This window comes from Janthinobacterium longum (assembly GCF_051380735.1).
Lineage (GTDB): Bacteria > Pseudomonadota > Gammaproteobacteria > Burkholderiales > Burkholderiaceae_D > Janthinobacterium.
Genome location: NZ_JBNYXQ010000006.1, coordinates 168748 through 226418, shown reverse-complemented (window position 1 = coordinate 226418; position 57671 = coordinate 168748). Strand labels below are relative to the sequence as shown.

At 61.5% G+C, this 57671-nt stretch carries 50 protein-coding genes (2 of these 50 only partly in view); 16 read left to right on the top strand and 34 right to left on the bottom strand.

Going from position 1 to position 57671, the window contains the following annotated elements; genetic code table 11:
- On the bottom strand, nucleotides 1-353 hold the 5' portion of the coding sequence (gene apbC / locus ACQ4WM_RS17095; protein WP_436547870.1) for an iron-sulfur cluster carrier protein ApbC. Its footprint begins 748 nt before the window's first position; 353 of the gene's 1101 nt are visible here — the first part of the coding sequence; it begins with the start codon at nucleotides 351-353; its stop codon lies off the left edge, out of view.
- Between the two features lie 148 nt (nucleotides 354-501).
- Between apbC and metG the strand changes: the two genes are divergently transcribed.
- The 5 genes from metG to panC all read left to right on the top strand — a co-directional run bounded on the left by metG (nucleotide 502) and on the right by panC (nucleotide 5256).
- Nucleotides 502-2670, top strand: a complete 2169-nt coding sequence (metG, locus tag ACQ4WM_RS17090; RefSeq protein WP_436547869.1) for a methionine--tRNA ligase — start codon at nucleotides 502-504, stop codon at nucleotides 2668-2670.
- Nucleotides 2671-2688: 18 nt separating this feature from the next.
- Nucleotides 2689-3168: a GNAT family N-acetyltransferase gene (locus tag ACQ4WM_RS17085; RefSeq protein ID WP_436547868.1), complete on the top strand. Its 480-nt coding sequence runs from the start codon at nucleotides 2689-2691 to the stop codon at nucleotides 3166-3168.
- A 98-nt stretch (nucleotides 3169-3266) separates the two neighbouring features.
- Nucleotides 3267-3476 carry a DUF3460 family protein gene (locus ACQ4WM_RS17080; RefSeq protein WP_436547867.1) on the top strand — a complete coding sequence of 70 codons (210 nt, stop codon included), beginning with the start codon at nucleotides 3267-3269 and terminating at the stop codon, nucleotides 3474-3476.
- A 23-nt stretch (nucleotides 3477-3499) separates the two neighbouring features.
- Nucleotides 3500-4360 carry a segregation and condensation protein A gene (locus ACQ4WM_RS17075; RefSeq protein ID WP_436547866.1) on the top strand — a complete coding sequence of 287 codons (861 nt, stop codon included), beginning with the start codon at nucleotides 3500-3502 and terminating at the stop codon, nucleotides 4358-4360.
- A gap of 56 nt (nucleotides 4361-4416) precedes the next feature.
- Complete coding sequence (gene panC / locus ACQ4WM_RS17070) at nucleotides 4417-5256, top strand: pantoate--beta-alanine ligase (protein WP_436547865.1); 840 nt, start codon at nucleotides 4417-4419, stop codon at nucleotides 5254-5256.
- A 145-nt stretch (nucleotides 5257-5401) separates the two neighbouring features.
- Here the strand turns inward: panC and cheY are convergent, their stop codons facing one another.
- The 14 genes from cheY to flhD form a co-directional block, all read right to left on the bottom strand.
- Nucleotides 5402-5800: a chemotaxis response regulator CheY gene (gene cheY / locus ACQ4WM_RS17065; RefSeq protein ID WP_010396677.1), complete on the bottom strand. Its 399-nt coding sequence runs from the start codon at nucleotides 5798-5800 to the stop codon at nucleotides 5402-5404.
- 147 nt (nucleotides 5801-5947) lie between these two features.
- Nucleotides 5948-7027, bottom strand: coding sequence for a protein-glutamate methylesterase/protein-glutamine glutaminase (locus tag ACQ4WM_RS17060; protein ID WP_436547864.1), 1080 nt, complete (start codon nucleotides 7025-7027; stop codon nucleotides 5948-5950).
- Between the two features lie 44 nt (nucleotides 7028-7071).
- Entirely contained in the window at nucleotides 7072-7680 is a 609-nt protein-coding gene (cheD, locus tag ACQ4WM_RS17055; protein WP_436547863.1) for a chemoreceptor glutamine deamidase CheD, read from the bottom strand.
- A gap of 8 nt (nucleotides 7681-7688) precedes the next feature.
- Nucleotides 7689-8561, bottom strand: a complete 873-nt coding sequence (locus ACQ4WM_RS17050) for a CheR family methyltransferase (RefSeq protein WP_436547862.1) — start codon at nucleotides 8559-8561, stop codon at nucleotides 7689-7691.
- An 84-nt stretch (nucleotides 8562-8645) separates the two neighbouring features.
- Nucleotides 8646-10370, bottom strand: a complete 1725-nt coding sequence (locus ACQ4WM_RS17045) for a methyl-accepting chemotaxis protein (protein WP_436547861.1) — start codon at nucleotides 10368-10370, stop codon at nucleotides 8646-8648.
- Between the two features lie 160 nt (nucleotides 10371-10530).
- Nucleotides 10531-11037 (bottom strand): chemotaxis protein CheW, encoded by a 507-nt coding sequence (locus ACQ4WM_RS17040; protein ID WP_436547860.1) that lies wholly within the window; start codon nucleotides 11035-11037, stop codon nucleotides 10531-10533.
- Between the two features lie 27 nt (nucleotides 11038-11064).
- A complete protein-coding gene (gene cheA / locus ACQ4WM_RS17035) occupies nucleotides 11065-13269 on the bottom strand; it encodes a chemotaxis protein CheA (protein WP_436547859.1) in 2205 nt (734 codons plus the stop codon).
- Between the two features lie 43 nt (nucleotides 13270-13312).
- Nucleotides 13313-13678, bottom strand: coding sequence for a response regulator (locus ACQ4WM_RS17030; protein ID WP_436547858.1), 366 nt, complete (start codon nucleotides 13676-13678; stop codon nucleotides 13313-13315).
- An 82-nt stretch (nucleotides 13679-13760) separates the two neighbouring features.
- A complete protein-coding gene (locus ACQ4WM_RS17025; RefSeq protein ID WP_436547857.1) occupies nucleotides 13761-14309 on the bottom strand; it encodes a chemotaxis protein in 549 nt (182 codons plus the stop codon).
- 46 nt (nucleotides 14310-14355) lie between these two features.
- Entirely contained in the window at nucleotides 14356-15312 is a 957-nt protein-coding gene (gene motB, locus ACQ4WM_RS17020) for a flagellar motor protein MotB (RefSeq protein WP_436547856.1), read from the bottom strand.
- A 58-nt stretch (nucleotides 15313-15370) separates the two neighbouring features.
- The gene (motA, locus tag ACQ4WM_RS17015) at nucleotides 15371-16231 is read right to left on the bottom strand and encodes a flagellar motor stator protein MotA (RefSeq protein ID WP_436547855.1); all 861 of its coding nucleotides are present in this window, start codon (nucleotides 16229-16231) and stop codon (nucleotides 15371-15373) included.
- Nucleotides 16232-16440: 209 nt separating this feature from the next.
- Nucleotides 16441-17202, bottom strand: a complete 762-nt coding sequence (locus tag ACQ4WM_RS17010; protein WP_436547854.1) for a class I SAM-dependent methyltransferase — start codon at nucleotides 17200-17202, stop codon at nucleotides 16441-16443.
- 83 nt (nucleotides 17203-17285) lie between these two features.
- Complete coding sequence (gene flhC, locus ACQ4WM_RS17005) at nucleotides 17286-17846, bottom strand: flagellar transcriptional regulator FlhC (RefSeq protein ID WP_436547853.1); 561 nt, start codon at nucleotides 17844-17846, stop codon at nucleotides 17286-17288.
- Between the two features lie 35 nt (nucleotides 17847-17881).
- Entirely contained in the window at nucleotides 17882-18199 is a 318-nt protein-coding gene (gene flhD, locus ACQ4WM_RS17000; protein ID WP_436547852.1) for a flagellar transcriptional regulator FlhD, read from the bottom strand.
- A 592-nt stretch (nucleotides 18200-18791) separates the two neighbouring features.
- Here flhD and kynU point away from each other — a divergent pair.
- The 3 genes from kynU to ACQ4WM_RS16985 all read left to right on the top strand — a co-directional run bounded on the left by kynU (nucleotide 18792) and on the right by ACQ4WM_RS16985 (nucleotide 22037).
- Entirely contained in the window at nucleotides 18792-20048 is a 1257-nt protein-coding gene (gene kynU, locus ACQ4WM_RS16995; protein WP_436547851.1) for a kynureninase, read from the top strand.
- A gap of 23 nt (nucleotides 20049-20071) precedes the next feature.
- Complete coding sequence (gene kynA, locus ACQ4WM_RS16990) at nucleotides 20072-20944, top strand: tryptophan 2,3-dioxygenase (protein ID WP_436547850.1); 873 nt, start codon at nucleotides 20072-20074, stop codon at nucleotides 20942-20944.
- Nucleotides 20945-21011: 67 nt separating this feature from the next.
- Nucleotides 21012-22037 (top strand): leucine-rich repeat domain-containing protein, encoded by a 1026-nt coding sequence (locus tag ACQ4WM_RS16985; protein ID WP_436547849.1) that lies wholly within the window; start codon nucleotides 21012-21014, stop codon nucleotides 22035-22037.
- Between the two features lies 1 nt (nucleotide 22038).
- Here ACQ4WM_RS16985 and ACQ4WM_RS16980 read toward each other — a convergent pair whose 3' ends face one another.
- Nucleotides 22039-23076, bottom strand: a complete 1038-nt coding sequence (locus ACQ4WM_RS16980) for a hypothetical protein (protein ID WP_436547848.1) — start codon at nucleotides 23074-23076, stop codon at nucleotides 22039-22041.
- A 116-nt stretch (nucleotides 23077-23192) separates the two neighbouring features.
- Complete coding sequence (locus tag ACQ4WM_RS16975; RefSeq protein WP_436547847.1) at nucleotides 23193-23804, bottom strand: TetR/AcrR family transcriptional regulator; 612 nt, start codon at nucleotides 23802-23804, stop codon at nucleotides 23193-23195.
- A gap of 79 nt (nucleotides 23805-23883) precedes the next feature.
- Here ACQ4WM_RS16975 and ACQ4WM_RS16970 point away from each other — a divergent pair, with 79 nt between their 5' ends.
- Entirely contained in the window at nucleotides 23884-24300 is a 417-nt protein-coding gene (locus ACQ4WM_RS16970) for a hypothetical protein (RefSeq protein WP_436547846.1), read from the top strand.
- A gap of 83 nt (nucleotides 24301-24383) precedes the next feature.
- Here ACQ4WM_RS16970 and htpG read toward each other — a convergent pair whose 3' ends face one another.
- Together htpG and ACQ4WM_RS16960 are read right to left on the bottom strand one after the other, a co-directional pair.
- Nucleotides 24384-26303 carry a molecular chaperone HtpG gene (htpG, locus tag ACQ4WM_RS16965; protein ID WP_436547845.1) on the bottom strand — a complete coding sequence of 640 codons (1920 nt, stop codon included), beginning with the start codon at nucleotides 26301-26303 and terminating at the stop codon, nucleotides 24384-24386.
- Between the two features lie 93 nt (nucleotides 26304-26396).
- Nucleotides 26397-27818 (bottom strand): aminotransferase-like domain-containing protein, encoded by a 1422-nt coding sequence (locus ACQ4WM_RS16960; protein ID WP_436547844.1) that lies wholly within the window; start codon nucleotides 27816-27818, stop codon nucleotides 26397-26399.
- 103 nt (nucleotides 27819-27921) lie between these two features.
- Here ACQ4WM_RS16960 and ACQ4WM_RS16955 point away from each other — a divergent pair, with 103 nt between their 5' ends.
- Entirely contained in the window at nucleotides 27922-28830 is a 909-nt protein-coding gene (locus ACQ4WM_RS16955; protein WP_436547843.1) for a DMT family transporter, read from the top strand.
- 46 nt (nucleotides 28831-28876) lie between these two features.
- On the opposite strand, the gene ACQ4WM_RS16950 is transcribed toward ACQ4WM_RS16955, so the two are convergent.
- Complete coding sequence (locus tag ACQ4WM_RS16950; protein ID WP_436547842.1) at nucleotides 28877-32713, bottom strand: FAD-dependent oxidoreductase; 3837 nt, start codon at nucleotides 32711-32713, stop codon at nucleotides 28877-28879.
- A gap of 310 nt (nucleotides 32714-33023) precedes the next feature.
- Between ACQ4WM_RS16950 and ACQ4WM_RS16945 the strand changes: the two genes are divergently transcribed.
- Nucleotides 33024-34217 (top strand): aminotransferase-like domain-containing protein, encoded by a 1194-nt coding sequence (locus ACQ4WM_RS16945; protein WP_436547841.1) that lies wholly within the window; start codon nucleotides 33024-33026, stop codon nucleotides 34215-34217.
- A 215-nt stretch (nucleotides 34218-34432) separates the two neighbouring features.
- The gene (locus tag ACQ4WM_RS16940) at nucleotides 34433-35776 is read left to right on the top strand and encodes a diguanylate cyclase (RefSeq protein WP_436547840.1); all 1344 of its coding nucleotides are present in this window, start codon (nucleotides 34433-34435) and stop codon (nucleotides 35774-35776) included.
- 322 nt (nucleotides 35777-36098) lie between these two features.
- On the opposite strand, the gene ACQ4WM_RS16935 is transcribed toward ACQ4WM_RS16940, so the two are convergent.
- From ACQ4WM_RS16935 to ACQ4WM_RS16920, 4 genes are all read right to left on the bottom strand, one after another.
- On the bottom strand, nucleotides 36099-37763 hold the full coding sequence (locus ACQ4WM_RS16935) for a TonB-dependent receptor domain-containing protein (RefSeq protein WP_436547839.1): 1665 nt from the start codon (nucleotides 37761-37763) through the stop codon (nucleotides 36099-36101).
- Nucleotides 37760-38230, bottom strand: a complete 471-nt coding sequence (locus ACQ4WM_RS16930; protein WP_436547838.1) for an FGGY-family carbohydrate kinase — start codon at nucleotides 38228-38230, stop codon at nucleotides 37760-37762. Before ACQ4WM_RS16930 ends, ACQ4WM_RS16935 begins: the two co-directional genes overlap by 4 nt.
- A 178-nt stretch (nucleotides 38231-38408) precedes the next feature.
- Nucleotides 38409-38558, bottom strand: a complete 150-nt coding sequence (locus ACQ4WM_RS16925; protein ID WP_436547837.1) for a hypothetical protein — start codon at nucleotides 38556-38558, stop codon at nucleotides 38409-38411.
- A complete protein-coding gene (locus tag ACQ4WM_RS16920) occupies nucleotides 38555-39571 on the bottom strand; it encodes an FAD-binding protein (RefSeq protein WP_436547940.1) in 1017 nt (338 codons plus the stop codon). Before ACQ4WM_RS16920 ends, ACQ4WM_RS16925 begins: the two co-directional genes overlap by 4 nt.
- 142 nt (nucleotides 39572-39713) lie before the next feature.
- On the opposite strand from ACQ4WM_RS16920, the gene ACQ4WM_RS16915 reads away from it, so the two are divergent.
- Together ACQ4WM_RS16915 and ACQ4WM_RS16910 are read left to right on the top strand one after the other, a co-directional pair.
- Nucleotides 39714-40769 (top strand): AraC family transcriptional regulator, encoded by a 1056-nt coding sequence (locus ACQ4WM_RS16915; protein ID WP_436547836.1) that lies wholly within the window; start codon nucleotides 39714-39716, stop codon nucleotides 40767-40769.
- 78 nt (nucleotides 40770-40847) lie between these two features.
- The gene (locus ACQ4WM_RS16910) at nucleotides 40848-41630 is read left to right on the top strand and encodes a 3-hydroxybutyrate dehydrogenase (RefSeq protein WP_436547835.1); all 783 of its coding nucleotides are present in this window, start codon (nucleotides 40848-40850) and stop codon (nucleotides 41628-41630) included.
- An 83-nt stretch (nucleotides 41631-41713) separates the two neighbouring features.
- On the opposite strand, the gene ACQ4WM_RS16905 is transcribed toward ACQ4WM_RS16910, so the two are convergent.
- A complete protein-coding gene (locus tag ACQ4WM_RS16905) occupies nucleotides 41714-43426 on the bottom strand; it encodes a methyl-accepting chemotaxis protein (protein ID WP_436547834.1) in 1713 nt (570 codons plus the stop codon).
- A 501-nt stretch (nucleotides 43427-43927) separates the two neighbouring features.
- A complete protein-coding gene (locus ACQ4WM_RS16900) occupies nucleotides 43928-44503 on the bottom strand; it encodes a hypothetical protein (protein ID WP_436547833.1) in 576 nt (191 codons plus the stop codon).
- A 210-nt stretch (nucleotides 44504-44713) separates the two neighbouring features.
- Here ACQ4WM_RS16900 and ACQ4WM_RS16895 point away from each other — a divergent pair, with 210 nt between their 5' ends.
- On the top strand, nucleotides 44714-46798 hold the full coding sequence (locus tag ACQ4WM_RS16895) for a S9 family peptidase (RefSeq protein WP_436547832.1): 2085 nt from the start codon (nucleotides 44714-44716) through the stop codon (nucleotides 46796-46798).
- A gap of 94 nt (nucleotides 46799-46892) precedes the next feature.
- Here the strand turns inward: ACQ4WM_RS16895 and ACQ4WM_RS16890 are convergent, their stop codons facing one another.
- The 8 genes from ACQ4WM_RS16890 to ACQ4WM_RS16855 form a co-directional block, all read right to left on the bottom strand.
- A complete protein-coding gene (locus ACQ4WM_RS16890; protein WP_436547831.1) occupies nucleotides 46893-48947 on the bottom strand; it encodes an esterase-like activity of phytase family protein in 2055 nt (684 codons plus the stop codon).
- A gap of 74 nt (nucleotides 48948-49021) precedes the next feature.
- On the bottom strand, nucleotides 49022-49972 hold the full coding sequence (locus ACQ4WM_RS16885) for a helix-turn-helix domain-containing protein (protein WP_436547830.1): 951 nt from the start codon (nucleotides 49970-49972) through the stop codon (nucleotides 49022-49024).
- Nucleotides 49973-50038: 66 nt separating this feature from the next.
- Nucleotides 50039-50971, bottom strand: coding sequence for a helix-turn-helix domain-containing protein (locus ACQ4WM_RS16880; RefSeq protein WP_436547829.1), 933 nt, complete (start codon nucleotides 50969-50971; stop codon nucleotides 50039-50041).
- Between the two features lie 10 nt (nucleotides 50972-50981).
- Nucleotides 50982-52457, bottom strand: a complete 1476-nt coding sequence (locus ACQ4WM_RS16875; protein ID WP_436547828.1) for a mannitol dehydrogenase family protein — start codon at nucleotides 52455-52457, stop codon at nucleotides 50982-50984.
- Nucleotides 52458-52459: 2 nt separating this feature from the next.
- Nucleotides 52460-53506, bottom strand: coding sequence for an ABC transporter ATP-binding protein (locus tag ACQ4WM_RS16870; protein ID WP_436547827.1), 1047 nt, complete (start codon nucleotides 53504-53506; stop codon nucleotides 52460-52462).
- Nucleotides 53507-53528: 22 nt separating this feature from the next.
- A complete protein-coding gene (locus ACQ4WM_RS16865) occupies nucleotides 53529-54347 on the bottom strand; it encodes a carbohydrate ABC transporter permease (RefSeq protein ID WP_436547826.1) in 819 nt (272 codons plus the stop codon).
- Nucleotides 54348-54357: 10 nt separating this feature from the next.
- Nucleotides 54358-55218 (bottom strand): carbohydrate ABC transporter permease, encoded by an 861-nt coding sequence (locus ACQ4WM_RS16860; RefSeq protein WP_436547825.1) that lies wholly within the window; start codon nucleotides 55216-55218, stop codon nucleotides 54358-54360.
- Between the two features lie 97 nt (nucleotides 55219-55315).
- Nucleotides 55316-56626, bottom strand: a complete 1311-nt coding sequence (locus tag ACQ4WM_RS16855) for an ABC transporter substrate-binding protein (RefSeq protein WP_436547824.1) — start codon at nucleotides 56624-56626, stop codon at nucleotides 55316-55318.
- A gap of 313 nt (nucleotides 56627-56939) precedes the next feature.
- Between ACQ4WM_RS16855 and ACQ4WM_RS16850 the strand changes: the two genes are divergently transcribed.
- On the top strand, nucleotides 56940-57671 hold the 5' portion of the coding sequence (locus tag ACQ4WM_RS16850) for a maltoporin (protein ID WP_436547823.1). Its footprint extends 546 nt past the window's final position; the window shows 732 of its 1278 coding nt (coding positions 1-732); it begins with the start codon at nucleotides 56940-56942; its stop codon lies off the right edge, out of view.

The following is a 57671-nucleotide window of genomic DNA, read 5'->3' as shown; positions in this document are numbered from 1 at the left end:
GTCGACTTGCCCACGCCGCCCTTGCCGGAAGCGACCGCGATAATGTTCTTCACATTGCTCATCGGCTTCAAGCCGCGCTGCACCGTGTGTGAAATGATTTTCGACGATACGCCGACGCTGACATTGCCCACGCCCGGCAGCACGCGCAGCGCAGCCAGCACGGACTTGCGGATCAGGTCGATCTGGCTTTTCGCCGGGTAACCGAGTTCGATATCGAGTGAAACATCGGTACCCTCGTCACCGTTGTCGACTTTCAGGTTCCTGACGGTTTTGCTGGAAACGAAATCTTTATGGGTGTTCGGATCAATAACTTGCGCCAGGGCTGCCTTGACGTCTTCTACCGTGATGCTCATGTAAATACTCCATATGTAATACGCGCAGTCTAGCGCAAATTCGCAGGGCGCGACGTGGACAAAACCGCCACGCAATGGCGCGGCATCTGCTCATATTGCGTTTCCGCTGTTAAAATGTCTGTTTATCCAACCCAAAAGTGCATCAATCATGACTCGCAAGCTGTTCGTCACTACTGCCCTGCCTTACGCAAACGCCGCTTTTCACATTGGCCACATCATGGAATATATCCAGGCTGATATCTGGGTCCGGTTCCAGCGAATGCAACGCGATGGCGACGCCGGCCGTGAAGTGCACTTCGTGGGTGCCGACGATACGCATGGCACGCCGATCATGATCGCCGCCGAAAAGGAAGGCATCACGCCGCAGCAGTTCGTCGCCAATATCGCTGCCGGCCGCGCCCAGTACCTGGACGGCTTCCATATCGCCTTTGACAACTGGTACTCCACCGACTCGCCGGAAAACGTCGATCTGTCGCAATCGCTCTACCGCAAATTGCGCGACACGGGCCTGATCGTCACGAAAACCGTTGACCGCTTCTTCGATCCGGTAAAAGGCATGTTCCTGGCAGACCGCAACATCAAGGGCGAATGCCCGAAATGCGGCGCCAAGAACCAGTACGGCGACAATTGCGAAGTATGCGGCGCAGCCTATCAGCCGACCGACCTGGTCAACCCGTTCTCTGTGTTTACCAATGCCACGCCGGTGATGAAGCCGTCCGAACAGTATTTCTTCAAGCTGTCGGACCCGCGCTGCTTTGAATTCCTGAAAGATTGGCTGAACACGCCAGGCCGTTTGCAGCCTGAAATGGTCAACAAGGTCAGCGAATGGCTCGGCGACGCCGGTGAAAAACTGGCCGACTGGGATATCTCGCGCGACGCGCCCTACTTCGGCATCCCGATTCCCGATGCACCGGGCAAGTACTTCTATGTGTGGATGGATGCGCCGGTCGGCTACCTGGCCAGCCTGAAAAATTATTGCGACAAGAAAGGCATCGATTTCGAGGGCTTTTTGAACGATCCGACCACCGAACAGATTCACTTTATCGGCAAGGACATCGTTTCCTTTCACCTGCTGTTCTGGCCCGCCATGCTGAAATTTGCCAATCACCCGGTGATCGACAAACTGAAAGTCAATGTACATGGCTTCCTGACGGTCAATAACGAAAAAATGTCGAAGTCGCGCGGCACCGGCATCTCGCCGCTGCGCTACCTGGACCTGGGCATGAACCCGGAATGGCTGCGCTACTACATCGCTTTCAAATTGAATTCAAAGGTGGAAGACCTCGACTTCAACGGCGAAGATTTCGTCGCCCGCGTCAATAGCGATTTGATCGGCAAATACGTGAATATCGCCAGCCGCTGCGCCGGCTTTATCGCCAAGCGTTTCGACGGCAAACTGGCAGCAAGCCTGTCGGAAGGCGCACAGACCTGGATCAACCGTGCGCTGACGCAGGACGTCAACGGCGTCGTCATCGAACGCCAGGCCAGCATTGCCCAGCACTTCGAGAACCGCGAATTCGGCAAGGCGCTGCGCGAGATCATGGAAATTGCCGACATCACCAACCAGTATGTCGATGAAAACAAGCCTTGGATACTGGCCAAGGACGCGGAAAAAACCGCCGAGCTGCACGATGTGTGCACCACCGCGCTGATCCTGTTCCGCCAGCTGACCATCATGCTGTCGCCGGTATTGCCGGGCGTGGCGAAAAACGTGGCGTCTTTCCTCAACGACGCACAATTCACCTGGGCCGACACGCAGGTATTCGGTGACGCCGTCTCGCACAGCATGCTGGGCCGCACCATCGGCGCCTACAGCCACTTGATGACGCGCATGGATGCCAAGATGATCGAAGCGCTGTTCGATGCGCCGCAAGCGGTCGTGGCCGCCCCGGCAGCCGGTGCGGCCAACGATGCTGCGCCAGCGGCCCCGGCCCTGGTGGCCAGCACGCCGGCCTCGGCCATCGAGGAACTGGCACCCGAGATCAAGATCGACGACTTCCTGAAGGTCGACCTGCGCATCGCCAGAATCGTCAACTGCGAACTGGTCGACGGTTCCGACAAGCTGCTGCGTTTGACCCTGGACGCCGGCGAAGGCCGCTTGCGCAATGTGTTCTCGGGCATCCGCTCGGCCTACAAGCCGGAAGAGCTGGTCGGCAAGCTGACCGTGCTGGTGGCCAACCTGGCGCCGCGCAAGATGAAGTTTGGCGTCTCCGAGGGCATGGTGATGGCAGCTTCTGCCGCCGATGAAAAAGCCAATCCGGGCATCTATATCCTGAATCCGTGGCCAGGTGCCGAACCTGGCATGCGCATCCGTTAATCGAGCGGGACTGCAATCATGAAAATCGTGGTGCGCGAAGCTGGCGATGAAGATGCGGCACTGATCGCCGGGCTGACCCGCGCGGCCTGGGCCGGCAAGGTTGCCGCCTCGTCCAGCGGCCACCATGAAACACCGGAGCAGGTGGCGCGGGCCTTGCGCAGCGGTGGTGGTTTCATTTTGCTGATCGACGACATGCCGGCCGGTTCCTTGCGCTATATGCCGCTCGACAGCGAACCGGCTATCTGGGAAATCTCGCGCATGGGCATCCTGCCGGCCTGGCGCGGCAACCACTGCTCGCAGCATCTGCTGGAGGCCGTAATCCACCATGCATTGTCGTGCCAGGCCGAGGAGTTGCGGCTGGCCGTGCGGCTGGACCAGGGCAAGCTGATCGATTTTTATGCCGCCTTCGGTTTCGAGCTGGCCGAAGAACTGGAATATTCGCACGCCAACCCGGCAGAGCCACCTCCCTCGGTCATGCGGCGCATGCTGCGGTATTGATTTTAGATATTTCCACTACAGCCCAGGCGACAGAATGTCCCACCGCGCTCCCCGGCGCGGTAAAATGTGGCCTGCTGACTTTTTATACAGAAAACACCATGAAACTGCCTGCAAAACACATGAACTACGTTTCGGACCACACCCTGTTCATCGCCGAACTGAAAGCGAAGAATCCGGGCATCGAAGAAGGCCAGCGTGCCGGCCGTGCTTTGCTGTGGGACAAGCCGCCTGTCAGCCTTGACGAGCAGAATCGCCAGATGGCCTCGGCCGTCAAGCAGCAAGCTTACGTGTACCAGAACAAGAACTAACAGCCACCGCTGGAACCGGCACGATGTTGCCTGAAGATCCGGCGGACGCGCCAGGCACCGCTGTGCCTGACGTGGCCGCCGTCACCGCGCCGCCCGCCCCCGATCCGCTGGCCATCGCCCGCCTGTATGGCGAGCCGCTGCTGCGCATGCCGACGGATTTATATATCCCGCCGGACGCGCTGGAAATCTTCCTCGAAGCCTTCGAAGGCCCGCTAGACTTGCTGCTGTACCTGATCCGCAAGCAGAACTTCAATATTCTCGATATTCCGATGGCGCAGGTCACCCTGCAATACCTGAAATACGTCGACCAGATCCGCGTGCGCAACCTGGAACTGGCGGCCGAGTATTTGCTGATGGCGGCCATGCTGATCGAGATCAAGTCGCGCATGCTGCTGCCCTCGCGCAAGAGCGAGGCCGAGGAAGACGGCGGCGACCCGCGTGCCGAACTGGTGCGCCGCCTGCTCGAATACGAGCAGATCAAGCTCGCCGCGTATGACCTGAACACCATTCCCCAGTTCGAACGCGACTTCGTGCGCACCCAAATCTTCATCGAGCAAAGCTTGACGCCGACCTGGCCCGAGGTCGAGCCGGTGGACCTGCAGCAAGCCTGGCTCGACGTGCTGAAACGCGCCAAGCTGACCCAGCATCACCGCATCAGCCGCCAGGAATTGTCGGTGCGCGAGCACATGACGGCCATCCTGCGTCGCTTGCAAAGTACGCGTTTCGTCGAGTTTGGCGACCTGTTCGATATTGGCGGCGGCGTGCCAGTGGTGGTAGTCAACTTCGTGGCCCTGCTGGAGCTGGCCAAGGAAACCCTGATCGAAATTACGCAAGCCGAACCGTTTGCGCCCATTTACGTCCGGCTGGCCTATTCGCCAGCCTGATATCATCACCCTTTGTCACCGACCACCGTACGTCGGGGTTTTAGCGAAAGCATGCAATGAAAATTATTTCCGATATCGATGAATTGCGCGACCAGCTCAGCGGACAGCTGCGCACGGCCTTTGTGCCCACCATGGGCAATCTGCATGAAGGCCATTTGTCGCTGATGCGCCTGGCGCGCAAGCATGGTGACCCGGTGGTGGCCTCGATTTTCGTCAACCGCCTGCAGTTCGGCCCGAACGAAGACTTCGAAAAATATCCGCGCACCATGGCCGCCGATGTCGCCAAGCTGGAAAAGGAAGGGGTCTACGTGCTGTTTGCGCCGACCGAGAAGGAACTGTATCCGGAACCGCAGGAATACCGCGTGCGCCCGCCTGAGGGCCTGGGCAACACCCTGGAAGGCGAGTTCCGCCCCGGCTTCTTCGAAGGCGTCTGCACGGTGGTCACCAAACTGTTTTCCTGCGTGCAGCCGCGCGCTGCCGTGTTCGGCAAGAAGGACTACCAGCAGTTGATGATCATCCGCAATATGGCGCGCCAGCTGGCGATGCCGACCGAAATCATCGCCGCCGAAACATACCGCGCCGAAGACGGTCTGGCGCTGTCGTCGCGCAATATGTATTTGTCCGACAGCGAGCGTGCCGAAGCACCCGAGCTGTACAAGGGCCTCAACTTTGTGGCGGAGGAAGTACGCAAGGGCAACCTGTCCGTGACGGAACTGGAACAGGCCGCCATGCGCCTGCTCGACGGCCGTGGCTGGAAGTCCGACTATATCTCGGTGCGCAAGCGCGCCAACCTGCAGGCGCCCGATGCAGCCGAACTGGCAGCCGGTGAACCGCTGGTGGTGCTGGCAGCGGCAAAGCTGGGGCAGACGCGGCTGATCGACAATCTGGAAATCTGACTGCTGGGGTCAGACCCCCTCGCCCGCCAGCAATGAACTCTGAGTTTGCGGCATTGAGGGTCTGCCCCCCGCTTTTGCTTGACGCCAACGAAAAAAAGCTGCCAGTTCACACTGGCAGCTTTTTTATTGGAGCAAGCAGGCCTGATCAGGCGCCGGCTTTTTCCAGCTTTTCGAAAATCTTGTTCAGCTTTTCATCGAGCGTCGCGGCCGTGAATGGCTTGACGACGTAGCCGCTGGCGCCCGCTTGCGCGGCAGCGATGATGTTTTCCTTTTTGGCTTCAGCCGTCACCATCAGCACCGGCAGCTTGGCCAGTGCCGGATCGGCACGGATATGCTGGAGCATGGTCAGGCCGTCCATGTTAGGCATGTTCCAGTCCGACACGACGAAATCGTACGATTCCGCGCGCAGCTTGGCCAGGCCCATCACACCGTCTTCTGCCTCGTCGACGTTGGCATAACCCAGTTCTTTCAACAGATTCCGGACAATGCGGCGCATCGTCGAAAAATCGTCAACGACTAAAAATTTCATCTTTGGATCAGCCATGAATCACTCCGTTGTTTCTGTAGCGGTTTGTTAATAATATCGACATGAATGCCGACATTATGGTCGACACTACGGCAGCAAGTCATAGGATAGCATTTTCGTTGCTTTTAAGCGAAAAAACTTGCCATCCATCATAGGAAACGTGGCTTACACGCGCAAAGCGCGCATGCCGTGCGCTGCCAGGTATCCAAGCACCATGCCAGGCAAGGCCGTCAGGGCGCCAACCTCATGCGTGGCACCGACGGCGATCGCTTCGCGCGGCATGCCGAACACCACGCAACTGGCTTCATCCTGTGCGAAATTATACGCTCCTGCGGCCTTCATCTCCAGCATCCCTTGTGCGCCATCCTTGCCCATGCCGGTCAGGATCACGCCGACCGCATTCTTGCCGGCGAACTGGGCGGCCGAGCGGAACAGCACGTCCACCGACGGGCGGTGGCGATTGACGGGCTCGCCCTGGTCGATCTTGGTCATGTAGTTTGCGCCGCTGCGCGTCAATGTCAGGTGCGAGTGGCCGGGCGCGATATACGCATGGCCAGGCAGCACCCTTTCGCCGCCGGCCGCTTCCTGCACCGAGATCTTGCACAGCGAATCGAGGCGGCGCGCAAACGAGCGCGTAAAACCTTCCGGCATATGCTGGGTGATCAGGATGCCGGGGCAATCCGACGGCATCTGCATCAAGAATTCACGGATCGCCTCGGTACCGCCGGTTGACGCGCCGACGATGATCAGTTTTTCCGACGACAGCAGCGGATTGCGCAGCACAGGCAAGGGCGCCGTGCCCGGTGCCGCCGCTGCGCCAGCCGGCGCGATGGTGCGGGCACGGATGCGCGCCTTGGAGGCGGCGCGGATCTTGTCGGCAATCATCTCGGTGTACTCGCGCATGCCGCTCTGGATCGAAATTTTCGGTTTGGTGACGAAGTCGACGGCGCCCAGTTCCAGCGCGCGCATGGTGATTTCCGAGCCGCGCTCGGTCAGCGACGACACCATCAATACCGGCATCGGCCGCAAGCGCATCAGTTTTTCCAGGAAATCCAGGCCATCCATCTTCGGCATCTCGACGTCCAGCGTCAGCACGTCCGGGTTGGTCTGCTTGATCAGTTCGCGCGCCACCAGTGGATCAGGCGCCGTGCCCACCACTTCCATATCGGGCTGGCTGTTGACGATTTCCGCCATCACGCTGCGGATCAGCGCCGAGTCATCCACGATCAGTACCTTGATCTTCATTTATTTTCCTTCCAGGCCGTACCGGCCTTTACTCATGATCTTTATCAGAACAAATCGACCGATCCGCCCACCGGAGCGACTTTCAGGCGGCTGGCGTAATCGAGTTCGCGGCGCACCAGGGTGTCGTTATGCGACTGCATCAGTTTTTTTACCAGAACCTTGCCGCTGCGCGGGAAGAAATACACCTTGCGCGGATGGATGTCGTTCAGGTCTTCGGCCACCACGCGCATCTTTTCCGCCTTCAGATAGTTGATGACGAAGGCCGCATTGCGCTCGCCGACATTGATCGCCGTGAAGCCGCGCAGCACGGCGCCGCCGCCGAACACTTTCGCTTCCATGTTCTCGCGCCTGGCGCCCGCTTTCAGCAGGTCGTTGATCAGTATCTCCATGGCGTAGGTGCCATAGCGCATCGAGGCCGAGATCGGGCTGTTGGTGTCGCTGCCGCCGTCCGGCAGCATGAAGTGGTTCATGCCGCCCAGGCCCGTGACGCGGTCGCGGATGCAGGCCGACACGCAGGAGCCGAGTACGGTGACGATCAGCATATCCTTGTTGGTGAAGTAGTACTCGCCAGGCAGTATCTTGGCGGCGTCGCAGTTGAACGTCCGGTCAAAATAGACGTTGGTGGCGAATTGTTCGTTGGGTGCGAGGCTCATGGCTAATCTCAGGTACGTTGCGACGATGCTTTGGGTGCGGTGCTGCGCGACAGGTCCAGCTCATACACCGTCTTGCCACGCAATTTCAAGGACTCCGACACGTACAGGAAATTTTCCGAGTGGCCCGCGAACAGCAGGGCGTCAGGTTTCATCAGCGGCACGAAGCGCGACAAGATCTTGCGCTGCGTCGCCTTGTCGAAATAGATCATCACATTGCGGCAGAAGATCACGTCGAACTGCCCCGTCAACGGCCAGCCGTCGGCCAGCAGGTTGAGCGGCTTGAAGGTGATCATCTGGCGCAATTCAGGACGCACCCTCACCTGGCCTTCGCGGTCGCCCTTGCCGCGCAAGAAGAAGCGGCGCGAGCGTTCGGCCGACATCTTGTCGAGCCGGTCCAGGTTATAGACGCCGCTGGCAGCCGTGGCCAATACATTGGTGTCGATGTCAGTGGCGATGATGGTCACCGGCGGCGTAAGCGTATTGAAGGCCTCGCACACCGTCATGGCGATCGAATACGGCTCCTCGCCGGTGGAGGCGGCCGAACACCAGATGGTGATCGGGCCCTTGAGCTTTTTCACATGCTCGGCCAGCAGCGGAAAATGATGCTCTTCGCGAAAGAACGAGGTCAGATTGGTGGTCAGTGCGTTGGTGAACGCCTCCCACTCGTCGGCCATGCGGCCCGCTTCCAGGTCGTCCAGGTAGCGCACGAACGACGAGATGCCGGTCGCGCGCAAGCGGCGCGCCAGGCGGCTGTAGACCATTTCCTGCTTGCTGTCGGCCAGCGCGATGCCGGCCCGCTTGTAGATCATGGCGCGGACCCGTTCGAAATCCTTGCCCGTAAAGTCAAATTCCTTGACCGAATCCGTTTTTGTTTGCGGCATTTGTTGATTACCTCTTCTATGACTGCTTTGAACAATGCCTTTGCAACTGCTACGAGCGGGACCAGGCCATGGCAATGACCAGAATCAGAACTCTTCCCAGTCGTCGCCGCTGGCTGCCGCCAGCTTTTTGGCCGGCGGCGGCGTCACCCTTTTTGCCGCTGGCGCTGGCGCCACTACCTTGGCCTGGGCCACCTTCAGCGCCGCACGTGGCGCTGGCCCCGATGCCGCGGTGACAGCGGCGCTGGCCACCAGCGCGTCGCCTTCGCTGCCCAGCTTGAAGATGCTGACGGCGTCGGCCAGGCGCTGTGCCTGGTCCTGCATGCTTTCGGCTGCCGCCGCCGCTTCCTCGACCAGCGCCGCGTTCTGCTGCGTCATCTGGTCCATCTGCGCGATGGCCTGGTTGATTTCCTCGATGCCATGGCTTTGCTCCTGCGTCGCCGCCGTGATCTCGCCCATGATATCTGCCACCTGGCGGATCGAGGTGACGATCAGGCCCATGGTCTGGCCGGCTTCATCGACCAGCCGGCTGCCTGCATCGACCTTGTCGACCGAGTCGCCGATCAGGCCCTTGATCTCTTTCGCTGCGCCAGCCGAGCGTTGCGCCAGGTTGCGTACTTCCGACGCCACCACCGCAAAACCGCGGCCCTGCTCGCCGGCCCGCGCCGCCTCCACCGCTGCATTCAAGGCCAGGATATTGGTCTGGAACGCAATGCTGTCGATGACGCCGATAATGTCGACGATCTTGCGCGAACTGTCCTTGATCGAACCCATGGTGTCGACCACCTGCGCCACCACGTTGCCGCCCTGCTGCGCTACCGACGAGGCCGACACGGCCAGCTGGTTCGCCTGGCGCGCATTGTCGGCGTTCTGTTTCACCGTCGACGTCAGCTCTTCCATCGACGACGCCGTCTCTTCCAGCGAACTGGCCTGCGTTTCGGTACGTGCCGACAGGTCGGCATTGCCGCTGGCAATCTCGCGCGAGGCAATCGTGATCGTCTGCGTGCCCTGGCGCACGTCGCTGACCGTGCGCACCAGGCTTTCGTTCATGTCCTTCAGGGCCTGCTGCAGGTCGCTCGTTTCGTCCTTGCCTTCGACCACCACGTGCGAGCTCAGTTCGCCCGCCGCCACCTTTTGCGCCACCGCCACCGCACCCGACAGTGGCAGGGTAATCGAGCGCGTGATGAACACCGCACACCAGGCGCCCAGCGCCACCGCCGCGCCGCCCAGCACCAGCAGCACCAGCATCAACTGCTTGTCATCGGCCAGCGAACCGGCCATGAAGCGCTGTTCGCTGGCCTGCTGCAACTGCAGCAGCTGGTTTATATTGGCCAGCATCTTGCGGTTCAGGGGATCGATGCGGTTGGCAATCACCTTGGCGCCGCCTTCGCTGTTAAACGCCAGCACCTGCCCCATCGCTTCCTTGAAGGCGCTGTCGACTTCGCGGTCCAGCGTCGAAATATTCGCCACCAGCGCCTTTTCGGCATCGGACAGGCCCAGCTTGCCCAGCTTGTCGCGTGCGCCATCGTACTGCTTGCGCTGCTCGCGCACCTTGCCTTCTTCCGCCTGCATCAGGCCAACGTCGCCCTGCAAGCCGATATTGCGCATGGCGATGCCCATTTCCAGCATCGCGCTTTTCATGGTCGACGCCTGCTTGTCCTTTTCGCTGGCCAGTTCCAGCCCCGACAGCAGCTGGGCCTTGTTGCGGTAATTGAGCGCCGTGGCCGCCACCACGACAATCACCAGGATCGCCAGGATGCATCCAAAACCCAGCCCCAACCGTGTACCTATCTTGAAATTGCGCAAACCCATGACAGTCTCCCCCTATGTTTGATGACGGTGCGCACGATAGTCGTGTCACGCCGTGCCGTGGCCTGGTCTCTATGAACCTTGCGGCCTGCCGGCAAATGCCGGGGTCAGACCCGGCGGGTCTGACCCCAGTTTTCTGCTGCAATGGAACGACGCCTGCAAATCAAGCGGCCAGCTTGTCGATCAAACCCATTTCGCTGCTCGACATCAGCTTGTCGATGTCGACCAGGATCAGCATGCGCTCGTCGATGGTGCCCAGGCCGATCATGTAGTCGGTCGAGAAGGCGGTGCCCATTTCCGGCGCCGGTTTTACCTGCTCGGGTGTCAACGTGGTCACGTCGGAGACGCTGTCGACCACCATGCCGACGATGCGGCCACCGATGTTCAGGATGATCACCACCGTGAACTGGTCGTACACAGGCGTGCCCAGCTTGAACTTGATGCGCATGTCGACTACCGGAATGATAATGCCGCGCAGGTTGATCACACCCTTGATGAATTCGGGCGCGTTGGCAATCCGGGTCACCGCTTCGTAGCCGCGGATTTCCTGGACTTTCAGGATATCGATGCCGTACTCTTCCGAGCCTAGGGTGAAGGCCAGGAATTCACGGCCGGCGATGTCCTTGCCGTCGCTGGTTTTGCTGGCGGATAGTTGCTGATTATCTGACATGGTGAGTTCCTATCTGTAATGACGGTATTACGAAAAAATATGGGACTCGTCGGCCAACTGGCGCGAAGAGCGGATCAGGGCGGCAACGTCGAGTATCAAGGATACGCCGCCATCGCCCAGGATGGTGGCACCGGAGATGCCGACCACTTTGCGGTAATTCGATTCGAGGTTTTTCACCACCACCTGTTGCTGGCCGACCAGATCGTCGACAAACAGCGCGGCCTTGTGCCCTTCCGTTTCAAGGATCACGCAGATGCCCTCGGAGGGACTGGTAAAGCGCGGCGCGATGTCGAACATCTGGAACAAAGGAATCAAAGGCAGGTATTCGCCGCGTACCTTGACCACCTGGCCGCGCCCAGCGATATCCTTGACGTCCTCGACGGCAGGCTGCAGCGATTCGATCACAAAGCCCAGCGGCAAAATATACACTTCCTCGCCGACCCGGATCGACATGCCGTCCAGGATCGCCAGCGTCAATGGCAGCGAGATCGAAATGGTGGTGCCAAAGCCCTTGGCCGAGCGAATATCGACCACGCCGCCCATGGCGCTGATATTGCGCTTGACCACATCCATGCCCACGCCGCGGCCCGATACATCGGTGACCGCTTCGGCGGTGGAAAATCCGGGCGCGAAAATCAGCTGCCACACTTCGGCGTCGGTCATGCTGTCCGACACGTCCATGCCCTGCTGCTGCGCCTTGGCCAGGATACGTTCGCGGTTCAGCCCGGCGCCATCGTCCGATACTTCGATAATGATATTGCCGCCCTGGTGGCTGGCCGACAGGAATAACCGGCCCGCTTCGGTCTTGCCGGCGGCCACGCGGGCGGCCGGCATTTCCACGCCATGGTCGATGCTGTTGCGCACCAGGTGCGTCAAGGGGTCGACGATGCGCTCGATCAGGCCTTTGTCCAGCTCGGTCGCCGCGCCATTGGTGATGAAATCGACCTTCTTGCCCAATTTTCCGGCCAAGTCGCGCACCATGCGCGGAAAGCGCGAAAACACGAAATCCATCGGCATCATGCGGATCGACATCACCGCTTCCTGCAAGTCGCGCGTATTGCGCGTCAGGTGCGCCACGCTGTCGAGCAGTTTTTCATGCAGCATCGGATCGAGCGCGCCGGCGCGCTGTTCGATCATTGCCTGCGTAATCACCAGTTCGCCCACCAGGTTGATCAGCTGATCGACCTTTTCGATAGAGACGCGGATCGACGACGATTCGGCGCCCGCCTTGTCGCCCTCTTTCCTGGCCGGCTTTTTCTCGACTTCAGCATCGGCCGCAGCCAATACCGGCGTGGCAGCGACTGGCGCCACGCTGGCTGCATTGGCACGTATCTGTTCCAGCGGCTGGAAAAAACCGTAGCCGCGTTCGGCATCGGTCTGCACGCCGGCGGCGGCGCGGATGTCCTCGAGCGGCTGGAAGAAGCCGTAACCCTGCTCGGCCTCGGTTTTCACCGCGCCCGGCGCATCTGGCAAGGGATCGAAAAAGCCATAGCCTTGCGCCGCTTCCCTGGCCGCGCGTGCCGCCTGCGCAGTGGACATTTCGCCAGGTTTCAGCGGCGGCGCCTGGGTGATCACCATGTCGTCCGGGTTCAGCACAAACGAGCAGATCGCCAGGATATCGTCGAGGCTTTCATGGGTCGTCACTTCCAGCGAGCTGCGCGCGTCGGGCAGCAGCGTCACCGCGACATCGCCCAGCAAGCCCAGTTCGGCCGCCAGCGCATCGACTTCGCGCTGCTCCATCTTCGGCAATTCAAGGCGGAAGCGGTGGCCGCCGGCGTGGCTGACCGCAGCCTTTTCGGTCGTGTGAAAGGCTGGTGCGACCGGCGTCAGGGCCGCCATCGGCACATCCTGTGCAAACGACTGCAGCATCATGCGCACATTGGCGACGGCATCCTGGTCCACGACGGAACCGAGGCGATGGCCGTCGAGCTGCATCTTGAGAATATCCTTGGCCGCCAGAAAGGCGTCGACGTGTTCGGCCGTCAGGGCCATCTGGCCCTGACGGATACGGTCGAGCAGGGACTCGAGAATGTGCGTCACCTCGGTCATGTCGGACAGGCCAAACGTCGACGCGCCGCCCTTGATCGAATGGGCGGTACGGAAAACAGCATTCAGGTCTTCGGCGTCGGGCGCCGCAATATCGACGGCCAGCAGCAGCCGTTCCATTTCAGCCAGCAGTTCCTCGGCCTCATCGAAAAAGACCTGGAAAAACTGGCTAATATCGATGGTCATAGGGTGACTCCGTCAATTGCATCGTTGTGCTGCGCGGCTGGCATCAGCCGATCACCTTCTTGACCACTTCGATCAGGCGCTGCGGATCGAAGGGTTTGACCAGCCAGCCATTGGCGCCGGCGGCGCGGCCTTTCGACTTCATTTCATCGGACGACTCGGTCGTCAGCATCAGGATGGGCACCTTCTGGTAAGAGGGCAGCTCGCGCAGCAGCTTGATCAGTTCCAGTCCATCCATGCGTGGCATGTTCTGGTCCGTCAGCACCAGGTCCACGCTTTGCAGCTTGGCTTTTTCCAGCCCGTCCTGGCCGTCCACGGCCTCTACCACCTGGTAACCGGCGGCTTTCAGGCTGAACGCCACCATCTGGCGCAATGAGCTCGAATCGTCCACTGCAAGTATCGTCTTGGCCATCTTTGCTCCCACTTTTTCCGGGCTTTCCGCCCGGGTTATTTATTGAATTGATCCATGCAACCGCAAGTATTCCGCACAAGTGCTAGAACAGCTCGATGTCGCCACTTTCCAGATGCTGCTGGCTGACAGCCTTGCGCAGCACGCTGCGCAGTTCCAGGCTTTGTATCGCCAGCGCCATGCTGACGCGCCCAAGCAAGGCGACGATTTCCTCGTTATCGCTTTCCGGCAGCATTTCCGCGCCGTGCGAGCCCAGCGTGCCGAGAAACTCGCGCAAGCCCGTAACGCGTTTCAGGGTACGGTCGATCAGCTGGCTCGTCATGTCCTGGAACTGCATGCTGGTGATGGCGGCATTCACGTAACCGCCCACCTCGTCCTGCAGCGCCAGCAGCTTTTCACGCTGCTCGGCGGGCGGCACGCCGCCCTCGAGCAGCAAGGCAATCGTGTCCTGCTGCGCCGCCACCGCCGCATGGATGGCCATGAAGTTGAAGGAGAGTTTCTCGATTGCCTCTTCCAGCAAGATGCCGGTCTGCATCAGGTCGGTTTCCACCTCCGTCAAATGCTTGCGGCCATGGTCCGACACGCCGGACAACAGGCGCTTCACATGCGAGCCAAGTATTTTCTTTCTTGTCATAGAGATCTCATTGTTTTGCTACGATGCGCACACTGTCCATGCATTCCTATTTCTTTGCTGCCGCAGGTGCAGGTGCTGCACCTGCCGCCAGCCCCGAAGAGATGGCGGCGGCCGCATCGTTCACCGGCAGTTCGATCGCGGCGCCGTCGCGCAGGACATTTTCTTCCGTGCGCTTGTTCATGACGATGATGCTGATGCGGCGGTTGATCGGATTGAAGGGATCGAGCTTGTCCAGGTTGGCGGCCGAACCCAGGCCCACCACGCGCAGCACTTTTTCTTCCTTCATGCCGCCGATCACCAGCTCGCGCCGCGAGGCGTTGGCGCGGTCAGCCGACAATTCCCAGTTGCTGTAGCCGGCGTCGCTCATGTAGGGCGTCGAATCGGTATGGCCGGACAGGCCGATGCGGTTCGGCACTTCGTTCAGCACAAAGCCAATCGCATGCAGGATTTCCTTGGTGTACGGCTGCAGGTTGGCGTTGGCCAGCGCAAACATCGGGCGATTCTGTTCGTCGACGATCTGGATGCGCAGGCCTTCGCTGGTGATATCGAGCAGCAGTTGGTTCTTGTATTTTTTCAGCAGCGGATTGGCGTCGATGGTGGCCTCGATGCGCGCCTTCAAGGCCTGCAGGCGCTTGCCTTCTTCACGCTCGAGCGCGGCCTTGGCCGAATTGAGGTCGAACGATTTGCGCTGCTGCTCTGCCTGCGCCTTGCGTACCTCGCCATCCTGGCGTGACAGGTCCTGGCCGCCGCCCTGGATCACGGAATTGCTTTCTCCGCTGCCGGAGCCGCCCGCCATCGCCACTTTCAGTGGCGTCTTGAAGAACTCGGAAATGCCGTTCAGGTCGCCCTTCGAGGTCGAGCCGAGCAACCACATCAGCAGGAAGAAGGCCATCATGGCCGTCACGAAGTCGGCGTACGCGATCTTCCATGCGCCACCATGATGGCCACCGGCCACCTTCTTGATGCGCTTGACGATAATCGGGCGCATGCCTTCATCGGCCATGGCGTCCCCCTTTCCTGTGCTGCGATAAACTCATGATGTGCAAACCTGACCTCACTGCTTACTTCGTTTTCGATTTCTTGATGTGGTCTTCAAGCTCGTTGAAGGTCGGGCGTTCCGTCGAAAACAGCACCTTGCGGCCAAACTCCACCGCCAGCGCCGGTGCATAGCCGTTCAGGCTGGCCAGCAGGGTCACTTTCACGCACTGGTACATCTTGCTCGACTCGTCAAGTTTCTGTTCAAGCAGACTGGCCAGCGGACCGACAAAGCCGTAGGCCAGCAGAATGCCGAGGAAGGTGCCGACCAGCGCTTTCGCGATCAGGATACCCAGCTCGGCCGGCGGAATACCGACCGACTCCATCGTGTGCACCACGCCCATCACGGCGGCAACGATACCGAAGGCTGGCAAGCCGTCGCCGAGCTTGGCGATAACGTGGGCCGGCACGGCCCCCTCGTGGTGATGGGTCTCGATTTCATTGTCCATCAGGTTTTCGATCTGGAAGGCGTCCATATTGCCCGACACCATCAGGCGCAGATAATCGGTCATGAATTCAACGATATGGTGGTCGGCCAGCACCGCCGGATACTTGGAAAACAGCGGGCTTTCCTGCGGGCTGTCAATATCGCCTTCAATCGACATCAGCCCTTCCTTGCGCACCTTGCTGAGCACTTCGAACAGCAGCGACATCAGCTCCATGTACAGGTCTTTGGTATAGCGTGACCCCTTGAACAGGCTGGGCAAGGCGGCCATGGTCGCCTTGATGGCCTTGCCATTGTTGCCGACAAAAAAAGCGCCCAGCGCTGCGCCGCCGATCATCAGCAGTTCCAGTGGCTGGAACAGTGATGCCAGGTGACCGCCCGCCATCGCGAAGCCGCCAAAAACCGAGGCGCAAACGATGATGTATCCGATTATGACTAACAAGTGCTGTGACTCCCAAGGTTGCCGGGTATGCTTACCCGTAGTATTCTGGCAAGCTTGCATGAAGACTAGCTACCATGGCACGCTGCTGCGGCGATAACCGGAAGTAGATAGAAACGGCCGCCATTTCAAGTCACATCCAGCAAAGTGCCGTGTGGAACTACAATAACGTGAGATTGTCCTGTCGGCAAGCAAATAACGCAGACAATTGCCTAAAAGAACCATACGTAAAGTAAAGGGCCCCGCTCTGTGGCGGCAATGGTCTTATCGGGTGCGCGTGCGGCGATCCTGAATTCGTAACTAAGAAGCATACTGCCGGGCAACATTTGCTTTTCGGCCTGCAACCACAGCGCCGTCATCACGGCCGGCGACAGGTAGGCAAACACCACATCGTAGTGGGCAAAATCAAGCGCCGCGTAGTCGCCGCGCACAAACCGCGCACGGCTGCCCTTCAGGCGCGCACGCAGCCTGCTCGCCAGCCATGGCAGCGGTGCCAGTTCGATGCCGCAAAACTGCCCGTCTGGCCGGCGCTGCGCCAGGTCCAGCACCAAGCCACCCAAGCCGCTGCCGATATCGATCAGTTTCACGCCCGGACGATCGGCGATCAGGCGCGCCACTTCTCGCCACACGGACGGCCCTGAAGGATAAAACGGCACTTGCGTGCGAAAGGTGGACCAGTACAGCCCCAGCAAAAAAATGAATACCAGCAGGAATAACAGCGGCGGCAATTCCAGCGCACTGGCCGCCAAGAGTGCCGGCGCGAACAGCAGGCCAATCGCGCACCACCAGCGCGCCAGCCTGGCGCGCCACGTGATCAGCGCCGCCAGCACGCCCTGCAGCAGAGCCACCGACAGCAAGGTCATACCGACCCCGGCGCGCGCCAGCAGAAACACCAGGCCCAGCATCAGGGGGAAGGCCAGCGCCTGGATCAGGACGGCCTTGAGCGCGGGTGCGCGCAGGATTTGTTGCAGCATGGCGCTGGAGTTATTGGAAACAGTGGTGAAAACGGCAGGGTTGGCGGTGGAAAACGATCCCGACTTTGTCTGACACGACAGCCTCAGCCGGCATTACCGGGCGGCGCCGCAATCGCTTCGTCGCGCGCCTTCTTGGTCTTGCCGGCGCGCGAAGGCATATGGCACAGGCCGCACACATAGTCGGCGTTCAGGTCGAGGCAGTTGACGACGAACTTGCCGCCGCACTTGCCGCAGGTGGCCATGGCCAGCATCTTGCTGCTGAAAAAACGCACCAGTGTCCAGGCGCGCGTCAGCGACAGCAACGGCTCTTCGCCCGGTTCGGGCGGCATTTGTTCGAGGTAGAGCTTGTAAGCCTTCATGACGGCTTCGATGCCGGTGGCGCCGGCGTGTTCCACGAGGAAGTGGTGGATATTGATGAACAGCGAGGAGTGGATGTTCGGCTGCCAGGTGATAAACCAGTCGGTCGAGAATGGCAGCATGCCTTTCGGTGGCGATACCCCTTTCAACTCCTTGTACAGGTTCAGCAGGCGTTCGCGCGACAGCGATACTTCGGTTTCCAGCAACTGCAGGCGGGCGCCCAGTTGTATCAACTCGATCGCAAGCCGTATTTCCTGTGCTTCCGAGACGACACTTTTCTTGGCCATGCTACTGCTCCCGTCTGATTGACTCCGGGTACAGTTTACACGATTTCTTCAACACCCTGCCCGGCCATCAGGATGGCAGCGTGCGACTGGGCCAGCGAGCGGTCTTTATTATAGTTGGTCAACATGCCCAGGATGGCGCCGTCATCGAAGCGGAAGCGCGCCAGCATCATGTTGCCGCCAGCCAGTTTCAGGATCTGGGCATTGCTCATGCCTTCGATCAGCTCAGCGATTTCCGCCGACACACCAAGACGGAAGATGGCCGTGACCTTGTCGGCGCGGATCATCTGCTGGGCCAGCATCAAGTAGCTCAGGTTAGCATCGCGAATCTCAGCCATCATGTCGTTAGCAGTCATTTCCATCTCCTCAATCCGTTAAATTCTTCAACTGGAGCACTTCGTGTTTCCAGTGAGATACATTCTGAGGGAGCAACAGAAAACGGCATAGAGGTGCGGCGCTGTATTTTTGGCCGGACAATAGAGGATGAGACCGTAGGTGTTTGTCTTACAAACACGGTACGATCATGCCGGCACGCCTGTAAAAGCGTGTAAAAAAGAGCGCTCAACAATCAAGTGTGATGACTTTCTGCAAGGAAACGACTATCGCTTTTTTACAACGGCTTGACTTGTATCAAAACGTCCATACTGCTTGTAACGGCAGCGGCGCCGAGAACTTGAGGACTTTTTTTAAAAATCCTGAAAAAATTTTTTACCTCTTCTTCTGTATTCTTTTACGACGCTTGCCATGGAAACTTTAGGGCCTTTTGAAAATATTTTGAAAAAAAGCGAAATTTCTTCGGCATGCCCGGGGAAACCGTTCTTTTGATGCTGGTTTCAGGCAGGAAAATAGTGCATGGCAGCCAAGACTTGCTACACTGCCGTTCCCGTTCGGTACGTTTTGCCGAGCCGATCACATGCAACCAAGACAAGTATCGACATGAAAGCAACCATGATTTCCCGACAAGATTGCATTGCACTCGACCACGACGACGCGCTGGCGCCGCTGCGCGCCCAGTTCGAGCTGCCGGCAGGCGTGATTTACCTCGACGGCAACTCGCTCGGCGCCCGTCCGAAAGCGGCCTTGGCCAGGGCGCGGCAGGTGATCGAAGCCGAATGGGGTGTGGACCTGATCCGCAGCTGGAACAGCAACGGCTGGTTCGACCTGCCGCAACGCCTGGGCAACCGTTTGGCGCCGCTGCTGGGCGCAGTTGATGGCGAGGTGGTCATTACCGACACGACCTCGGTCAACCTGTTCAAGGCGCTGGCCGCCGCGCTGCAGATGCAGGCGTCGGACCCAGACCCTGCCTGCGCCGCACGCCGCATTATCGTCAGCGAACGCAGCAATTTCCCGACCGACCTGTATATGGCGCAAGGCCTGGCGGCCTGGCTCGATCGCGGCTATGCGCTGCGGCTGGTCGACGACCCGGCCGAACTGGCGCAGGCGATCGATGGCGACTGCGCATGCGCCATGCTGACCCATGTGAACTACCGCAGCGGCTACCAGCACGACATGGCAGCCGTCAGCGCCCACTGCCATGCGCAGGGCACGCTGGCGCTGTGGGACCTGGCCCACTCGGCCGGCGCCGTGCCACTGGACCTGAACGCCGATGGCGCCGACCTGGCCGTCGGCTGCACCTACAAATACCTGAACGGCGGCCCCGGCGCGCCGGCCTTTATCTGGGTGCCGAAAAGGCACCAGGCGGCCTTCCGCCAGCCACTGTCCGGCTGGTGGGGCCACGGCGCACCATTTGCCATGGCCCCGACCTTTGTGCCGGCCGACGGCATCGCGCGCGCGCTGTGCGGCACCCAGCCCATCGTCTCGCTGGCGCTGGTCGAATGCGGTCTCGACATCTTTGCACAAACCTCCATGGCCGCCATCCGCGCCAAGTCGCTGGCGCTGACCGACCTGTTTATCGCGCTGGTGGAGCAGCGCTGCGCCAGCCATCCGCTGGGCCTGGTGACGCCGCGCGAGCATGCGCGGCGCGGCAGCCAGGCCAGCTTCACGCACCCGCATGGCTATGCCGTGATGCAGGCCCTGATCGCGCGCGGCGTGATCGGCGACTACCGTGAGCCGGCCATCATGCGCTTCGGCTTTACGCCGCTGTACACCAGCTTTGCCGAGGTGTGGGATGCGGTCGAGATCCTGCGCGAGATCCTCGATACGCAAGCCTACGATGTCGATGCCCGCCGCGATGCGGTAACCTGATTTTTGCAAACCGAGACCAGCACATGAATGACCAACCAGCAAGCAGCGGCTGCCCGATGCACGCCCAGGCCGGCGACAGCCAATGGCACGGCGCGCAGATGGATTTCAGCGAGTCGATGAGCTATGGCGACTACCTGGCGCTGGACCGCATCCTGACGGCCCAGCATCCGCTGTCGCCCAACCACAACGAGATGCTGTTCATCGTCCAGCACCAGACCAGCGAACTGTGGATGAAGCTGATGCTGCACGAAATGCACGCCGTGCGTGCCAACCTGCAAAGCGGCGACCTGCCACCCGCTTTCAAAATGCTGGCCAGGGTGGCGCGCATCATGGATCAACTGGTGCACGCCTGGGATGTGCTGGCGACCATGACGCCGCCCGAATACACGGCCATCCGGCCCTATCTGGGCGCCTCGTCGGGCTTCCAGTCCTACCAGTACCGCGAGATCGAATTCATCCTCGGCAACAAGAACGCGGCGCTGCTGAACGTGCATACCACCGCGCCCGAACCGTACGCCGTGCTGGACGCCGCGCTGCGTGCGCCCTCCGTCTACGACGAGTCGGTCAAGCTGCTGGCGCGCCATGGCCTGCCGATTTCGGAGTCCCGCCTGAACGCCGACTGGACCTTGCCCACCGCCAGCGACGACTCCGTGAAAGCGGCGTGGCTGGCGGTGTACCGTGAGCCGTCGAAGTACTGGGCCCTGTACGAGCTGGCCGAAAAGCTGGTCGACCTGGAAACCGCGTTCCGCTTCTGGCGCTTCCGCCATGTCACCACCGTCGAGCGCATTATCGGCTTCAAGACCGGCACCGGCGGCACGGCCGGCGTGAGCTACCTGCGCAAAATGCTCGACGTGGTGCTGTTTCCGGAACTGTTCGCGCTGCGCACCGAGCTCTGACCGGCAAAACCTGGCCGGGGCCGCAAGGCGCCCCGATCCCGAAGATAGTTTTCGTGTTTGGACAATCATGATGGAAAAGACCACGCTGACGATACAAAATCCGCGACAGCTCGACGCTGGCGCCATCGGAGCGGCGATTGTCGCCGGCCGGCAAGTGCTGGTGCAGTTCGATACCCTGGGTGAACCGGCACCGCTGCTGCCTGAACTCGATGCGCTTGCCGCCAGCCATGGCGCGGCGCTGACCGTCCGCATCTACGGCTATGACCCCAGGGTCTTCGATGCACGCATTTTGCGCGCGCTGCCGCATGTGGCCAGCCTGTCGATCGACTGCCACCGCAATGCCCTGCACCTGGAGACGCTGGGCGAACTGCACCATCTCAAGCGCCTGAGCCTGGGCGTCCACGCGCTGGCTCAAACAGATATCCTGCAGTTGGAAAACCTGCATGGCCTGGAATACCTGCAACTGGGCGAGAGCGCCAAAAACAATATCGACCTGGCGCCGCTGCGCCATTACACGCAACTGTCCTCGCTTTCCATTGAAGGCCATGCGACGCGGATCGAAATGCTGGCCAGCCTGCCGGCTCTGACGCAATTGTCGCTGTACCGGATGAAAAACAAGGTGGCACTCGACTTCATGTCGGGCATCGCCAGGCTGGAGCAGTTGCGCCTGCAGCTCGGTGGACGCGAGTCGATCAGCGAGATCGACGCGCCAAAATTGAGCAGTCTGGAAGTGATACGGGTACGTGGCATGGCAGAGCTGGGCGACCTGGGCCGCTTTCCCCTGTTGCGCCAGCTGTGGGTGGAGGACCAGATCAAACTGGCGCAGCTGAACGTGGCTGGCAACGGGCTGCTGGAACAGCTGCACCTGCTGACATGCAAGGGCCTGGTGCAGCTGACCGGCTTGAGCACTCTGCGGACGCTGCGCCAACTGATCGTGTCGGAAACCGGCCTCGATATCGATGCGCTGCGGGCCCAAGGTTTGCCTGCATCATTGACCCATATGCGCTTCAGAACGGGCAAAATAAAACGCGATGAAGAAATTGCGGCGCAGCTGGCGCAAGCAGGCTACACCAGCGAACGACTGCCGTTCTGAGCTACTGCCCCGCCACCAGCTTTTTCTGCCACAGCGCGACGTCGATCATCACGCCGTCATACCCCGTATTGCGGATATACACGCGGTAGCTGCCCTGCCCCAGGTCGCCGTGCAGGTAGGCGGTGCGCTCGTTGCGCTGCAATCTGGCACCCTTGATGGTCTTGCGGTACTGCTCGACCACGCTGTCGAAGCTGTCATAGCTGCGCAGCGCCACTTCCAGGTCGCGCGGTGGCCTGCCTTCCGCTTCGTCGAGCACATTGTTCTGTTTTTTCCCCTTCAGCAACAAGGGATAGGAAAACACGCCGCCACCGGCCGACGTGAGCACCGTCGATTTATCGGGCAACAGCGGCAGCAAGGCCGATGGAAAGCCGGACGGCAGCTGCGAGCGGTTCCAGCCCGGCAGCATCGGCTGCGCCAGCACGTATTCCACCGTGGCGATTTTTTGGCCGTCGCCGCCAGCTTCGTCATCGGCAGCGATCAGCGCCAGCATCGGCGGCAGTTGCCTGGCCCAGGCCAGCAGCGGGGCTGCCTCGTCGACCAGCATGCCCTTGCGGTGAAATACCGTCAGCACGGCTTGCGGATCGGGCTTGCAGACCTTGGCCAGCGGCTGGCCCTGCAGGCGGCAATGGCCGTTGACCAGGCCAAAAGCGATCAGGGCGCCGCGCCTGTCGAGCAGCATTGCGCCCCGCTCGCGGCCCTGCTTGCGGTCGTTCATGGAGGCCAGCAACTGGCGTCCGTCCGGCAACACCGTGCGGGTGGCGTCGCGCCGCTCGCTGATCGCTTCCACCGCCTGTTCAAGCAGCAGCGCATCGTCATCGGTATAGCTGCCGCGCGCATAGCCGAAAAATTCGAACAGCGCGGCGCGCACCTGCGGCTCTTCGCTCAGGCGCGGCAAGGGACCGGCCGGCAGCACGATCAGCTGCACCGCCGGCGGCTTGGCCGGTGGTGCAGCTTTGGCCGTCGCAAGCGCCGGCATGACCGCGCAAGCGGCCCATAACAGCATGCCGGCCAGGCGGCGATAAGTCGATAAAATGTTCATGATTCTGTCTGCCCAGGGTCTACCCGTGAATGCGGCCACGCTTGGCACGTCGGCGATTCTAGCATGGCAGCGGCAAGCAGAGACACGGCAGACTGGCAAGCAATGCCTCACTGCGGTCACGCGGCGGTGCGAAGGAGTGCCTGGACGGGGCGCCACAAACGTGGCACTAGCGCCGCCGTGTCGGTTTCGCCGCGCAGCGCAGCAGCATCGATGATGCCCCGGCACAGCGCGACCATGTCGGCAGCTGCCGTCACGCTGCCAGGCACGCCATGGCGCGCCAGCATGGTCGCCAGCTGGCCGCACAGTGCCTGCCGCAGAACATCATCTTCCTCGTGCATGCCCTGCGATGACGGCAGATACTCCAGCGCCAGCGCCAGTGCCGGCCGGCCGAACTGGTGCCGCAACGCTGCGGCTATGCACTGCTTGACCGCCAATGCCAGGTCGGGTTCTGTCTCGCTGGCGCACCGCACCTCATGCAAGAGCTGCGCACGCTCGCGGCGCAGCAGTTCGGCCAGCAGCGCCTGTTTCGACGGGAAGTACTGATACAGGGAGCCAATGCTGAAGCCGGCGCGCTCGGCCACATGGTTGGTGGTCAGCGCCGCCCAGCCCCGTGTCTCGACAATGCGAGCCGCTGCCTCCACCATCGCCGCGACGGCGGCAATCGACCTGGCCTGCGACGGGCGCTTGCGCGGTTCTTCGTGGGCTGCGGCGACGACGGGATGGGCCATGAATGCGAGTAGTGAATGTGGATGTCTGCCCGTATTCTAAACCTTCCCGGGGCAAGCGCCCCGCCACCATGAGAGAGCCATGAATACCTACCAATTGCTGTTGATACTGCACCTTGTCGCCGCCATCGCCTTTGTCGGCCCCCTGTTGCTGGCGCCACGCCTGCTGCACCTCCTGCGCAATCATGCCGGCCGCGCCACCTTGCACCTGTTGCACCAGCAGATCGGCATCGCCGGATGGATCTTGCTGCTGGCCGGCATGATACTGCTGTACCAGCAGCAATGGGCCTGGCTGCAGACCGGCTGGATGCGGCTGTCGCTGGCGCTGTTTATCGGCGCGCAAGCCATCGACCATCTCTGGGCCGACCGCGAGGAGAGCAAGCTTGAAAATGACATGGGGCTGCCAGAGGCCAGGCTGAAGACCTGGCTGCTGATCAAGGTGATGGTGTTCCTGGTCATCTGCGCGCTGATGGTGAGCAAACCGGCATTGTCTGGCTGACAGGCGCGCCAGGTGAAAAAAGCCGGCCCTTTCATGGGAAAGGACCGGCTTCATTCCATCCGCCGCCTCGGTGCGGCGCGTGCTTATTTCGCCGAATTGAGCAGCAATTCGTTCAGGCGTTTCACGAAACTGGCCGGATCGGCCAGCGAACCGCCTTCGGCCAGCAAGGCCTGGTCGAACAGGATATTGGCCCAGTCGCCGAACTTGCCGCCTTCCGCGTCTTCATATTTGAGGCGCGTCACCAGCGGGTGGTTCGGGTTGATCTCCAGGATAGGCTTCGATTCCGGCGCGCTCTGGCCGGCCGCTTTCAGCATGCGCAGCAGGTTGCCCGACAGTTCATTCTCGTCGGCCACCAGGCATGCCGGCGAATCGGTCAGGCGGAACGTCACGCGCACGTCCTTGGCCTTGTCGCTCAAGGCGGTCTTCATCTTGCCGACCAGCTCGGCGTACGAGGTTTCGGTTTCTTCGTGCTCTTTCTTTTCCGCTTCGTCTTCCAGCGCGCCCAGGTCCAGGCCGCCCTTGGCGACAGAGACCAGTTCCTTGCCTTCGAAGTCCTGGATAAACGACAGCATCCATTCATCGACGCGGTCGGTCAGCAGCAGCACTTCGACACCCTTCTTGCGGAAGATTTCCAGGTGCGGGCTGTTTTTCGCGGCGGCGTAATTGTCGGCCGTGACATAATAGATCTTGTCCTGGCCTTCCTTCATGCGCGCCACGTAATCGGCAAATGCGGTGATCTGCTCGTCGCTGTCGTTGGTGGTCGAGGCGAAACGCAGCAGCTTGGCCAGGCGTTCCTTGTTGGCCGCGTCTTCGCCGATGCCCTCTTTCAGCACCTGGCCGAATTCCTTCCAGAACGTGGCGTACTTGTCTTTCTTTTCCTGCTCGTCGGCATTCGCCAGTTCTTCCAGCATGCCCAGCACGCGCTTGGTCGAGCCTTCGCGGATGACCTTCACGTCGCGCGACTCCTGCAGGATTTCACGCGACACGTTCAGCGGCAGGTCGGACGAATCGATCACGCCTTTGACAAAACGCAGGTAGGTCGGCATCAGTTGCTCGGCGTCGTCCATGATGAAGACGCGCTTGACGTACAGCTTGATGCCGCCGCGCTTGTTGCGGTCCCACATGTCGAACGGCGCCTTGGCCGGGATGTACAGCAGTTGCGTGTATTCGCTGCGCCCTTCCACGCGGTTGTGCGTGTGCGTCAGTGGCGCCTGGAAATCGTGCGAGACATGCTTGTAGAACTCGTCATACTGCTCCGGCGTGATCTCGGCCTTGCTGCGGGCCCACAGGGCGCTGGCCTGGTTGACGGTCTCGAGATCGTCCTTGACGACGGTTTCCTTCTTCTCGTCGTCCCACTCTTCTTTCTGCATCACGATCGGCAGCGAGATATGGTCCGAGTACTTGCGGATGATGGATTTGATCTTCCAGCTCGACAGCAATTCATCTTCACCTTCGCGCAGGTGCAGGATGATATCTGTGCCGCGCGCGGTTTTTTCGATGGTCTCGATGCTGTAATCGCCCTCACCGGCCGACTCCCAGCGCACGCCTTGCGCTGCGTCCGCGCCGGCGCGGCGGGTTTCGACAGTGATCTTGTCGGCCACGATAAAGCCCGAATAGAAGCCCACGCCGAACTGGCCGATCAGGGCCGCATCCTGCTGCTGGTCGCCCGACAATTTGCCGAAGAATTCCTTGGTGCCCGACTTGGCGATGGTGCCCAGGTGCGAGATCGCCTCGTCACGGGTCATGCCGATGCCGTTGTCGGAAATGGTGATGGTGCGCGCCTGCTTGTCGAAGCTGACCTTGATTTTCAGCTCGTGATCGTTGCCATAGAGGGCGTCATTGTCGATCGCTTCGAAGCGCAGCTTGTCGGCCGCGTCGGAGGCGTTCGAGATCAGTTCGCGCAGGAAGATTTCCTTGTTCGAATACAGCGAATGGATCATCAGATGCAGCATCTGCTTGACTTCGGTCTGGAAACCCAGTGTTTGCTTTTCGGAGACAGCCATGTTTACCTCATAGTCTTGTGAATGGGACGAGTGCGGCCTACTTGGAGATGTTGCCGGCGATTTCAAGATGCCAACATGCAAATTTTTTGCGCTTCAGGCCCCAAGCGTGCGATCAAAAAAATCCCACACTCGCTCTTGCTGCACCGTCGCCAAGTTCAGGCGCATATGGGTCGACGGCAACTGGCGCGGCGAAAACAGGCTGCCGGGACCCAGCACCAGGCCTTCGGCCAGCGCCTGTTCGGCCAGCATATTGGTGTCGCGGCCCGCATCGGCCCAGACGAACATGCCCGCTTGCGCCGGCTCGAAGTGCAAGCCGGCACGCTCCATGCGGCGATACGTGCTGTCGCGCACCTTGTCGAGCCGTGCGCGCAGCCGTTCGGCATGCTTGCGGTACAGGCCCTGCGACAAAATCTTGTAGACCACGCGCTCGCCGATATCGCTGGTGGTGAGTGTTGCCAGCATCTTGCGGTCGGCCAGGCGCTGCGCGCGCTCTGGCGAGGTAGCGATAAAGCCCACGCGCAGGTTGGCCGCCAGGCTTTTTGAAAAACCACCGAGGTAGATCACGCGGCGCAACTGGTCCAGCGCGGCCAGGCGCGTGGCCGCAGCGGCCTGCATGTCGCAATAGATATCGTCTTCGACCACCAGGAAATCGTGCAGTTCGGCCAGGCGCAGCACCTGGAACGCCTTGGCGGCGGACAAGGAGGTGGAGCTGGGATTGTGCAGCACCGAATTGATCACATACAGCCTGGGACGGTGCAGCGCCGCCAGTTGCTCGAGCACGGCGATATCGGGGCCGTCTTTCAAACGCGGGATGCCGATCACCTGCATGCCCATGGCGGCAAAGGCGCCAAACATCAGCCAGTAGGCCGGGTCGTCGACAAAGATGGTGTCGCCGGGACGGGCGAATTCGCGCGCCACCAGGTCCAGCGCCTGCATCACGCCCACGGTAGTGACGAGCTGCTCGGGCGGGCACGCGATTTCCAGGCCGGCCAGCTTGATCTGCAGTTGCTGGCGCAGCGGCAGGAAGCCCTGCGGCAGCCCATAGCTGATCATTGCCGCACCCGGCTGGCGGCTGACGTCACGCAGCGCGCGCGCCACCAGTTCGCCGTCCAGCCATTCCGGCGGCAGCATGCCCGAACCGGGCGCCGGATGAGCAGGCGCCTGGCGGAACATATTGCGGATCAGCCAGACTACATCCATCGGCTCGGGCGCGCCGGGTGCCGGCGCTGATGGCGGCAGCGGCGTATGCAGCGCCGCGCGCTCGCGCACGTAAAAGCCGGCGCCGCGCCGCGACTCAAGATAGTCGCGCGCCACCAGCTTGTCGTAGCTGGCGACGATGGTAGCGCAAGAGACGTTCATGCTGGCCGCGCACTGGCGGATCGACGGCATGCGCGCGCCGCCGCGCAGCAGCTTGTCGTCGATGCGCGCGGCCAGCAAGCGCACGATCTGGTCGATCAAGGTTTCGCCAGAGCCGCGCGTGAGCAAATTGTGAAAGGCATCCGGTGTATTGCTCATGTAACCATCACAGTATGGAAAATTATGCGGCAAAGTGTATTTGTACTGTACTGCTATCAAGCCTAGCATAGCACTGACTTTCACTTTTCAAGCAGGAAAAACCATGCCGCCGACAAGCATCCTCAACACCACCCTGCCCCGCGTGGGCGACGACCGCAAAGGCCTGCTGCTGGGCTTGACCGCCGTCGCCCTGTTCAGCCTGACCCTGCCGATGACAGGCCTGGCCGTGGCGGAAATGCCGGCCGTGTTTGTCGCGCTGGGCCGCGCGCTGGTGGCCGCCTGTCTGGCGGCGCTGTGGCTGTGGCGGCGCCGCGCGCCGCTGCCGACGCGCGCGCAGTGGTTGCCTCTGGCGCTGGTGGCGGCCGGCTGCGTGGTGGGCTTTCCCTGGCTGACCTCGCTTGCCATGCGCAGCCTGCCAGCCTCCCACGGGGCGGTGCTGGTCGGCATCTTGCCATTGGCCACGGCCGTGTTTGCAGCGCTGCGCAGCAAGGAACGCCCGTCCGCCGGCTTCTGGCTGATGGCGGTGACGGGTACGGCGCTGGTGGTGGCGTTCGCGCTGCGCCAGGGCGGCGGCAGCTTTCAGGTGGCGGACTGGCTGATGTTCGCCGCCGTGCTGCTGGCCGCGCTCGGCTATGCGGAAGGCGGCCGCCTGGCGCAAGCGATGCCGGGCCAGCAGGTGATCTGCTGGGCGCTGGTGCTGGCGGCCCCCGTCGTGCTGCCGGTGGTGCTGTGGCTGGGCTGGCCGCAGCGTGCCGTGCTGGCGCAGGCCGGCACGCAAGCCTGGCTGGGCTTCGCGTATATTTCGGTGTTTTCCATGTTTATCGGCTTTTTCTTCTGGTATCGCGGCATGGCGCTGGGCGGCGTGGCAAGAGTGGGCCAGACGCAGCTGCTGCAGCCTTTCCTGACTTTGCTGGGCGCGGCCGTGCTGCTTGGCGAACCGCTGGCGCTCGACAGCCTGCTGTTTGCCTGCGCCGTGATCGCCGTGGTGGCGGCCGGGCGCAAGCTGAAATAAAAACAGCCCGGTCAATGTCTTGACCGGGCTGCATTTTCACGGCTGGTTACGATGCCGTTACCTGCGTCATGCCGCCACTGCCACTGGCACTGCCGCGTGCAGCCTGCACTTTTTCCGCCGCCTTCTTGCCCGCAAGGAAAGCATGGTCCGAATTGTAATATTCCCACTCGCTGTAGCGGCCGGCCAGCACGATGTCATGCCGCTCCATCCAGGCGCGCACGGTGGCCACATTGTGCGCGCGCTGATGGTCGTACACGACATAGGCATATGGCATGTCGACCTGGTTGGCGACCAGCACCTTGTCATCGGCCTTCATCATGCCGACCGCGATGCAATCGTCGATGCAGCGCTGTATCAGCGCGTCGCCGTCCATCGGCAGCGGTTTCCATGGCGAGTAGGAAATCTCGCAGGTAAAGCCGAAGCCGCCCGGCGCATTGCACTCGGGGCTGGCGTTACCCTGCACAAAGATGCGGTGGAAAATGCTGTCTTCCGGATAGTAGATCCAGTGCTTGTCGGTGACGCCAGTGCGGGCGATGCCGATATTGACGCAGCGAATCGAGATATGGCGCAGGCCGCGCGCGGCCGCCCTCACCTCTTCCGGCGCTTCCGGTCCGATCAGCTTGACCAGCTCCGGCAAGGGCATGGTGCTGATCAGTTGGTCGTACTTGAAGCGGCGGCCATCTGCCAGCGCCACCATATGTTTGGCCGGCAGCACTTGCGTTACGTCGGCGTTCAGTTCGACCTTGCCGCGGATATGCGGCAAAAAGCCCGACACCAGCGCCTGGAAACCACCCTTGAGCGGATAGCCGAAGCGCGAGTTCGGTCCCTGCGGCTTGGCCACCGGCTGCAGCGCGCCGTCGATGATTTCGCCCAAGTCAGGCAGCGGCACCCGGCCGCCCAGCCACGAGGTTTCCATCTCGGCCAGCGGCACCGTCCAGATCTTCTTGTTGTACGGAATCGCAAAGTGCTTGGCGATGCCAGCGCCCCATACTTTGTAAATGAAGTCCTCGAAGCTTTGCGTCTTTTGCGGGCGCGCCACGGCGCTGGCGTTGGCCGCATCCACTGTACCGTCGGCGCAGCAGTCTTCCACCGTATTGGCGGCACAGGTGGGCGCCGCATCACTGACGGCGGTAACCGTATTGCCGTAGCGGGCGTCGATGGCGCCGACGATGCACTCCTTGATCACGTCGGGCGGCAAGCCGTACAGTGCACCCTGGAATGGATAGCGCGTGAATACCTGCTTGCTGTAGACCCACGCTTCGCGCATCTGCCAGTGCTGGTTGTCGCCCAGCAAAATATCGTACAGCTTGAGCACATACGGGTCGTTCGAGAACATGATGTGGCCAGCGTAGTCAAACGTAAATCCGGCATCTTCGATCGAACGGCACCAGCCGCCGACGCTGGCATTACGCTCCAGCAGCACCGTATCAGCATCACCATGGTAGGCAGCCGACAACCCGGTCGGGCCGCCGCCGATAATCAGGCAGCCGATATCGGTGGCAGGCGACGGCATGCGCAGTGGATTGATCTTGCCCGCCACGCCATAGTTCTCGGCCAAGGCAGGCGCGGCCACGGCAGCGCGGGCTGTCGTTGCGCGCGCGCTGCTGTCGATCAGCGTGCACATGGTGTCGGCTGTGGCATCCCACGAGGTCTTGCTGACGATGTCGCGCATGCGCCCGGCCATGATGAGTGCCTGTGCCGACGATTGCGCCAGCGCCGCTTCGCAATGCGCGATGAATTGCGACTGGTCGTGGCCGATGGCGACGATATCGCCATATGGCTGCTCGACGTCGGTAATCGCCGTACTGACGATCGGCAGTTCGGCCGCCATATATTCGAGCACCTTGGTCGGGCTGATGAAGCGCGTCGATTCATTGAGTGCAAACGGCAGCAGACAGACATCCCAGCCGGCCAGGAATTGCGGCAGCGCCTGGTAAGCCTGCTGGCCCAGATAATGGATATTGGCGCGCTGCGGCAGGCTGGCCGGATCGATCTTGACGACGGGGCCGATCAGCACCACTTGCCATTCCGGATGCGCGTCGGCCACGGCCGCGATCAGACCGGCGTCGAAGCGCTCATCGATCACGCCATAAAAGCCGAGGCGCGGACGGGCGATATTTTGCTGCAGCGGATGGGCATTCGTGCGGTCGAGCGCCTGCTCGAAGTGGATCACGTCGACGCTGCTGGGGAAGCAATGCACATTCGCATGGCGCGTGCGCTTGGCTTCATACAGGCTGGGGCCTCCCGTAAATACCAGGTCGGCGATGCCGAGCAAAGCGCTTTCACGCTGCAGCAGCTGCTTGGGGGGATTATTAAACGCGGACAATTCGTCCATGCAGTCGTACACGACCAGCGACGGGTGCACTTGCGCCAGCAGCGGCAACGCCATCGGCGTGTAGAACCAGACGATGGGCGTGACGCCATCGGGCACCAGACCGTCGAGCAGCGACTGTAAGACTGGAATCTGGTCGTCATGAAAACCGGCTGCGTGGATCGGCGTGTGCGGTTGATACACGGTCAGGTTGGGCACCGGGGTATAGCTGTGCATGCTGGCCAGGCCCGCATCGTACACCGGCTCCTCCACAAACATGACTTTGTAATGGCGCGCTAGGCGGGTCAACAATTGCTGTGGCCGTTGGTAGACGAACTCCCAGCGCAGGTGACAAAAAACGATGACGGTTTCCACGATGCTCTCCTTGTTTTTCCCTTGCGGGAGGTTGCTATTGACTGTTGTGATAGGCAGCTTGTCGGTCAGCCGCTGCGCCTGCCTGAGGGCAGCGGCGTAAGGCGCCACCAACACGCGCTTCAGCGGATCTGGACCATCTCGGTCCAGGTCCCACAGACCGCTGCGATGCCAATGATGTTCGTTGTGCCAGTCGGGACGGTCGATGATCGGATACAGGCACACGCCCAGCACCTGCGCGCCGTGCTGGAGCGCCAGCGCCGCCTCGGCCGCCATCTCGCGTATCCAAGCGCCACGCCCACTACCGACATGGCTGGTCTCGGCCAGCAGCAGCGGACGGTGGTAGCGCTGGTGCAGTACGGCCAGCAGCTTGTGCAGCGGCTGGCGGCGCGGATCGGCCAGGTGCCACCACAACCGGGCATTGGTGCCGCCTTCCCACTGGTTGGTGTCGTAGTAGTTGGCGCCGACCAGGTCGAGATAACGCTCCGCCCCCCCCAGTTCTGGTTCGCGCCGGCCGCACAGCATGTCCCACGCCTCGAACTGGGCGTCGTGCCAGCCGGCAGCCTGCTGCGCCCATTCCGGCTGGCCAGGTGGTGCAATCACATTGATCAAGGGGTCGCAGTGCAGCATGCGCGCACCCGGCGTCACCTCCCATATCGCATCGCAGCCGGCCAGCGTGGCGCGCACCAACTGGCGCTTGCCTTCGGTGGCAGCACGTTCGTCGTAACGGTTCAGGCAGGCGAACATATGTACCGACAGGCCCCAACTGCTGAACGAGATTTCGTTGATCGGAGAATAGATGGGTTCAGGCCCGGCAAACGGTGCCAGGTACTGTGCCGCAGCACGGCAGAAGCGGGCAAAGCGCGGCACGAAGTCAGGGCCATACACATCGACCTCCGGCGGCCAGCCATAGTGGCAAAAGGTCCAGCATATCTGCAGACGCTGCTCGCGTGCTGCCTGCAGACGCGCATCGAGAAAGGAAAAATCGAACACGCCATCGCGCTCGGCTAGGCGCCAGCCGATGGTCTCGCGCACGGTGCGAATGCCGAACTGGCCCAGCAGCGCGTAGTCCTCGCCGGCACGCTGCAGATGGCCGGTAAGATGGTTCAGGTCCAGCGCGCGTCCGTCATGATTGACATGGTCCGCGCCTTCGTAACCACCCTGCCAAAAAGAATTGAACGGAGAACTGGGGTGTACCATGGGTCGCTTCCGTGAAGTAATATTTTATTAATTTTCGTGTTTTTATTTTAACTTGGCGCTGCCTTTTCTGCCCTCCGTTCCTGCTCTGTTCATGTAGGACTTCTCCCACGTGAAAGGCCCGGGTATCGCCGACGATGAGCAGTATTACAAGTACGAAAAGGCTGCGCTGGGCACGACGGCAGACCCGTCGTACAATGCCTGCTGACACGATTCAGGGCGGCGCTTATCCGGTGCCGCTTTTTTCAAGCCGCCACAAGCGTCTTTACCCAGGCCGCGCCTGTTGCACGGCACTTTCTTTATGAGATCCCGCATGAAAATTGACAATTCAAATACGATACAGTGGCGTTTTGCCGAACGTGCCGCGCAGTTGCAAAGCTCCTTCATCCGCGAGATTCTGAAGATCACGCAGCGCCCCGAGATCATTTCGTTTGCCGGCGGCCTGCCCTCACCAGCCACCTTCCCGGTTGATGAAATGAAAGTGGCCTTCGACAAGGTGCTGTCGAACAACGGCAAGGTGGCACTGCAATACGGCCCGACCGACGGCTACCTGCCGCTGCGCCAGTGGATCGCCGATTCCCTGTCCACCGGCGGCAGCAGCATCGCGCCGGAACAGGTCCTCATGACGTCAGGCTCGCAACAGGCACTGGACTTGCTGGGCAAGGTCCTGATCGACGAAGGCAGCCGCGTGCTGGTTGAAACCCCCAGTTATCTGGGCGCGCTGCAGGCGTTTTCCGTGTACCGCCCGCAATTCATGTCGGTCGACACCGATGACGAAGGCCTGGTGCCGTCTTCGGTCGATCCGGTCGCCGACGGCGCACGCTTGCTGTATGCGCTGCCGAACTTCCAGAATCCGACCGGGCGCAGCCTGTCCGTGGCGCGCCGCGTGGAACTGGTGGAAACCTGCGCCCGCCACGGCCTGCCGCTGATCGAAGACGATCCGTACGGGGCGCTCAGCTACAGCGGCGAGCCGTATCCGAAAATGTTGAACATGAACCCGCACGGCGTCATCTACATGGGTTCGTTCTCGAAAGTGCTCACGCCGGGCATCCGCCTGGGCTATGTGGTGGCGCCGCCGCCCCTGGTGCGCCGCCTGGAACTGGCCAAGCAGGCAGCCGACCTGCACACCTCGCAGCTGACGCAGATGGTGGTGCATGAAGTGATCAGGGACGGCTTCCTGGAGCAGCATATTCCGAAGATCCGGACACTATATGGCGACCAGTGCCAGGCCATGTTGCACGCGCTGCAAGAGCACTTCCCGGCCGGCGTAACGTGGACCCGCCCCGAAGGCGGCATGTTTATCTGGGTCACCTTGCCGAAACACATTGATGCGATGGCACTGCTCGACGAAGCGATCGCCAACAAGGTGGCCTTCGTGCCCGGCGCACCCTTCTACGCCAATACGCCCGAGACCAACACCCTGCGCCTGTCGTTTGTGACGGTGCCGCCCGAGCGTATCCGTGAAGGAATCGCCATCCTGGGCAAGCTCATTGCAGCGAAGCTGTAAGCCACGTCGCGACCTTCCCGCCGCGCTGTCCACGTGGCGGGATATGATTATTGCAATGCTTTCCACAACATAAAGCTTAGATTTTTCACCAAACAAATTGCCGAAGAGGTATGATCTGTATCAAAGTGTAACTTCAAGATCGGGTCAGATTACTTTGGCATTGCTGGCCTGTGCTCCCCATCAGATAGAGGCCGGCAGCAATGAGTCCAGGCAGCATGGCATGTTCACAACGGCGCGTGGCCGCAATATTGATTGTCGATGATGCGCCGGCCAACTTGGAACTGCTGCGCAAACTGATGAGCGAGCAGGGCTACCAGGTGTACGTCGCCCTGTCTGGCGAGCGAGCACTCGCTATTGCCCAGCGCGCCCAACCCGACCTGATCCTGCTCGACGTGATGATGCCCGACATGGATGGCTTCGAAACCTGCCACCAGCTCAAGCAGCATCCCCTCACGCAACGCATCCCAATTATCTTCATGAGCGCCAGCACCGACACTGACGACGTGGTGGCCGGCTTCGACATTGGGGCCGTCGACTATATTGCCAAGCCGCTGCGCATGGCCGAGGTGTGCGCTCGCGTACGCGCCCAGCTGCAGATCCGCAGCAACAGTGAAACCCAGGAAGAACAGGCCGAGCGCCTGCGCACCATCGTCACCCACATGGCCGAAGGCCTGCTGATCATCGAGGCGGACGGCCGCATCCAGTACACCAACCCGGCCTGCGACCAATACCTGGGCTACCGCGAAAACGAACTGGCGGGCCTGTCGATCGCCGACCTGCTCAGCCCCATGGTGACGCAGGAATACCTCGATTATTTCGCCATGCATGCGGCCAACCCGGACACCGCCCATAATCACGGCACGCGCGAAGTGGCGATCCGCCACCGTGCTGGCCACACGCTGTGCATGGATTTGACGCTGACGCCGATGTATCTGCGCCAGCCACTGTATATCGGCCTGCTGCACGACATCACCCATCACAAGCAGTCGGAAGACGCGCTGCAGCGCGCCGCCTACCTCGACCCGCTGACGAAAATCGCCAACCGCCGCCATTTTGACAACTTCCTGGAAAAAGAATGGCAACGCAGTGTACGCAACGGCAGCGTGCTGTCGCTGGTGGTGCTCGACGTCGACCATTTCAAGCTGTACAACGACAGCCTGGGCCACCCGGCCGGCGACAGCTGCTTGCAGCAAGTGGCGCAAGCGATCGACTCCCACGCCTGCCGCGCGGGCGACCTGGCGGCGCGCTACGGCGGCGAGGAATTCGTGGTACTTTTTTCGGAAACCGAAGCTGAAAACGCAATGGACCTGGCCGAAACCATCCGCGCCCACATCGAAGGGCTGCACCTGCCCCACCCGCAATCACCTACCTCGGCCTGGATCACCGTCAGCATCGGCGTCGCCACCATCCGCCCTCATCAACTCGACACCCGCGAAACCCTGTTTGTCGCCGCAGACCGCGCACTGTATGTGGCCAAGGAAGAAGGCCGCAACCGGGTGCGTGCCACCAGATCGGGCAGTACGGCGTGGGAGACCGTCAAGGCGCTGGTGCTGCGCTGACAAAACCAGGGCTCCCGGTGGCACGCTTTTGTTCACCGCGTATCAGAACTTGCGGGACACGCTCAGCTTGGCATTACGTGCCCCCCCCGTCACTGCTTCGCTCAAGTAGGACATGTGAACGGTTCAAGACATTATCAACGGTAAGCCGCACTTCCGTCCCCCGCCACATCCCGTTGCTGCCATTCCACGACGCAAACAAGGTGTGCAGCGCGTACCCCTTCGACGGTGGCAACCGGTAAACATTACCCACCGACAATACTCTATCCTGCCTGGCGACAAACCTGCCCTGCCATCCCACCGTCGAGCCAAGACCAGGAAACCGTCAACCCAACCCCGTCATCAGCTTGTCCGGCGCCACCGTCGAAACAGGTTCATTCTTGCCCCACGGATCGCGATGAGTTCCCCGGCGCGACCCGAACTGCGACGACAACGAGGCACTGGCGAACAAACGCGGCGAGTTGTAATACGACTCCACCTCGACGCCCTCGGTACGCAAGCCGGCAAGATTACGGTAAGAAGACAAGCCCGGCGGCAAGCCCATGCCGCTGCCCGGCACATAGCCTTCGACCAGTATCCCCAGGCGCGGGCCGATATTGTCTTCGACCCGGTTACGGTAAGCCGTCACACGCAATTGCGCATCGTCGCGCTGCTGTAACAATCCCTGGCGGTGCAGCATCACGCCGATGCGCGCGGCCGTCACGCGTTCGACAGCCAAATCGCGGCTGGTGCCCGGCGTGCTGGAACCCAGGCGGGCCGACACATAATATTCATTCGAATACATCTCGTCGATGGTCGGCGCGCGCCAGGTACGGCTCACATCACCGAACAGCGCCAGCGCGCTGCTGGCCTTCCAGAACAGGCCCAGGCGCGGCGACCAGTCTGCATGGGTTTTTTCGCTGAAATCATGGCCGGCAGCCGGCAAGGCGCTGTTGTAACGCGAGGCCACGTTCGGCACGCCTTCGGACAGCACGCGGTCATGGCGCAGGGCCGCCGTCAGGGTCACGTCGCCATACGTCATCGCGTCCTGCAAATACAGGCCGCGCGTTTCCTGGCGCCCGGACGGCATGTAGTAGGGCTGGAAATAGCCGTAGTGATAGCCCGGGTCTTTCAGCGCCGTCAACGACGGGTAGTACATCAGCGTGTCGCGCACATTCTTGTGCCATTGCACGCCCGTCATCAGCAGGTGCGATACCGCGCCGGTGGCAAACACGCTTTCATTGCGCAGTTCCGCGATACGGTCGACATACGAAGCCCAGCTTTTATTGCCCAGCGAACCCAGGTAGGAGCCGAGCGAGGCCGAAGGCAGGCGCTGGTCGTGCTGGTCGGTATGCGAATAGCCGGCCGTGGCCGTCAGCCTGACCCAGGGATTGTCTTGCGGTGCATACTGCCATTTGACGGAATAGGTGTCATCATCCTGGTCGCGGCAAACCGCCTTGCGCTGCCACGCTTCGTCCAGGCCGTAGCGCCTGATTTCCGCTTCGGTCGGCGTCGACACATCCTCGCCCATGGCCGCGCACGGACCCCAACCGGTGCTGCCGCTCTTCATCGCGGTCAGGGTCAGCAGCTGTTCGGGCGTCAAACGTAAATTGAGCTTGAGCAGGTTCGATGGCGCATCGATGGCGGAAAAGCGAAACGGCTTGCCGTCCGGTTTGCGCAGGTCGTCCGACTTGCGCTGGGTGGAAAACGCCATCACGTCGAAGCGGCCGTCTTCGGTGCGGCCATACGCGGCGACTGTGACATCGTCTTCCGCATTGTTGCTGTGGCGTGAATACTTGACGAAGGCGCCCAGTCTGGCATCGCCTCCAAGCATGTCTTTCGCATCCTTGGTGTCGACCGTAATTACGCCGCCAAAGCCGCCATTGCCGTACAAGCTGGTATGGGCGCCCTTGTTTACTTCTATCTGCCGGATCAGTTCAGGTTCGATAAAGATCGAACCCTGGCGGTATTTTGCAAATCCCTTCGGCACGCCGTCGAGGATGACCTTCACGTATGGGCGCGGGCAGCAGGCATGCCGAAAATATCGGCTGTCAGCTGCATCGCCGCGTCGCTTTGCGAACCGCCGCCAGCCACGCGCAATGCGGTAATCGGCACGCCACTCTTTTTCTCGATGCGCTCCTTGCCTTCGCGCAGCGCGTAGGCCAGGCCTTCCAGGATGGCGCGGTACATATGGGCGCGCGTATGCACATCGCCAAAGCCAATCATGGCACCCTTCGCTTCCGGCCCCGGCACCTTGATGCCGGGACTCCAGTACGGCTGCAGCATCAAGCCCATGGAGCCGGTCGAGTCGATGAACTGGCCACACAGGCGGTAATTCAAATAGCCCGACAGAAGCAGGAATTTGTGCGTGCGCCGCCAGACATCGGGCTGGTGCGCCGCGATCCAGTTGATCTCGGCCTCGCGGCGAAAGTAACGGATGGTGCCATCTAAGCGCGCGAGACAAAACGCCGCCGCCACCACGGCGCCAGTGGCGGCACCTGCCGCGTCTGGCGCTGGTCCAGCCAGGTGAGGGCGGGCCGCGCTGGGTGGTGACGGCCACGCCGGCGACCTGCGAACGCTCGATGGAACTGGTGCGCCACAGTTGCTGGCACGCCTCGCACACGGCTTGCCAGTAGCCGTCGGCGTCATGTTCGGCTCAGCCGGGATGCGTGGAAAAATACGGCTCCAGGAAGACCTGCGCCTGGGCCGCCAGGTTACCCTGCATGTCGAACAGCAGCGCGCGCACGCTTTGCGTGCCGTTGTCGATGGCCAGCAGATACGCGCCAGCATGCGGCATGGCGCTCATGGCCAGCCTGCGTGAGCCAGCGCAGCGCGCAGCGCCTGCAACAACGCTTGCGGCTGCAGCGCAGGCCTCGCGCTGAAGACCGGTGTTTCCCAGTCCTGCCTCCGCACCGTCACCACGTGCAGGCTGCCCCGTTCATTCCAGGCCGGATACCAGCCGACATCGACGATATCGCCATTGGCACAGCAAATCTGCAGCAGATCTTCGCCCAGGTCATCCACGATGGCGGCCACCGGCTGCGTCAGGTCCAGCTGCGACAGGCTGTCGTAAGTAATGCGGGCGCCACCCAAAGCCAGGGGTAGGCCAAACAGCATTGTATTAATATTGTTCTCCTCGATCATGTTCTCCTTTGTGTGATTGCCCTGGCACGCTGTAATGGCTCCGCCACAGGGCCAGGTAGCGCGTTTGCTCCTGCTCCCAGCGCGCGTCATTCCACCCCATCGCCAGCTCGCCGCCGCTGGCGGCATCGCACAGCGCCTGCGCGCTGCCCGACAGAGGCGCGAACAGAGCAAAAATCGGCAGCTTGCGCAAATCCGCCCGTCTTCCAGCCGCAGTGCATGTTCGCGCCCTTCCTTCGACGGGTCAAGTGCGCCGCTGCCGATCACGGGGCGCGCGCCGGAAAAGGCGGCGATCACGTCGCTTTCATTCAGGCCGAGCGTGTAGCCATGCGCGCGCAATTGCGCTTCCAGGTCGGGGCCGAACACGCCGACGCCAAAGGTGGCCAGTGGCGCCTCGCGGTCCAGGCCCTGCAGTGTGCACAGGCGTTGCAAACTGAGCGACAGCACCGGCTGGTCACCGCCAGGCACGGTCAAATGGCCCGCCACGCTGGTGCCGCCGCCGTGGGCAATAATGATGATGCCGTATGTGTGTGCGTGCGCCAGCAAGGCGCGTACAGCTTCGGCGCTGTCGGGAAAGGCCACGCCATCGGGCACCGCGCCGATGCGGCCATGACGCAGCCTGAACCAGTCGGGCAGGCTTTGCCCCAGCACATGGCGCAAACGCAAGGCCGGCGACATATCAATCAAGGGATGGTCCGCCAGGCGCGATGCGGGAACCAGCGTCGCATCGCCTGCCTCCCAAGATATACTGTCTGACAGCCAGCATAGGCTGCCACCATCAGGAGGTATCGGTTTTTCATGACAATCGCATTGTTCCATCATGCCAGGCACTGACAGCGTCACCGCAGCCTATGTCCAGCCGCTGCTGGAAGCGGCCGGCGCGCACGGCATCGACAGCATCACTCTGGCCAGCGCCGCAGGGCTGCCGGAAAACAGCCTGTCGCCGCTGCCGGCCACCCTGCCCGCCTCCGCCTATGTGCGATTGCTCGACGCCGGCGCCATGCTGGCTGGCGACGCGCATTTCGGCCTGCACGTGGGCGAGCGCGTGCGCATGGGCACGTACAGCGCCTATGGCCTGGTGCTGCTCAGTTGCGCCAGCGTCGGCCAGGCGCTGGAACAGACGGCGCGCTATGAAGTGCTGGCGCACGATCTGGGCCGCTCGTCGCTGCGGCGCGACGGCGACTGCTTTCATTACCGCTGGATCAGCCACTACCCGCAAGCAAGCCGGCACCTGGTCGACAGCGTGTTTGCAGGCATCCGCGTGTGTGGCGACTGGCTGGCAGGCAGGCCACTGCCGCCCGGCGAACTGGCGTTTGCCCACGATGGCGGCGGCCAGGCCCTGCTGCGCCATGCCAGCCACCGCGACGAATATGTGCGCGTACTGGGCAGCCTGCCGCGCTTCAAGGCAGACGCCAACACCTCCACCATGGACGCGCAGGTACTGGACTGGCCGGTGCCGAACGCCGACACCCGCCTGTATCCCTTGCTGCGCCAGCATGCCGAACAGTTGCTGGCACAACGCTGTGGCATTCAGGGCACCATCATCGGCATCGAAGCGCAGGTTCGGCAAGCCATCGCAGCCGGCCTGCGCCAGGGCGCGGTGCGCCTGGCCGGCGTGGCCGGCGAACTGGCGATGACGCCGCGCACCCTGCAAAGGAAGCTCAGCGACGCGGGCACCAGTTTCCAGGCCCAGCTGGACCAGGTGCGCTATCGCCAGGCCTGCGATTATCTGCGCCAGCCCCAGCTGTCGCTGGTCGATATCGCCTTTTTGCTCGGCTACCAGGAACAAAGCGCCTTCAACCACGCGTTTCGCGCCTGGGCCGGCACCAATCCGGGCGCCTGGCGCTTGCAGGCGCGGCTTGATGCGCGTGAATGATCGCGCTTGCCAATTCTGGCTATACTGGCAGCGGCAAGTCTAGTTCTCTACTCCAACCTGCACTGCAAAGGATGAATAATGCAACTCAAGGACAAAGTCGCACTGATTACCGGCGCCGCCAGCGGCATCGGCAAGGAAATGGCCATTGAATACGCAAAACAAGGCGCGAAGATCGTGATCGCCGACCTGGCGCTTGATGCCGCCAGCAAGACCGCCGATGAAATCATGCAGGCCGGCGGCGAGGCGTTTGCCGTCGCCATGGATGTGTCGAGCGAAGAACAGGTCGACAAGGGCGTGGCCGACGCCGTGGCGCATTTCGGCGGCATCGACATTTTGATCAGCAATGCCGGCATCCAGATCATCAGCCCGGTGGTCGACTACCCGTTCGATCAATGGAAAAAGATGCTGGCGATCCATATGGACGGCGCCTTCCTCACCACCCGCGCCTGCATGCGGGCCATGATCAAGGGTGGCCGCGGCGGCGCCATCATCTACATGGGTTCGGTGCACTCGCACGAAGGCTCTCCCTTCAAAAGCGCCTACGTGGCGGCCAAGCACGGCCTGGTGGGCCTGGCCAAGGTGGTTGCCAAGGAAGGCGCGAAAGACGGCATCCGCGCCAACGTGATCTGCCCCGGCTTCGTGCGCACCCCGCTGGTCGACAAGCAGATCCCGGAACAGGCGGCCCAGCTGAATATCAGCGAAGAAGACGTGATCAAGAAAGTCATGCTGAAAGACACCATCGACGGCGAATTCACCACTACCCAGGACGTGGCGCAAACGGCCGTGTTCCTGGCGGCATTTCCGTCGAATGCCCTCAGTGGCCAATCGATCGTGGTCAGCCACGGCTGGCACATGCAGTAAATCGTCCAAGGAACAGCGCAGGCGGCGCCGTCCGCCTGCTCCCGGCAGCCCGGCCTGCCGGGACGGTGAAATCAGCCTGCCGGTCAATCCGGCGCCGGTATTGCGGCTTGCCCCGCTGTGTGCCGACTGCGCACTGCCGGCGCAATTGCCACCGTGGTGCCCGCCGCTGGCCTTCCTGGTGCCCGCCGTGCCGTTCCTGGCACGGTCCGAGCGACTGTTGCAGCACCGCGCCGCTCGAGCCGGAACAGCGCCATCGCCTGTTCCAGCTGCTGCGCCTGGCCCTGCAGCGAACTCGATGCGGCCGCCGATTCCTCCACCAGCGCCGCGTTCTGCTGTGTCACTTCATCCATTTGCGTGACGGCCCGGTTGACCTGGCCGATGCCGTGGCTTTGCTCGCGCGAGGCCGAGGCGATTTCGCCCATGATGCCGTGCACGCCCTGCACCGCGACCAGCATTTCCTGGCTGCTGGCACCGGCCTGCGCGGCCAGCCGCGTGCCCTCCTGCACCTGCTGCAAGGAAGCGGTAATGAGCTGCTTGATCTCGGTGGCGGCCGCCGCCGAACGCTGCGCCAGGCTGCGCACTTCGCCGGCCACCACCGCAAAGCCGCGCCCCTGGTCGCCGGCGCGCGCCGCCTCCACGGCCGCGTTCAGGGCCAGGATATTGGTTTGAAACGCGATGCCTTCGATGATGCCGGTAATGTCGCCGATTTTTTTCGACGAGGCGTTGATCTGGTCCATCATCGTGACCACCTGGCCGACAATCTCCCCGCCGCGCCCCGCCAGGCCATGCACCTTGCCGGCCATGGTGCTGGCCTGTTCGGCGTTGCCGCTGTTTTGCTGCACGGTGGCCGCCAGCTGCTCCATGCTTGATGCCGTCTGCTCCAGGGCCGACGCCTGCGCCTCGGTGCGGCCCGACAAGTCCATATTGCCCGCTGCAATCTCCTGGCTGGCCATGCTGATGCGCAGAAAATTGCCGCGCACATCGCCGACGATGGAGTGCAGGTTCACGCGCAGCTGGCGCAAGGAGCGCAGCAGCTGCCCCATTTCGTCGCGCCGCGTGGTCTCGATTTCGCCCGTCAGGTCGCCGCCGGCCATCACGTCGCAGGCCTGGCGTGCCTGCTGCAGGGGCAGCAGCACGGTACGGTGCAAAACGTTCCAGAAATACAGTGTCGCCAGCAGCGCCACCACCGACACGGCCGTCAGCCAGGGTCCGGCCGAGTCGGGAAACACCTCGGCATGCCAGGCCAGTTGCAGCAGCAAGGCCAGGCTGAGCAGCCCCAGGTTCCACGCTACGCGCTTGCCGAGCGCCATATCGCGCAAGCCCACGATTTTCGCCAGCCAGCCCGTGCGCACGGCCGCACCCTGGCTGATCGCCATGCCGCCGGCCTGGCCCGCCTTGATACGCGCATACAGGGCCGCCGCCTGCGCCACCTGCTGGCGCGTGGGCTTGGTACGCACGGACATGTAGCCGATCGCCGCGCCGTCCTCGACCACTGGCGTGACGTTGGCCAGCACCCAGTAAAAGTCGCCGTTCTTGCAGCGATTTTTCACCATGCCGCTCCACGAGCGGCCCGAACGGATGGTGGCCCAGAAGTCGGCAAACGCTTCGACCGGCATGTCGGGATGGCGCAGGATGTTTTGCGGCGCCCCCATCAATTCCTCGGCCGTGTAGCCGCTGACGGCAATGAAGTAGGGATTGGCGTAAGTAATATTGCCCTGCAAGTCAGTAGTCGAAACGATGGTCTCGGTGTCGCTCAGGTTGATCTCGGTATCGCTGACAGGAAGATTGAGTCGCATGGTCACATCCTCGGGTTAGCCCGCACGGTGACGGGTAAGCTAGCAACGGAGTGATGCCAGGCTATGCTGCCTGCCTGGCATCACTATTTTAGTATTTTATTACCAATAAAATAGAATACTTATGGACCAGAGGCTGCGGCGCAGTTACGCCTGAACTGGCTGCCGCTGATCTGCTTTCTCTTGTCGATATAGTGCACTAAATTAAACGAATTAAATACATATATTATTTTTTGCATAACTACCAATATTTATACAAAACTTTTATATATATTGAATTTTGGTTTTTTTATAATATTATTTTATTTTAAATGGCAAAAATTCTTGCCTGGCACAGCGTGCTGTGTGCTGCGTGCTTGCAGACACTCACGGCAAGCTCGATATGTCGGAAAAGATAAGGTACAGGCCCGGACGGGCGCTGTGACAGAAGGTAGTGCCTGGGACTTATGGGCGGGGACGGCGTACGGTGGCGCCGTGCCCGGGATAAATGGATGGACCGTGACGTCAGCGCGGCACGTAGCGCCAGCCAGTGCTTTCCAGCATGAACGTTAATTCGGTCTTGATGTCGTCACGGTTCGGCACGCTCAACACGCTATCGCACGCCAGGTAGCCGGTCTTGCGCTTGATTTCGCAATTGTCCAGCGACTTGACCTGCATGGAGGTGGCCGCTTCCTGCAGTTGCTTGTCCTTGGCCGCCTCCGGGTCCCTGGCCATTTCATCGCTGGCCCAGGCGCGTACCAGCGCCATGGCTTCGGCCGGCGCCGGTCCGGGAAACTGGGCGTTCTTGCGCTCGACACCGACCCAGTTGCCGCCCTTCTGGCGCAGCGGCAGCACCATGTAGCCATCGCGCATGCCGGCGCTCATGCTCACCAGGCAGACGGTTTCATCTTTCACTTCCGGCGACGGCAGGCAGCCCGACAGGCTAGTGACCTTGACGGCGATCGGCATGCTGGACTGTGTTTTCGCCACGCCCGCATCGACGGCGGCCTGTATCTGTTGCAGGGTCGGGATGGTGGCGGCATGCACAAAACCGGCGGCAAACGCGGTGGCAAGGGTGAAGGCAAAGGTCGTCGGACGCATGGCTCGTTACTCATATAAAAAAGGAAACGTAGTTTAACCGCCATCGTGCTGAAACACGTTCCGATTCGAAACTATTGCGCATCAACAGGAGGTAGACAGCCATTGGCCACCAGTGGTCAACTGCGGCGCAACGCCGCGCTTTGTTGCTATGATGTCGGGCTGCCGGCGCGACAGCCGGCCAGATCGATCTTGAACATAACGGGAGTTTGAATGAAGTTACGTCTGCTGCTCTTGGGAGCATTCAGTGCCGCCATGGCCACCACCGCCGCCATCCCGGCGCTGGCCGCGCCGCGCGGTTTTACCGTCGAAGACATGGTCGCCATGGAACGTGTCGGCAGCCCGGTGCTGTCGCCGGACGCCACGCGCGTAGTCTACACCGTGCGCAGCACCAATCTCGACAAAAACCGCGGCAACACGCAGCTGTGGATGATCGACCTGCGCGCGCCGAACGCCGCGCCGCGCCAGCTCACGCGCGGCGAAGCCAGCGCCAGCGATCCGCAATGGTCGCCCAAGGGCGACGCCATCTACTTCCTCTCAAGCCGCTCGGGTTCGTCGCAAGTGTGGCAGTTGCCCCTGAACGGTGGCGAAGCGTCGAAAGTCACCGACCTGGCGCTGGACGTCGACACCTACCGCCTGTCGCCGCAAGGCGACCGCCTGGCCTTCAGCATGGGCGTGTTCCTCGATTGCGCGAACATCGCCTGCAGCAAGCAGCGCCTCGATGAAAAAGCGAAGAACAAGGCTACCGGCATGGTCTACGACCAGCTGTTCGTGCGCCACTGGGACACCTGGGCCGATGGCCGCCGCAACGTGCTGTATTCGGCGCCCATTGATGCCAGCGGCAAGGTCAGCGCTACGCCGGTCAGCCTTTCCGGCTCGCTGGACGGCGATGCGCCATCGAAACCGTTCGGCGATAACGGCGAATACCATTTCAGCCCGGACGGCAAGACAGTGGCATTTTCGGTGCGCGTGGCCGGCCGCACGGAATCGTGGTCAACCAACTTCGATGTCTACACCATCCCCGCCACCGGCGGTGAAGCGCCGCGCAACCTGACCGCCGACAACCCGGCCTGGGATGCGAAAGCCACTTACTCGCCGGACGGCCGCACGCTGGCCTACGTGGCCATGACCAAGCCTGGTTTCGAGGCAGACCGTTTTCATCTGGTGCTGATGGATGTTGCCACTGGCACGAAGCGCACCGTGGCCGACGACTGGGACCGCTCGGTCGCCGACTTCCGCTGGACGCCGGACGGCAAGGCCCTGCTGGTCACCGCCGATGACGTGGGCCAGCACCGCTTGTTCCATATCGATGCCGCCAGCGGCAAGGTCGCGGCCCTGACCGGCAAGGGCGCGGTCGGCGAATTCGACGTGCGCGGCAACACCATCGTGCTGACCCAGGCCAACCTGGCTTCGGGCGCGCAGCTGTACCAGCGCAAACTCTACGCCAGGTCGGAAAGCGCACCGATGGTGCAGCTGACCAGGCAGAATGCGGCCGCGCTGGCCGACGTGCGTTTCGGCGAATACGAGCAGTTTTCGTTTGCCGGCGCGAATGGTGAAACCGTCTATGGCCATGTGATGAAGCCATGGAACGCCAAGGCCGGCGAAAAATATCCGATCGCCTTTTTGGTACACGGTGGCCCGCAAGGCAGCTTCGGCAACAGCTGGAGCTACCGCTGGAATCCGCAGGTGTATGCAGGCGCCGGCTACGCCACCGTCTTTATCGACTTCCACGGTTCGACTGGCTACGGCCAGAAGTTCACCGATTCAATCAGCGGCGACTGGGGCGGCAAGCCGCTGGTCGACCTGCAAAAGGGCCTGGAGGCGGCCACGCAGAAATTCGCCTGGCTGGACCGCGAACGCAGCTGCGCGCTGGGCGCCTCGTATGGCGGCTACATGATGAACTGGATCGCCGGCAACTGGCCGGACGGCTTCAAGTGCCTGGTCAACCACGACGGCGTGTTCGACAACCGCGCCATGTACTACGCGACGGAAGAACTGTGGTTCAACGAGTGGGAAAACGGCGGCACTTACTACGATGCCGCCGCCAAGCACGAGCAGTTCAATCCCGTCAACTACGTGAAGAACTGGAAAACGCCGATGCTGGTGGTCCAGGGCGACCTGGACTTCCGCATCCCGACCACCCAGGGCCTGGGCACCTTTACCGCGCTGCAGCGCCAGAACGTGCCGAGCAAATTGCTGGTGTTCCCGGACGAGAATCACTGGGTCTTGAAGCCGGCGAACTCGCTGCTGTGGCATCACACGGTATTGGACTGGTTGAATACCTATACCAAGAAATAAGCCCGGCTTTGAGCGCCGTTAGCGTTACCACAGCCCGGATATAAAAACTGGGGTCAGACCCGTCGGGTCTGACCCCAGCTCTTTGCCGCCAGGTTTAATAACTGCTGAGCGCCTTTGCAAACTTCACTATCCACAGCCTTGCAGGGCGCTCGCGGTCGTCGCCGCGCGCCACGCGGATGGTATTGGCGGCATTGCAGCCTGCTGCGTTGCCGGTGACGATCACGCCATTCGCGTCCACCGTGCACTTGGTGACATCGGCGCCCTCCACTTCCACACCGTTCGCATCAAACACTTTGGTTTTCATGCCGAAGTCATTGTCGTTGGACAGCGCTATCGTCGAACCGTCAATCAGTGTCAATCCTTCGGCTTTTTCTGCCGCCCAGCCGATCGCGTTCAGGTCCAGCAGCAAGGTTTTCTTCATCGCTTTTACCTGTGACCAATCGGCGCCATTGACGGCGGCACCGGCCATGCTGCTCTTTTCCAGATCCGAGCTGGTGGCGTTGAAGGCAGCGCCCGAAATATCGGTGGCCGCGCTCAGGTCGACAAGCATCAGTTTATTGAACACCTTGCCCGACGGTGCGGCGCCCTGCTCGATGACGAGGAACTTGCCGCCACCAAGCGCCACCATGTCGCCCAGCTTGGCGTTGCCGGTGCGCCCGTCCTGGTAGTCTGCCGCATCGAGCGGATAGGCGAACATTTTGCCGCTGGTGCCAAGCGCCGGGTCGAATTCGATCCAGCGCGTAAAGCGTGCATAGCGTTCGATCAGTTCGACTTTTTTCGTCACCGCGTAGGTGGCGCTGCCGTCCGTCAGCGGGCTTTGCAAAAAGGCATACAGCTTGTCGTTGGAGGTGTCGAGCGTCATGCCTTCCATGCCGCGGTTGGCGCGGCGCTTGGCGAACAGCACCGGCAAGCCCTTGCCCGGTTCATATTTGGCCTGGATCACGCCGGTGGCGGCATCGAGCTTGATGATAAAGGGACCGTATTCGTCGGAGACCCACAGCGCATTGCGCTTCTTGTCAACCACGATGGCTTCCGAATCGAGGCCGCCTGCGTTGAAGACGGCCTTGCTGGCCGGATCATATTTCATCGCGTCCATCACCGGGATCTCGGCCGAATTGCCGACCGCGCCCACCGGCACCGGCAAGCCCGAGGTGTTGACGCTGGCGCTGACCTTGATCGGCGTGGAAGACGCCAGCACGGCGCCGTTCTTGCCCACCGTGATCACGCCAAACGCGGGCGTAAAACTCGGCGACGGGAAGATCTTGCTGCCGATGGTGGCGCCCTTGACGTTCGGGTCCGGTACCAGAGGACCGTCGCCGTTCGGGCCGCGGTCCGTCAGGCCATAGAATTCCAGGTCGCCATTGGCTGCCGTGCCCTTGAAGGCCAGGCCGGAGCCATACGATGGCAAAAAGCCGCCCGGAAAGTCGCTCTTGACCTTCGCATTCGTCCCTTCGTACGGCACGTAGAAACTGCTGGCCGCCTGGATCTGGTAGCGCGTGACCGTCACCTTCACTTCGCCCAGCGGCGTGGTTTGCGTCAGTGCCTCGTTGAGGGGCGTACCCACTTTCGACGCCAGCGTGTCTTCAAAATGCTCGCGCACCAGCGCGCGGCGTTCGGTGTCGACCGTGCGTGCTGCAAATTTGGCGCCCAGGCCAGCGAGCTGCGCGGCCAGCGCCTTGTTGAAGACGGCTGGCGTAGCGGAAAAATCCAGCGTCTTGCCGGCCAGTGCCGTCTTGACGTCGGTGGTGATCCTGATGCCGTTCGACGGATCGCTGTCGTCGTCCAGCAACTGCAGCGCCAGCAGGCGGTTGACGACCTTGTCGTCGGCCACGCTGGTGCTGGCCGCCAGGGTCAACGGCGTGACGACGGGATTGCACAAGGTTGAGCCCAGCACCACGCCACCGGCGCTGAAAGTGACGCTATCGCCCGCGTTGCAGACGAATTCGCCCTTGGCATTGGTACTGGCTTTTGCAGCGCTGCCGGCCACGTAGTCGAGGCCTTCGACGGCGCCATCGAGGAACACCCCGGTCATGGCAACCGGCTTGGCGGCTTCGTCATGACTGTCGCTGCCGCCGCAGGCGGCCAGGCACAGGCCGGCGGCAAGCGCCAGCAGGCTCAGTTTCGGGAGAGTGTTCAGGGTGTGGTTCATCGGCTTCCTCAGGGTTGGTTGGATCAGAACCGGGAAGCCTACAGTGTCGAAATGACAAGCGTATGACAGCATAATCAAGAAAGATGCGCAGATGCGACAGACTCATCGGGCGGCCCGCCGATACCGCCAAAGCGGCCATCGGCCTGGCGCCGGAACTGTTTCGGCGTGACGCCCTTGACCTGCAAAAAGCGGCGGTTGAAATTGGCCACATTCTGGAAGCCCACGTCATAGCAGACGTTGGACACATACTGGTCGGTATCCATCAGCAGCTGGCAGGCCTTGTTGATGCGCAGGCGGTTGATAAAGTCGGTAAAGCTGTTACCGGTCGCCTTGCGGAAAAAGCGCGAGAATTTACTCAGCGACATGCCCACCTGTTCGGCCAGCATTTCCGCCGAAATCGGCTCACGGTAGTTTTCCGTGATGTAGTTGAGCACCGCATTGACCTTGGCCAGCGTGGCGTCATCGTCGTACGAACGCAGGGAGGCGGTCGACAGCAATCGGTAATTGGCGGTGCGCGCCAGTGCCACCATCAGTTGCACGAAGTGGCCGAAACGCTCGGCGCCATGGGTGGCGCGGATGCGCGCCAGGTATTGCTCGGCCTGCACGCCCATGTCGAAAAACTCCACACCATAGCTGGAGCGCTCCAGCAGCGGCAGCAGTTCGCGCAATTCGGGAATCATGCGCGCCGCGCCAGCCAGCGGCGCGTGCGAAAACTGCACGATCATGTCGCGCAACGGCACGCCACCTTCGGGCACGGCGGTCGAGATCCAGTTGTGCGGCAGGCGCGGGCCCGTCAGCACCAGATGGCCGGGCGAGAATTCGCCGATATAGTCGCCGACGAACAGGCGCCCGCTGGTGGCGACGATCAGGTGCAGCTCGTATTCTTCATGGCAGTGCCAGCGCACGCGCGAGCTGGGATAGCCGTGTTCCAGGTAGTTGATGATGCCGTCGTAGCTTTCGCGCTCCAGTTCGGGCGGCTTGCGCTCGATCTCGCGTTGCGCCTCTTTCAGCCATGTCTGTTCCATGCCGGTCTCGTTTTTTTATGGTCAGCTGCCAGTGATGCAATGTACCGCAAAACGGCAGCGAAGTCGCTACCCCTGTTCACCGAAGCGGCCCAGCGCCTGCTGGCGAAATTCCTTTGGCGTCATGCCTTTCAGTTCCAGGAAACGGCGGTTGAAGTTGGCCACGTTGTTGAAACCGGCCTCGTAGCAGATATTGCTGACGTAATGTTCGGTCTCCATCAGCAGCTGGCAGGCCTTGTTGATGCGCAGGCGGTTGACGAAATCGGTAAAGCTGTTGCCGGTGGCGCTGCGAAAAAAGCGCGAAAAGGTCCGCTCCGGCATGTCCACCTGTTCGGCCAGTTCCTTCAGCGAGAACTGGCTGCTGTAATTGTGGACGATGTAATTGATGGCCGAACTGATGCGCGCCAGCGCGGCGTCGTCGTCACTCGACTGCATCGGTATCGTCGACAGCAGCTGGTAGTGGCTGGTCTGCGCCAGTTCACCGAGCAGTGTCAGGAACTCGATCAGGCGTGGCAGGCCGCTGCTGTCGCGGATGCGCTGAAAGCGCCGCAGCGACAGCTCGCTGACGTTGAAGAACTCGATGCCGTGCAAGGCCCGCTGCAGCAGCGGAAAGAGGTCTTTCAGCTCGGGCATCACGGCCGCCATCGCGGCCAGCGGCGGATGGGCGAACTGGATCACCATGTCGCGCAGCACCACCCCTTCGGGCGGCGTATCGAGCGAGACCCAGTTGTGCGGCACACGCGGCCCCGTCAGCACCAGGTGACCAGGCGCAAACTGGCCGATATAGTCGCCGACGAAGACCTTGCCCGAGCTTTCGACGATCAGGTGCAGCTCGTATTCTTCGTGGTAATGCCAGCGCACCAGCGGGTTCGGAAAACCGTGCTCCAGGTAGCGAATGAAGCCGTAGCTGCCTTTTGGCTCGAAACCCGGCGTGGCATCGCGCTGCTGCTCGTGCTCCATCTGCGCCAGCCGGTACCCGGCCTTTTCAGGCGTGGTGCGCATGGCCGCTGCCTCAGGCGACGAGCTGGTCGAGCGCGCGACGCGCGCCAAGGTTGTACAGCCCCGCCAGCGACAGGCTGACCGCCTCGACAAACGCCGGCGTGTCGGACAGCTCGCCAAACAGCTCGCGCAGGGACAGCAGCGCTGCTGCGTCCGCACCACCTTGCAGGGCCAGTTCGCGCAAGCGCAAGCCATGCGGATCGTTGAGCGGCATGTCGACACCGTTGTCGTCATGGCCTTCCAGATAGCGGAACCAGCAGGCCACCGTGAACGCCAGCAGCTCGATCGGGCCGCCCTGCGCCAACGCTTCGCGCACGGAAGGCAGCACGAATTTCGGGATGCGCGCCGAGCCTTCGGTGCCGATGCGCGCCAGTTGGTCGCGCACGGCCGGATTCGAAAAGCGCTCGATCAGGGTGTCCTTGTAGCCGGCCAGGTCGATGCCTTCGACTTCTTCCAGCAGCGGCGTGACTTCGACGTCCATCATGCGCCGCACCAGTTTCCGGATACCGGCGTCCGCCATCGCCTCATGCGCATAGGTGTAGCCGAGCAGCATGCCGATATAGCACAGCGCCTGGTGGCTGGCGTTGAGCAGGCGCAGCTTCATTTTTTCATACGGCAGCACGTCGTGCGTCATCTGCGCGCCTACCAGTTCCCAGGCCGGACGGCCGTGCGGGAATGCGTCTTCGATCACCCACTGGCGAAATGGCTCGCACACCACCGGCCAGGCATCGATAATGCCGAACGCGTCGCGTACCAGCGCGCGGTGTTCATCGGTAGTGGCCGGCGTGATGCGGTCGACCATGCTGTTCGGGAAAGCGCAGCCGGCGGCTATCCAGCCAGCCAGCTCGCCATCGACCAGGCGCGCAAACGCCAGCAGCATGGTGCGCGTGACGTCGCCATTGTTTTGCAGGTTATCGCAGGACATGATGGTGAATGGCACCAGGCCGCGCTCCCGGCGCATGCGCAACGCGGCCAGCAGGTAGCCAAACGAGCAGCGCGGAGCTTGCGGGTTGGCCAATTCATGCACAATGTCGGGGTGGCCGGCGTCGAATTCGCCGCTGCCCTGATTGACGTAGTAGCCGCCTTCGGTAATCGTCAGCGACACGATGCGGGTGGCGGGGTCGGCCAGTTTTTCCAGCACCGCCTGGGGATTGTCCGGTGCATACAGGTACTCGGCCACGCAGCCGATCACGCGCGCCGTATCGCCTTGCGCGCTGCGTTCGATGACCGTGTACAGGCCGTCCTGCGACTGCATGGCGTCGCGCATGGCCGCGTCGTGTGCCAGCAAGCCCACGCCGCAATAGCCCCACTGCGCATGGCCCGGCAGGGCCAGCAGGTCGTCAAGATAGACGGCCTGGTGGGCGCGGTAAAAGCCGCCCACGCCGACATGCACGATGGCGGGGGTGAGCGTGTCGCGCGCGTAGGCCGGCACCTGGATGGCTGGCGGCAGCTGGGCCAGCGTAGCTTGTTTCAAGGCGATGGCATGCATGATCAGACTCCTTTCGCGCCGGCATAGGTTTTGCCGTCGCGGTCAAAATAATGGACAAATCCCGGTTCGAACGTCAGCTGCGTCTGCTGGCCAGGTTGCAGGCTGCTGCGCTCGGCGCCACGCGACACCACCTGCACGTTGTTGGCCAGGCGTACATAGGTCAAAGTTTCCACCCCCAGCGACTCGACCAGCTCGACGGTGACGGGCACGCTGCCCGGCTGGGCCGCACCCAGGTGCACATGCTCGGGGCGGATGCCGACAAAACCGTCGGCCTGCGCCGCGCTGCCCGCCTGCGCCAGCAATTGCGGCGCGGCGCCGGCCGGCACCACGTTCATGCTCGGCGTGCCGATGAACTGGGCGACGAAGCGGTTGGCCGGCCGGTCATACAGAGCCAAGGGCGAGCCATGCTGCTCGATCTGGCCGTCGCGCAGCACCACCACGCGGTCGGCCAGAGTCATCGCCTCGACCTGGTCGTGCGTGACATAGATGGTGGTGGCGCCCAGTTCACGGTGCAGCTTGGCGATCTCGATGCGGGTCTGCACGCGCAGCGCCGCGTCGAGGTTCGACAGCGGCTCGTCGAACAGGAACACTTTCGGGTCGCGCACGATGGCACGGCCGATCGCCACGCGCTGGCGCTGGCCACCGGACAGCTCTTTCGGCGTGCGTTCCAGGTAGCGGCCCAGGTCGAGGATGGCGGCCGCCTTGTCGACTTTTTCGCGGATGATCTTCGGATCGACACCGGCCAGTTTCAGTGCGAACGACATGTTCTGGAACACCGTCATGTGCGGGTACAGCGCATACGACTGGAACACCATCGCCAGGTCGCGCTTGGACGAAGGCAGGTTGGTGATGTCGCGCCCGTCGAGCGACAGCTTGCCGCTGTCGATCGGTTCCAGGCCGGCAATCAGGCGCAGCAGGGTCGACTTGCCGCAGCCCGAAGGCCCGACAAAGACGACGAACTCGCCCTGCCTGATTTCCAGGTCGATGCCCTTGATGGCACGGTGCTCGCCGAAGAATTTTTCGATATTGCTCAGTTGAAGATAAGGCATGGTATGTGTCTCTATTCTGTAGTTATTTGACTGCGCCGAAGGTCATGCCCTGTACTAACTGCTTCTGGCAGAACCATCCGAGGGCCATGATGGGCGCGATTGCCATCAGCGAAGCGGCTGACAATTTGGCCCAGAACAGGCCTTCGGGGCTGGAATACGAGGCGATCAGCCAGGCCAGGGTGCCGGCGTTCGACGCGCCCAGGTTCAGCGACCAGAACGATTCGTTCCACGACCACACCATGCACACCAGCGCGGTCGAAGCGATGCCGCCCACCGACAGCGGCAGCACCACGTGGCGAAATTCGTCCCATACGGTAGCGCCGTCCATGCGCGACGCTTCGAGGATTTCGCGCGGCAGCTCCTTCATGCTGGTGTACAGCAGCCAGATCATGATGGGCAAATTCATCAGCATGAACATGATGGTCAGGCCGATGCGCGTGTCGAGCAGGCCGAAGTACTGATAGCAGATATAGATCGGCATCAAGGCGCCCACGCCGGGCATGTAACGCGAGCTGAGCATGAATTTCAGCAGGCCGATGGTGCCGCCGGTGGGGAAAAACGCCATCGAGTAGGCGGCAGGAATCGCGATCAACAGGCCGATGGCGGTCGAGACCACGCTGGTAAACAGCGAGTTCCAGGCGTAGCCAAAGTAATTGTCGCGCGCCAGCACTTCGCGAAAGCTGTCCAGGGTGGGCGTAAAGAACAGCAGCGGCGGCGTGGAAATGGCTTGCCCTTCCGTCTTGAAGGCCATCAGTCCCAGCCAGAAGATGGGAAAGAACAGCAGCAGCGCGAACAGCCAGGCAGCCACCGTGCGGCCATACAAAGCAAATTTATTGTGCATGGTGGTCTCCTTATTTCGACAGATTCTTGCCGATGACGCGCATCAGGAAGAAGGCGGCAATGTTAGCGATCAGCACGGCGAACAGCGCACCGGCGGAAGCGGCGCCGACGTCGTACGACAGCAGTGCCTGCTGGTAAATCATGAAAGTAATGGTGGTGGTATCGAAGCCGGGACCGCCGCCCGTGGTGGTAAAGATTTCGGCAAATACCGACAGCAGGAAGATCATCTCGATCATCAGCACCACCGATACTGCCCGCCCCAGGTGAGGAATGTAGAGGTAGCGCAGCTGCTGCAGGTAGTTGGCGCCGTCCATGCGCGCCGCTTCGAGCTGTTCACGGTCCATCGACTGCAGCGCCGTCATGAAGATCAGGCAGGCAAATGGCAGCCACTGCCACGACACCATCATGATGATCGACACGAGCGGGTGAGCGGACAGCCAGTCGATGGGCGCGACGCCAAAGAAAATGCTGATCTGTGCGAACAGGCCGTAGATGGGATTGAGCAGCATGTTCTTCCACATCAGGGCATTGACTGCCGGCATCACCAGGAACGGTGAAATCAGCAGCACGCGCACGATGGCGCGCCCCGGGAACGCTTCATTGATCAGCAGGCCCAGAGCTGCGCCCAGCAGCACCGTGATCAGCATCACGGAAAACAGCAGGGTGAAGGTATTTTGCAATGCCGGCAAAAAGGCGGCATCGGTAAAGAAGAAATGGAAATTGTCCAGGCCATGGAAAGGATGGCCGCTCGGATCGAGCATGGAATAACGCACAAAGGCGTAATACAGCGTGATCAGCAGGGGAATGACGGAAATGACGGAGACAGCAACGACTGCCGGCGTCAGCAAGGTCCGGGGGATTATGCGTTTCATGGGCGTTCTCTTGGGGCGTGGGAGGTGAAAGCCCAGAGTTGCGCCTGAGCTGTCACCTCACCTGTTTTACAAGGCTAACTACAAGACAGATACGATCTTATTTGTAGTAGCCGCCCTTGCGCATCTCGCGTTCAGCGGTCTGCTGCGACTGCTCCAGCGCCTGGTCTACCGTGACCTTGCCCAGCAGGGCGGCAGCCATCTGCTGCCCGGCTGCCACGCCGATCACCTGGAATTCGGGGATGGAGGCAAATTGCACACCGACGTAAGGCGATGGCAGCAAGGTGCTTTGCACATTGCGGGTGGTGGTGAGCGCCTTGCCTTCGGCGGCGGCAAATTTCGCCACTTTCTGGAACTCGGGGTTGGCATAGGTCGATTTGCGCGTGCCGGTCGGCACGTTGGCCCAGCTCGTTTCCCTGGCGACCAGCTTGATATAGTCGGGCGAAGTGGCCCAGTTGATGAAGCGTTGTGCTTCATTCACGTGCTTGGTGCTGGCCGGAATTGCCAGCGACCAGATCCACAGCCAGTTGGCGCCGCGCTCGGTGGTGCCGACCGGCGACTGCGCAAACGCGACCTTGTCGGCGACCTTGCTCTGTTTCGGGTCGGTGATGAACGACGCAGCGATGGTGGCGTCGATCCAGATACCGCACTTGCCCTGGTTGAACAGCGCCAGGTTTTCATTGAAGCTGTTGGCGGCCGCGCCCGGCGGGCCGTATTTTTTCATCAGGTCGACATACATGGTAACCGCGTCTTTCCACGGTTTGCTGGTAAATTGCGGCTTCCATTTCATGTCGAACAATTGGCCGCCGAACGAGTTGGCCATGGTGGTAATGAGCGCCATATTGTCGCCCCAGCCCGGTTTGCCGCGCAGGCAGATGCCGTACACGCCGTTGGCAGGATCGTGGATCTTGGCCGCCACGTCGCGCAACTGGTTCCAGCTCGGGCGGTCTTCGATCGTCATGCCGGCTTTTTTCACCAGGTCGCTGCGGTACATGATCATCGAGCTTTCGCCATAGAACGGCGAGGCGCACAGCTTGCCGTCGCCGGACAGGCCTTCGCGGATCGATGGCAGCAGGTCGTCAATATCGTATTTTGCGTCAGGCTTGATCGGAATCAGCCAGTTTTTCTTGCCCCATATCGGTGTTTCATACAGGCCGATGGTCATCACGTCGAACTGGCCGCCCTTGGTGGCGATATCGGTCGTCATGCGCTGGCGCAGGATGCCCTCTTCCAGGGTCACCCATTTCAGTTTGATATCGGGATTGGCCTGCTCGAAGAACTTGCTGAGCTTTTGCATTTCGATCATGTGACCGTTGTTGACGGTCGCGATGACGAGGTCGGTGGCGGCAGCGGCCGAAGTGCTGATGGCGAAGGCGCCGGCGCACAGCGCGGCAATGGCGATACGTTTCATGTTTGTCTCCAGTGTTTTTTGTCGTTGGTGATGCCAGAAACAAGTCTTCGTTGGCATCACGACCACAATGTATCACCGGACTTTGATACTTTCTGATACTCCAAAACCGCAATTCAATACTCTTTTGCAGCTTGTCAATGCACAAGAGTATCGTGATTTTCAAAAAACAACACTCTGAAAGAAAGTATCAACACTTGTAGCTTTTGTATCAGGGTCGGAAAAAAAGCGCTGCTAGACTTTGTTCTGCGGCATGAGACCGCGCAACGCACCAGGGCTTCCCTGCGTCGTTCAACATAGTGACCTTGGAGACAGCATGAATCGTACTGCACTGAAATCCCTGCCGGCCGCCCTTACCCTCGCCTTGCTGGCCATGGCCAGCGGCTCGGCCCTGGCCGACCCGATGTACCCAACCGATTCCGAAGGCTTCCACGGCTACCTGCGCGCTGGCGCCGGCAGCAACACGTCCAGTGACGGCGGCTCACAAGGCTGCTTCGGCCTGGGTGGCAATACCATGAAATATCGTCTGGGCAATGAGTGCGACGCCTACACGGAATTCGGCTACACCAAAGCCATCGCAAAATCCGGCGACGTGACCTACATGGCCACCGTCTGGGTCAACGCTTTTGCACCAAACTCCGACTTCGGCGACAACAAGGTCGGCATCGTCAAAGCTTACGTCGAAGCCCAGGGACTGGACTTCCTGAACGGCGGCACGGCCTGGGTCGGCAAACGTTTCTACTACCGTCCTGACATCCACATGCTGGATCTGCAGTACATCAACATGAACGGTACCGGTGCCGGCCTGGACCGCATTCCTGCCGGTCCTGGCAAGTTCTCGTATGCCTTCTTCAAGGACAACGACATCAACAGCGTGTCGCCAACCGGCATCGTCAGCACCAAGTCGGCCGTGCGCCAGAACTTCATCTACGGTGAAATTCCGGTCAACACCAACGGCACGCTGGACCTGGCCGCCACCTACATCATCGGCGAAGGCAAGGACAACGACGCTTTCGGCGAAAAACACAATGGCTGGCAGCTGTCGGCA

Coding starts and splice junctions, on each gene's coding strand:
- metG (WP_436547869.1), top strand. CDS start 502: ATGACTCGCAAGCTGTTCGTCACTACTGCCCTGCCTTACGCAAACGCC.
- ACQ4WM_RS17085 (WP_436547868.1), top strand. CDS start 2,689: ATGAAAATCGTGGTGCGCGAAGCTGGCGATGAAGATGCGGCACTGATC.
- ACQ4WM_RS17080 (WP_436547867.1), top strand. CDS start 3,267: ATGAAACTGCCTGCAAAACACATGAACTACGTTTCGGACCACACCCTG.
- ACQ4WM_RS17075 (WP_436547866.1), top strand. CDS start 3,500: ATGTTGCCTGAAGATCCGGCGGACGCGCCAGGCACCGCTGTGCCTGAC.
- panC (WP_436547865.1), top strand. CDS start 4,417: ATGAAAATTATTTCCGATATCGATGAATTGCGCGACCAGCTCAGCGGA.
- cheY (WP_010396677.1), bottom strand. CDS start 5,800: ATGGCTGATCCAAAGATGAAATTTTTAGTCGTTGACGATTTTTCGACG.
- ACQ4WM_RS17060 (WP_436547864.1), bottom strand. CDS start 7,027: ATGAAGATCAAGGTACTGATCGTGGATGACTCGGCGCTGATCCGCAGC.
- cheD (WP_436547863.1), bottom strand. CDS start 7,680: ATGAGCCTCGCACCCAACGAACAATTCGCCACCAACGTCTATTTTGAC.
- ACQ4WM_RS17050 (WP_436547862.1), bottom strand. CDS start 8,561: ATGCCGCAAACAAAAACGGATTCGGTCAAGGAATTTGACTTTACGGGC.
- ACQ4WM_RS17045 (WP_436547861.1), bottom strand. CDS start 10,370: ATGGGTTTGCGCAATTTCAAGATAGGTACACGGTTGGGGCTGGGTTTT.
- ACQ4WM_RS17040 (WP_436547860.1), bottom strand. CDS start 11,037: ATGTCAGATAATCAGCAACTATCCGCCAGCAAAACCAGCGACGGCAAG.
- cheA (WP_436547859.1), bottom strand. CDS start 13,269: ATGACCATCGATATTAGCCAGTTTTTCCAGGTCTTTTTCGATGAGGCC.
- ACQ4WM_RS17030 (WP_436547858.1), bottom strand. CDS start 13,678: ATGGCCAAGACGATACTTGCAGTGGACGATTCGAGCTCATTGCGCCAG.
- ACQ4WM_RS17025 (WP_436547857.1), bottom strand. CDS start 14,309: ATGACAAGAAAGAAAATACTTGGCTCGCATGTGAAGCGCCTGTTGTCC.
- motB (WP_436547856.1), bottom strand. CDS start 15,312: ATGGCCGATGAAGGCATGCGCCCGATTATCGTCAAGCGCATCAAGAAG.
- ACQ4WM_RS17010 (WP_436547854.1), bottom strand. CDS start 17,202: ATGCTGCAACAAATCCTGCGCGCACCCGCGCTCAAGGCCGTCCTGATC.
- flhC (WP_436547853.1), bottom strand. CDS start 17,846: ATGGCCAAGAAAAGTGTCGTCTCGGAAGCACAGGAAATACGGCTTGCG.
- flhD (WP_436547852.1), bottom strand. CDS start 18,199: ATGACTGCTAACGACATGATGGCTGAGATTCGCGATGCTAACCTGAGC.
- kynU (WP_436547851.1), top strand. CDS start 18,792: ATGATTTCCCGACAAGATTGCATTGCACTCGACCACGACGACGCGCTG.
- kynA (WP_436547850.1), top strand. CDS start 20,072: ATGAATGACCAACCAGCAAGCAGCGGCTGCCCGATGCACGCCCAGGCC.
- ACQ4WM_RS16985 (WP_436547849.1), top strand. CDS start 21,012: ATGATGGAAAAGACCACGCTGACGATACAAAATCCGCGACAGCTCGAC.
- ACQ4WM_RS16980 (WP_436547848.1), bottom strand. CDS start 23,076: ATGAACATTTTATCGACTTATCGCCGCCTGGCCGGCATGCTGTTATGG.
- ACQ4WM_RS16975 (WP_436547847.1), bottom strand. CDS start 23,804: ATGGCCCATCCCGTCGTCGCCGCAGCCCACGAAGAACCGCGCAAGCGC.
- ACQ4WM_RS16970 (WP_436547846.1), top strand. CDS start 23,884: ATGAATACCTACCAATTGCTGTTGATACTGCACCTTGTCGCCGCCATC.
- htpG (WP_436547845.1), bottom strand. CDS start 26,303: ATGGCTGTCTCCGAAAAGCAAACACTGGGTTTCCAGACCGAAGTCAAG.
- ACQ4WM_RS16960 (WP_436547844.1), bottom strand. CDS start 27,818: ATGAGCAATACACCGGATGCCTTTCACAATTTGCTCACGCGCGGCTCT.
- ACQ4WM_RS16955 (WP_436547843.1), top strand. CDS start 27,922: ATGCCGCCGACAAGCATCCTCAACACCACCCTGCCCCGCGTGGGCGAC.
- ACQ4WM_RS16950 (WP_436547842.1), bottom strand. CDS start 32,713: ATGGTACACCCCAGTTCTCCGTTCAATTCTTTTTGGCAGGGTGGTTAC.
- ACQ4WM_RS16945 (WP_436547841.1), top strand. CDS start 33,024: ATGAAAATTGACAATTCAAATACGATACAGTGGCGTTTTGCCGAACGT.
- ACQ4WM_RS16940 (WP_436547840.1), top strand. CDS start 34,433: ATGGCATGTTCACAACGGCGCGTGGCCGCAATATTGATTGTCGATGAT.
- ACQ4WM_RS16925 (WP_436547837.1), bottom strand. CDS start 38,558: ATGAGCGCCATGCCGCATGCTGGCGCGTATCTGCTGGCCATCGACAAC.
- ACQ4WM_RS16920 (WP_436547940.1), bottom strand. CDS start 39,571: ATGTCGCCGGCCTTGCGTTTGCGCCATGTGCTGGGGCAAAGCCTGCCC.
- ACQ4WM_RS16915 (WP_436547836.1), top strand. CDS start 39,714: ATGCCAGGCACTGACAGCGTCACCGCAGCCTATGTCCAGCCGCTGCTG.
- ACQ4WM_RS16910 (WP_436547835.1), top strand. CDS start 40,848: ATGCAACTCAAGGACAAAGTCGCACTGATTACCGGCGCCGCCAGCGGC.
- ACQ4WM_RS16905 (WP_436547834.1), bottom strand. CDS start 43,426: ATGCGACTCAATCTTCCTGTCAGCGATACCGAGATCAACCTGAGCGAC.
- ACQ4WM_RS16900 (WP_436547833.1), bottom strand. CDS start 44,503: ATGCGTCCGACGACCTTTGCCTTCACCCTTGCCACCGCGTTTGCCGCC.
- ACQ4WM_RS16895 (WP_436547832.1), top strand. CDS start 44,714: ATGAAGTTACGTCTGCTGCTCTTGGGAGCATTCAGTGCCGCCATGGCC.
- ACQ4WM_RS16890 (WP_436547831.1), bottom strand. CDS start 48,947: ATGAACCACACCCTGAACACTCTCCCGAAACTGAGCCTGCTGGCGCTT.
- ACQ4WM_RS16885 (WP_436547830.1), bottom strand. CDS start 49,972: ATGGAACAGACATGGCTGAAAGAGGCGCAACGCGAGATCGAGCGCAAG.
- ACQ4WM_RS16880 (WP_436547829.1), bottom strand. CDS start 50,971: ATGCGCACCACGCCTGAAAAGGCCGGGTACCGGCTGGCGCAGATGGAG.
- ACQ4WM_RS16875 (WP_436547828.1), bottom strand. CDS start 52,457: ATGCATGCCATCGCCTTGAAACAAGCTACGCTGGCCCAGCTGCCGCCA.
- ACQ4WM_RS16870 (WP_436547827.1), bottom strand. CDS start 53,506: ATGCCTTATCTTCAACTGAGCAATATCGAAAAATTCTTCGGCGAGCAC.
- ACQ4WM_RS16865 (WP_436547826.1), bottom strand. CDS start 54,347: ATGCACAATAAATTTGCTTTGTATGGCCGCACGGTGGCTGCCTGGCTG.
- ACQ4WM_RS16860 (WP_436547825.1), bottom strand. CDS start 55,218: ATGAAACGCATAATCCCCCGGACCTTGCTGACGCCGGCAGTCGTTGCT.
- ACQ4WM_RS16855 (WP_436547824.1), bottom strand. CDS start 56,626: ATGAAACGTATCGCCATTGCCGCGCTGTGCGCCGGCGCCTTCGCCATC.